43 protein-coding genes are annotated in these 41,861 nt (G+C 42.7%); 24 read left to right on the forward strand and 19 right to left on the reverse strand.

Going from position 1 to position 41,861, the window contains the following annotated elements; all coding sequences use genetic code 11:
• Positions 1 to 156: 156 nt before the first annotated feature.
• Entirely contained in the window at positions 157 to 711 is a 555-nt protein-coding gene (locus CJD30_RS08705; RefSeq protein WP_294918387.1) for a GNAT family N-acetyltransferase, read from the forward strand.
• Positions 712 to 775: 64 nt separating this feature from the next.
• Here CJD30_RS08705 and rpsR read toward each other — a convergent pair whose 3' ends face one another.
• From rpsR to CJD30_RS08730, 5 genes are all read right to left on the reverse strand, one after another.
• On the reverse strand, positions 776 to 1,033 hold the full coding sequence (rpsR, locus tag CJD30_RS08710) for a 30S ribosomal protein S18 (RefSeq protein WP_013459534.1): 258 nt from the start codon (positions 1,031 to 1,033) through the stop codon (positions 776 to 778).
• Between the two features lie 21 nt (positions 1,034 to 1,054).
• The gene (locus CJD30_RS08715) at positions 1,055 to 1,570 is read right to left on the reverse strand and encodes a single-stranded DNA-binding protein (RefSeq protein ID WP_294918388.1); all 516 of its coding nucleotides are present in this window, start codon (positions 1,568 to 1,570) and stop codon (positions 1,055 to 1,057) included.
• 18 nt (positions 1,571 to 1,588) lie between these two features.
• Entirely contained in the window at positions 1,589 to 1,963 is a 375-nt protein-coding gene (gene rpsF, locus CJD30_RS08720) for a 30S ribosomal protein S6 (protein ID WP_294918389.1), read from the reverse strand.
• Between the two features lie 117 nt (positions 1,964 to 2,080).
• Complete coding sequence (gene holA, locus CJD30_RS08725) at positions 2,081 to 3,046, reverse strand: DNA polymerase III subunit delta (protein WP_294918390.1); 966 nt, start codon at positions 3,044 to 3,046, stop codon at positions 2,081 to 2,083.
• A complete protein-coding gene (locus CJD30_RS08730) occupies positions 3,027 to 4,988 on the reverse strand; it encodes a ribonuclease R family protein (protein WP_294918391.1) in 1,962 nt (653 codons plus the stop codon). Before CJD30_RS08730 ends, holA begins: the two co-directional genes overlap by 20 nt.
• 70 nt (positions 4,989 to 5,058) lie before the next feature.
• On the opposite strand from CJD30_RS08730, the gene CJD30_RS08735 reads away from it, so the two are divergent.
• Complete coding sequence (locus tag CJD30_RS08735) at positions 5,059 to 5,385, forward strand: hypothetical protein (RefSeq protein WP_294918392.1); 327 nt, start codon at positions 5,059 to 5,061, stop codon at positions 5,383 to 5,385.
• A 6-nt stretch (positions 5,386 to 5,391) separates the two neighbouring features.
• On the opposite strand, the gene CJD30_RS08740 is transcribed toward CJD30_RS08735, so the two are convergent.
• Entirely contained in the window at positions 5,392 to 6,336 is a 945-nt protein-coding gene (locus tag CJD30_RS08740; protein WP_294918393.1) for a diguanylate cyclase, read from the reverse strand.
• A gap of 162 nt (positions 6,337 to 6,498) precedes the next feature.
• Between CJD30_RS08740 and greA the strand changes: the two genes are divergently transcribed.
• Both greA and purL read left to right on the forward strand, forming a co-directional pair.
• On the forward strand, positions 6,499 to 7,029 hold the full coding sequence (gene greA, locus CJD30_RS08745; protein WP_294918394.1) for a transcription elongation factor GreA: 531 nt from the start codon (positions 6,499 to 6,501) through the stop codon (positions 7,027 to 7,029).
• Positions 7,030 to 7,339: 310 nt separating this feature from the next.
• Positions 7,340 to 9,553, forward strand: coding sequence for a phosphoribosylformylglycinamidine synthase subunit PurL (gene purL, locus CJD30_RS08750; RefSeq protein ID WP_294918395.1), 2,214 nt, complete (start codon positions 7,340 to 7,342; stop codon positions 9,551 to 9,553).
• Between the two features lie 250 nt (positions 9,554 to 9,803).
• On the opposite strand, the gene murA is transcribed toward purL, so the two are convergent.
• Positions 9,804 to 11,066 carry a UDP-N-acetylglucosamine 1-carboxyvinyltransferase gene (gene murA, locus CJD30_RS08755; RefSeq protein ID WP_294918396.1) on the reverse strand — a complete coding sequence of 421 codons (1,263 nt, stop codon included), beginning with the start codon at positions 11,064 to 11,066 and terminating at the stop codon, positions 9,804 to 9,806.
• 88 nt (positions 11,067 to 11,154) lie between these two features.
• Here murA and CJD30_RS08760 point away from each other — a divergent pair, with 88 nt between their 5' ends.
• The 10 genes from CJD30_RS08760 (at position 11,155) to CJD30_RS08805 (ending at position 18,004) form a co-directional block, all read left to right on the forward strand.
• Entirely contained in the window at positions 11,155 to 11,589 is a 435-nt protein-coding gene (locus tag CJD30_RS08760; protein ID WP_294918397.1) for a hypothetical protein, read from the forward strand.
• A 3-nt stretch (positions 11,590 to 11,592) separates the two neighbouring features.
• A complete protein-coding gene (locus CJD30_RS08765) occupies positions 11,593 to 12,294 on the forward strand; it encodes an exonuclease domain-containing protein (RefSeq protein WP_294918398.1) in 702 nt (233 codons plus the stop codon).
• 1 nt (position 12,295) lies between these two features.
• Positions 12,296 to 12,676, forward strand: coding sequence for a hypothetical protein (locus CJD30_RS08770; protein ID WP_294918399.1), 381 nt, complete (start codon positions 12,296 to 12,298; stop codon positions 12,674 to 12,676).
• Positions 12,666 to 13,253, forward strand: a complete 588-nt coding sequence (rsmD, locus tag CJD30_RS08775) for a 16S rRNA (guanine(966)-N(2))-methyltransferase RsmD (RefSeq protein ID WP_294918400.1) — start codon at positions 12,666 to 12,668, stop codon at positions 13,251 to 13,253. The genes CJD30_RS08770 and rsmD overlap by 11 nt, the downstream gene beginning before the upstream one ends.
• Positions 13,254 to 13,303: 50 nt before the next feature.
• Complete coding sequence (locus tag CJD30_RS08780; protein ID WP_294918401.1) at positions 13,304 to 14,350, forward strand: flagellar basal body P-ring protein FlgI; 1,047 nt, start codon at positions 13,304 to 13,306, stop codon at positions 14,348 to 14,350.
• The gene (locus CJD30_RS08785) at positions 14,350 to 14,643 is read left to right on the forward strand and encodes a rod-binding protein (protein WP_294918403.1); all 294 of its coding nucleotides are present in this window, start codon (positions 14,350 to 14,352) and stop codon (positions 14,641 to 14,643) included. The genes CJD30_RS08780 and CJD30_RS08785 overlap by 1 nt, the downstream gene beginning before the upstream one ends.
• A 66-nt stretch (positions 14,644 to 14,709) precedes the next feature.
• Positions 14,710 to 14,916 carry a flagellar biosynthesis anti-sigma factor FlgM gene (locus CJD30_RS08790; RefSeq protein ID WP_294918404.1) on the forward strand — a complete coding sequence of 69 codons (207 nt, stop codon included), beginning with the start codon at positions 14,710 to 14,712 and terminating at the stop codon, positions 14,914 to 14,916.
• A gap of 13 nt (positions 14,917 to 14,929) precedes the next feature.
• Positions 14,930 to 15,361, forward strand: coding sequence for a hypothetical protein (locus CJD30_RS08795; RefSeq protein ID WP_294918405.1), 432 nt, complete (start codon positions 14,930 to 14,932; stop codon positions 15,359 to 15,361).
• A 1-nt stretch (position 15,362) separates the two neighbouring features.
• Positions 15,363 to 17,210, forward strand: coding sequence for a flagellar hook-associated protein FlgK (gene flgK / locus CJD30_RS08800; RefSeq protein ID WP_294918407.1), 1,848 nt, complete (start codon positions 15,363 to 15,365; stop codon positions 17,208 to 17,210).
• Positions 17,210 to 18,004: an ABC transporter permease gene (locus CJD30_RS08805; protein ID WP_294918409.1), complete on the forward strand. Its 795-nt coding sequence runs from the start codon at positions 17,210 to 17,212 to the stop codon at positions 18,002 to 18,004. The genes flgK and CJD30_RS08805 overlap by 1 nt, the downstream gene beginning before the upstream one ends.
• Here the strand turns inward: CJD30_RS08805 and CJD30_RS08810 are convergent, their stop codons facing one another.
• The 12 genes from CJD30_RS08810 to CJD30_RS08865 form a co-directional block, all read right to left on the reverse strand.
• A complete protein-coding gene (locus CJD30_RS08810) occupies positions 18,005 to 19,183 on the reverse strand; it encodes a glutathionylspermidine synthase family protein (RefSeq protein ID WP_294918411.1) in 1,179 nt (392 codons plus the stop codon).
• Position 19,184: 1 nt separating this feature from the next.
• Positions 19,185 to 19,778, reverse strand: a complete 594-nt coding sequence (locus tag CJD30_RS08815; protein ID WP_294918413.1) for a hypothetical protein — start codon at positions 19,776 to 19,778, stop codon at positions 19,185 to 19,187.
• An 8-nt stretch (positions 19,779 to 19,786) separates the two neighbouring features.
• Positions 19,787 to 20,218, reverse strand: a complete 432-nt coding sequence (locus tag CJD30_RS08820; RefSeq protein WP_294918415.1) for a hypothetical protein — start codon at positions 20,216 to 20,218, stop codon at positions 19,787 to 19,789.
• Positions 20,219 to 20,221: 3 nt separating this feature from the next.
• On the reverse strand, positions 20,222 to 23,479 hold the full coding sequence (gene carB / locus CJD30_RS08825) for a carbamoyl-phosphate synthase large subunit (protein WP_294918417.1): 3,258 nt from the start codon (positions 23,477 to 23,479) through the stop codon (positions 20,222 to 20,224).
• A 66-nt stretch (positions 23,480 to 23,545) separates the two neighbouring features.
• Positions 23,546 to 24,307 carry a rod shape-determining protein MreC gene (gene mreC, locus CJD30_RS08830; protein WP_294918419.1) on the reverse strand — a complete coding sequence of 254 codons (762 nt, stop codon included), beginning with the start codon at positions 24,305 to 24,307 and terminating at the stop codon, positions 23,546 to 23,548.
• Positions 24,300 to 25,337, reverse strand: coding sequence for a rod shape-determining protein (locus CJD30_RS08835; protein WP_294918421.1), 1,038 nt, complete (start codon positions 25,335 to 25,337; stop codon positions 24,300 to 24,302). Before CJD30_RS08835 ends, mreC begins: the two co-directional genes overlap by 8 nt.
• An 8-nt stretch (positions 25,338 to 25,345) precedes the next feature.
• Positions 25,346 to 26,578, reverse strand: a complete 1,233-nt coding sequence (gene clpX, locus CJD30_RS08840; protein ID WP_294918422.1) for an ATP-dependent Clp protease ATP-binding subunit ClpX — start codon at positions 26,576 to 26,578, stop codon at positions 25,346 to 25,348.
• A complete protein-coding gene (gene lpxA, locus CJD30_RS08845; protein ID WP_294918423.1) occupies positions 26,575 to 27,360 on the reverse strand; it encodes an acyl-ACP--UDP-N-acetylglucosamine O-acyltransferase in 786 nt (261 codons plus the stop codon). The genes clpX and lpxA overlap by 4 nt, the downstream gene beginning before the upstream one ends.
• Before the next feature lie 10 nt (positions 27,361 to 27,370).
• On the reverse strand, positions 27,371 to 27,814 hold the full coding sequence (gene fabZ, locus CJD30_RS08850) for a 3-hydroxyacyl-ACP dehydratase FabZ (protein WP_294918424.1): 444 nt from the start codon (positions 27,812 to 27,814) through the stop codon (positions 27,371 to 27,373).
• 84 nt (positions 27,815 to 27,898) lie between these two features.
• Complete coding sequence (locus CJD30_RS08855) at positions 27,899 to 29,500, reverse strand: cation:proton antiporter (protein ID WP_294918425.1); 1,602 nt, start codon at positions 29,498 to 29,500, stop codon at positions 27,899 to 27,901.
• 63 nt (positions 29,501 to 29,563) lie between these two features.
• Positions 29,564 to 30,643 carry an epoxyqueuosine reductase QueH gene (locus tag CJD30_RS08860; protein ID WP_294918426.1) on the reverse strand — a complete coding sequence of 360 codons (1,080 nt, stop codon included), beginning with the start codon at positions 30,641 to 30,643 and terminating at the stop codon, positions 29,564 to 29,566.
• Between the two features lie 3 nt (positions 30,644 to 30,646).
• The gene (locus tag CJD30_RS08865) at positions 30,647 to 31,153 is read right to left on the reverse strand and encodes a peptidylprolyl isomerase (protein WP_294918427.1); all 507 of its coding nucleotides are present in this window, start codon (positions 31,151 to 31,153) and stop codon (positions 30,647 to 30,649) included.
• 233 nt (positions 31,154 to 31,386) lie between these two features.
• Here CJD30_RS08865 and CJD30_RS08870 point away from each other — a divergent pair, with 233 nt between their 5' ends.
• From CJD30_RS08870 to CJD30_RS08915, 10 genes are all read left to right on the forward strand, one after another.
• A complete protein-coding gene (locus tag CJD30_RS08870) occupies positions 31,387 to 32,487 on the forward strand; it encodes a HAMP domain-containing sensor histidine kinase (protein ID WP_294918428.1) in 1,101 nt (366 codons plus the stop codon).
• Entirely contained in the window at positions 32,468 to 33,130 is a 663-nt protein-coding gene (locus tag CJD30_RS08875) for a response regulator transcription factor (RefSeq protein WP_294918429.1), read from the forward strand. Before CJD30_RS08870 ends, CJD30_RS08875 begins: the two co-directional genes overlap by 20 nt.
• Before the next feature lie 138 nt (positions 33,131 to 33,268).
• Positions 33,269 to 34,624: an OprD family outer membrane porin gene (locus CJD30_RS08880; protein ID WP_294918430.1), complete on the forward strand. Its 1,356-nt coding sequence runs from the start codon at positions 33,269 to 33,271 to the stop codon at positions 34,622 to 34,624.
• A 12-nt stretch (positions 34,625 to 34,636) separates the two neighbouring features.
• Entirely contained in the window at positions 34,637 to 34,951 is a 315-nt protein-coding gene (locus CJD30_RS08885; RefSeq protein WP_294918431.1) for a DUF485 domain-containing protein, read from the forward strand.
• Positions 34,951 to 36,720 (forward strand): cation acetate symporter, encoded by a 1,770-nt coding sequence (locus tag CJD30_RS08890; RefSeq protein WP_294918432.1) that lies wholly within the window; start codon positions 34,951 to 34,953, stop codon positions 36,718 to 36,720. The genes CJD30_RS08885 and CJD30_RS08890 overlap by 1 nt, the downstream gene beginning before the upstream one ends.
• A gap of 49 nt (positions 36,721 to 36,769) precedes the next feature.
• Positions 36,770 to 38,593, forward strand: coding sequence for a putative nucleotidyltransferase substrate binding domain-containing protein (locus CJD30_RS08895; RefSeq protein ID WP_294918433.1), 1,824 nt, complete (start codon positions 36,770 to 36,772; stop codon positions 38,591 to 38,593).
• Positions 38,593 to 39,207, forward strand: coding sequence for a 3'-5' exonuclease (locus CJD30_RS08900; RefSeq protein WP_294918434.1), 615 nt, complete (start codon positions 38,593 to 38,595; stop codon positions 39,205 to 39,207). Before CJD30_RS08895 ends, CJD30_RS08900 begins: the two co-directional genes overlap by 1 nt.
• 18 nt (positions 39,208 to 39,225) lie before the next feature.
• Positions 39,226 to 41,184, forward strand: coding sequence for an acetate--CoA ligase (gene acs / locus CJD30_RS08905; protein WP_294918435.1), 1,959 nt, complete (start codon positions 39,226 to 39,228; stop codon positions 41,182 to 41,184).
• A gap of 113 nt (positions 41,185 to 41,297) precedes the next feature.
• Complete coding sequence (locus tag CJD30_RS08910) at positions 41,298 to 41,486, forward strand: hypothetical protein (protein ID WP_294918436.1); 189 nt, start codon at positions 41,298 to 41,300, stop codon at positions 41,484 to 41,486.
• Positions 41,476 to 41,721: a type II toxin-antitoxin system RelE/ParE family toxin gene (locus CJD30_RS08915; protein WP_294918437.1), complete on the forward strand. Its 246-nt coding sequence runs from the start codon at positions 41,476 to 41,478 to the stop codon at positions 41,719 to 41,721. Before CJD30_RS08910 ends, CJD30_RS08915 begins: the two co-directional genes overlap by 11 nt.
• The last annotated feature ends 140 nt before the right edge of the window (positions 41,722 to 41,861 follow it).

Consider the following 41,861-nt stretch of genomic DNA (forward strand, 5'->3'; position numbering starts at 1 on the left):
GTCGCCGCCTGGCTCTCAGAATTTCTTCTTCTACTAAAATAATCAAAAAAAACTTCTCACTCAAAATCAAAAGCAAATCTACTAAACTATTATCTTTATATTCACCATTCAAGCTCTAGACCTCTCTTGTCAGCTACTCTACTGTATACTTCATTCATGAATACAACACTTTATTTTCTCAGATCTTCCGAACAAAAAATCGTTACCGATATGCTTCATTATTCTATGCGTTTGGATGAAGTCAATAAAAGACTCTCCGATATACCGAAACTCTCAATCTATGAAGAGTTCTATGGCTTTACTAGCAAAGATTTAGGTCTTTATATCCTTGTAGATAACCAGATTGCAGGAGCCGCTTGGATTCGTCGTTTAAATGCGGATCACGGTACAAACGGATACATTGATGACAATACACCTATCTTGAATATAGCTGTTCTTCCAGAGCATAGAAGAAGAGGATTTGGTTCACAAATGCTTGAACAGCTCTCTATTGAAGCCGGAGCACTTTATGATCAAATCAGTGTTTCTGTGCTCAAAGATTCGTCTGTTCTATCTTTCTATGAAAAGCATGGCTTTATGCGTCACGATAACACGGTTCTAGAACAAAGTTTTATTGATGGCAAAGATGTTATCACTTTGGTAAAAAAACTTCAAAAAGCGGCAGTTATACGTCCTACAGACGGATATGATCCTAGACGTTGGATGGATTAATAATACAGAGTCGGAGTGTTAATGTTATGAGGGATGTATCGGCAAAGCCGATACGAGGTTCGGCTCAACCTTCGAAAGAAGCGCCGGCGATCACTTTGCGTGATACAGTATATGGGATCAACGCAGCTGCGCGTGATTGTTTGATAGCGATTGTAACCATGTCTTGGTGACGTTTACAGTTACCTGTAAGACGGCGTGGCATGATTTTGAAACGCTCAGAGAGTGAATATTTCAAAGAAGCTACATCTTTGTAGTCAATGAAATCAACTTTTTGCTCGCAGTATTTGCAATAACGTTTTTTGTATTTTCTTTTTTCTGACATGGTTCTATCCTTGTGCTTATTCTAAAACGGAATTTCGTCTTCGTTAATATCAATCTCCGGGAGATTGTTTTCCGGCATTCTTACCGGAGCGGGTTTAGAATACGACGGTGCTTGGTTATAAGAGGGTTTTGGTGCAGGAGCATCATATCCACCGCTATAACTGTTTCCAGCATCGTTGTAATCGTTATAACCGCCCTGAGAACCACCCTCGCCGCGTGAATCGAGCATTTGCATCGTTTCAACGATAACGGAGTGTTTGGAGCGCTTTTGGCCGTTTGTTTGGTCAACCCATTGTTCAAAACTAAGTCGTCCCTCTACCAGGATTTTAGAACCCTTGCGAAGGTATTGGTTGGCTACTTCACCTGAACGGCCGAAAAAAGTGATGTCGACAAAACAAGTCTCCTCTTTTTTCTCACCGTTCAACGTAAATTTGCGGCTGGTCGCAATAGCGGTTTTAGCGATTGCCGAACCGTTTTGCGAATAACGCAGTTCGATGTCGCGGGTAAGATTTCCAACCAAAATGACTTTGTTATACATAGGTTTTCCTTAAAGGGCTTAAGAAGCTGCTTCTTCTTTTTTCTCAGCAACAGCAGCAGGTTTTTTGGTTTTTTCAACCATACCATTCCATGCTGCGATTTCACGTTTTGTATCGTATTTCATAGTTACGAAACGTAAAATTTCTTCGTTGATGCGGAAACGACGTTCAATTTCAGCGATAGAAGCTGGTGCAGCTTTGTGATACATAACGTAGAAATAACCACGAGCATTTTTCTCGATCGGGTAAGCCAATTTTTTCATTCCCATTGCGTCGCGAGCAATGATTTCACCGCCGTTTGCAGTGATCACTTCTTCAACGAGAGCGATGGTGTTTTTAATCTCTTCTTCTGTAAGAGTAGGTTTTACGATTACTAGGTTTTCGTAATGTCTCATAGCGTATGTCTCCTTATGGTGTTCGCCCCTTATGGTATTAATACAGCACGACAATCGTGTTGCAAAGAGCAAGGAACGCGCGGATTATACTAAAAATCCGCTTAATTTAAGTTTTGGTTATAAGATAGATTGGAGTTTGAGTAGGGCAGATAGAAGCAGTGACTCTTGATCCGGACTTCCGGTCGATTTCATCTTCAGTTCGGTATCAAGGAGGAGATTGATACCTCGTTTATAGCTCTCTGGAGAGATTTTGATCGAGAGGGCGGCACGCTCTTTTTCGACAAATCCGGGAAGTTTATAGCCCAAAACCAGTGCCGAATCGGCAACGCCGTGAATTTTGATCGCGCTGTTAAAGAGATAGAGTTGCGTTAAAAATCCACTGATGGCAGTAAGGAGCTGTATCTCGTTTTCTCCCGATTCGAGGAGATGGCGTAGAGAGGGGAGGAACTCTTTTTTCTCGATGACACGGGCGATGAAATGATCCAGTTTGATTTCGCTCAGTCCGAATACATGTTCGTCGATCTCTTTCATTCCGATCGGCTTGCCCAAAATGGAGAGTTTGGAGAGCTCGTTGCAGGCGAGGGCGAGGTCGTTGTTGTGAATGTCGAGGAGATGAAACGCCGCTTGGTTATCGAGCTGAACCCCTAAGCTTTGAGCTTCTTGCATGACAATGCCACGCGCTTCGGCAGCAAAGGGATGAAAGAAGCGAACCGATCCTGTGTGAGAGCCTTTGAACGCGGTGTCCGCCCCTTTGACATCTTCACCGTAGTAGCAGTAAATAAAGGTGTTGTCGCTGTTTTTTCCGACCAGTTCGACGAGGGTATCGAGTTCGGCTTTGGGGAGCTTCTTCTCGTGTTTGACGATGAGGAGGTTTTGGTCACCAAAAAGGGAACCCTGGGAAAGGTGGGCTTTGGCGGTATTGAAATCGTACTCGTCGTGATAAAGGCTGAGAACCGATGCCCCCTCGATTTGTGAGAGTTTGTGGGCGTAGCGGTCAATGAGAAAGTGGCTCTCTCCAAACAGCGCCATTGCTTTGGGGGCTGAATTATTTTGAATATGACGATCAAGATCTTGTCGATTCATCAGACTCCTTTTCGATATGGCGTACAAACGACGCAGTGATTTTGGCGGTGGCGAGATTGGAACTTTCGATTTTCACAATAATATCATCAAAAAGCATGAGTCCAAATTGGGAGTTAACAGCTACCTTGGCACCTATAATTACATCGTGTATCTCGGCAATGAACGGCTCTTCGGCGCGCATGATACGCGCTTTGAACTCCTGACCGATCACGGTGGCTGCCCAGCGGGCGAATTTGCGTTCATGGAAACGGATCTCAATGTCACTGGCCTCACGCTCTTTTTCGCTGATCGAGGTGCACAGCGATTCGATATTGCGAAGAACATACGATCCCTCTTCGGTATCGTGTGATTGAATCGCTTTGAGGAGACGATGGACGATCAGGTCACTGTAACGGCGGATTGGGGAGGTAAAATGGGTGTAGCGATCGAATCCCAATCCAAAGTGTCCCATGTTATAGGGGGCATAGCGTGCCTGCATCTGAGCGCGGATGATGAGGGTGTCTACTTCGCTCACCAGATCACGCCGCTCCGCTTCTGCTTGAATTGCCATGATCGTCTCTTTGATGGATCCTTGGGATTCGACAAAAATCCCGATACTGGCTAGTTCGGTATAAAGGCTTTGGAGTTTCATCGGAGAGGGCGATTCATGGATACGAAATACTCCCCGCTCGTACATCGAAGCAGCGGCTTTGTTCGCGAGGAGCATACAATCCTCGATTAGAGCATGTGATGGGGTCTCGACGGCAAATTCGGTCGATACGATGTTCTGCTCTTCGTCAATCCGCATTTCCAGCTCGCTGGAGCGGAAGTTGTACCCTTTTTTCATCCGCTCTTCCCGCAGTTTCCCCGTTAGAACGTTGAGATCATTGATATAGGCCAAAGCTTTTGCTTCTTTGTCGTTTTGGGCGCTTAGGTGACCCTCCAAATAGGCGTCGATCTCTTCGTAGGTGAAGCGGCGATGGGAGTGGATAATCGACTCGTACAACTCGAACGAATCCATCTCGTAGGTGGTGGGATCGATATGCATCTCAAATGTGTATGCGAGGCGGTCGACATTGCCTTGCAACGAACAGAGTGTTTCGCTGAGTTCTCGGGGAAGCATTGGGATGGAGCGGTGCGGCAGATAGATTGAAAAACTGCGGTAAATTGCTTCGGCATCAATGGCACCGAAAGGGTGGACGTATTCGCTGACATCGGCGATGGCAACGTAGAGGGTGGACGTTTCGGGGACATAACAGATCGCATCATCGTAGTCTTTGGCGGTGACGGGATCGATCGTACAAAAGGGGAGGTGACGGAGGTCACGGCGTGAGGGGTACTGCGACGCATCCACCTCTTTGGGAAATTCGCGTGCCATGGCGAGTACATCATCTTCGAAAGCGTCGTGTTTGTTGTAGAGGGCGAGGACGATTTTCTCATCCACTTTCGGGTCACTGAAGTTTCCGAGATAGGCGGCGATAGTTCCGCTTTGGTTGTTGATCTGATAGAGTGACCCCTCGGTGGTTTCGGGGAGGTCAGAGAGGGCAAATCCTGCGGGGTGGTCGGTGCGGATGTCATACAACCCTAGATGAGTGTTTTTGGAACTGACGACAGCAACACTGTAGGTTTCGCTTCGTCCTGCAATGATGACAACTTTTGCCTGAGGTCCGCCGCGTCGTCCGAGAAGCCGTTGCGCGATGACCAAATCGCTGCTTTTTGCCCCCATGAGGTTCGCTGTTTCGATAAAGTGGTCACGGATGCTTTCGCCTAAAGTCTGAAGATAGGCGCCGCTCTCGGACGCTAACGAGACGATCCCCGCGCGGTACTGAGAAGCAAATTGGTATTTCCCCTCCTCATGTGTGAGAAGTTTCATGGCAAACCAGTTTTGTACGTTTCCACGTTCAGACTCGGTGATATCTTGGTCATACAGACCATGGGTAAGACGAATTAGGAGTGATTTCATAAAGTTATTATAGTCAATAAAAACTTCTATGATAGAATAACTCCTTTATTTTTACAAAGGAACTATAGCTATGACATACGAAGCGATTTTAAATCAACTTGGATATACGCCTAATGAAGCTCTTGCGGAGCAACTTTCACGGATTGAGAAAAATACATCAGGGTATGAGAAAATCATCAAACATATTTTGGATTTGCACGAAGCGTTGAAAACGGATGAATCGTATGTAGCAATGTCTAACACAAATGACTATTTTAAGATCAAAATCGATGCAACGAGCGAAGTGAGTGCGAGTGATGCGATGGAAAAAATCAACCATTTCGCCGATAAATATAAAGTTAACCTACAAAAAGTGGACGGAAAACCGACCTATTATATTGTCGGATTTGCGGCGTAAAATTTTTTACGTTGATGGCGAATCTGTTGGAGCAGCCGAGTGCATGGCTTCAACGGATTGAGCTAATAATTCTTCTGCACTTAGTCCGGCCCCAATCTGGATAATTCCCATCAGAATATGTTCATTTTTTGCATTTGGGTCTGCGTCGATAAAAATTGCTTTTGAGACGAGACGGTTAAAGCGTTCCGTCGCTATTTCAGCTTCCGTTTCGTTTGTATGACGTAATAAAATCGTAAAAATACCATTCCCATAGTATGATATTGAGTCACTTCTGCGAAGCGCGTTCGCTAGAACATTTCCCATATGCCGCACTAAATTTGCATACGTTTTGGTATTTTTAATTGAGAGTGAATTATTGGAAAGAGAGATAGAGATTAAAGAGCTTTCGTAGGCTGAATTATTGCAAAGTTCTCGCTCTTTTTCAATCAGAGTCAAAAAGTATTTTTTGTTGAAAACGCCTAAGGTTGCATTGTAAACACTCATATTTTTGGCTGTTTTGATAGAGGTTGCAACCGTTCCGTAGAGTTCTTTTATCGATGAAGCTTGTTTTTCCAAAGAGGTTAAAAATTTTTCTAAAACCGTTTCAACCGAAGAGGTTACGTCCAGTAGAGTCTCTTGATCTGCATTCGAAGCAACCATATCTTTTTTCGTCTGGATAATTTTTTTTAAAAGGGTGGTGTTTTTGTAAACGTTGGAGCCTTGAGTCAAAATCAGTTTGACCGCTTTCGCCCCTTGAGTTAAAGAACGTTCATATTCGAAACTTTTGTGGATCGCTTCATCGGCATGATGGGTGATAGAATTGATCTGTTTGCGAAATTCATCATTTTTCTTTTCGAGAAGCTTATCAAAATAAAAAGTAAAATTTTCCGGCAGAGCGGGGATATCGTTTGCTTTTAGCTCGTTAATGATTTCATCTGCAAGAGAGTAGAGATCGGTTTTAATGTTTTGCATGATACTTTATCGTATAAAATTTTTGTAATTAACCTTGTTTAGCATTACGAATTATTTCACTTTTGAGTTGCAACTTTGTTGCATTTTAGAATCTTTGTTCATCTGTAGTCGAAGCTAAGATTCGATATATTTTCAGGATATTTTTTAAAAAGCGGATAAAAAATGAACCATAAAGAGCCGATGAGTACGAGAGGATATGATGAACTGTTACGTGAATTTAAATATTTAAAAGAGGTTGAGAAACCGCGTGTCAATCAAGAAAAACAGCGTGCCGCCGAGTTGGGAGACCGAAGTGAAAATGCGGAGTACCATGCTGCAAAAGAGAAACTTCGACATATAGACAAACGTCTGTTTTATCTCAATTCGATGATAGAAAAAGCGCAGATTATCGATCCCTCTTTGCTTGAGCATTCGCGTGCTCATTTCGGAGCGACGGTTACGATTATGGATGTCAATAGTGAAGAAGAGTTTGTCTATACGATTTGCGGAACGTTAGAGAGTGAACCCGAAAATGCGTTAATTTCAGTTCATTCACCGCTTGCGCGAGCAATGTTAGGCAAAGAGGAAGGAGATGAATTCAGTGTCCATCTCCCCGCCGGAAAAAAGAGTTACGAAGTGATTGCAGTTACCTATATAGATATTTATACACTTAAAAAAAATATCCGTACTGAAAAAGAGTTCGGGTTTCACTAAGGGCTATTTGATCTCGATTTTTTCACTTCCTCTTTACTCTCCAACTTTTCCATCGATGCAAAAAGGACACTTTTGCTTACACGGGTTCTTTTTTCGGATGTGAGTGGAGTTATTGTCGCATGGGCGAGGAGCGGAATCGTTCCTAATGCAATTAAAAAAAGACGTTTTGACAAAGTCATGATAAACCTCCAAGAATAATTTCATGATAAAATTTAAGTTGATTTTGTAAATAGAGAGTAAATTAAGGGGGCACTGTTGAACCCTTTGGTATAATCGCACCAATTTTATTATTTTACTCAAGGAAACTGCCGTGAGCACTCCCCTTCCAGACATCGAAAAAGTTCTCAAACAACATAAACTCTCACTGGGAGATTATGACCATATCAAAAAAATTCTCGGACGTGAACCGAATCTCGTCGAAATCGGGATTTTTTCAGCCATGTGGAGCGAACACTGCAGCTACAAATCGTCTAAAAAACATTTGAGTGGTTTCCCGACAAAAGCACCGTGGGTTATTCAAGGTCCAGGTGAAAATGCGGGAGTTATCGATATCGGCGGCGGGTATGCGGCAGTTTTCAAAATGGAGAGTCACAACCACCCGAGTTTTATCGAACCGTATCAAGGTGCCGCGACAGGTGTCGGAGGTATTATGCGTGACGTCTTTACCATGGGAGCGCGTCCGATTGCTAACCTAAATGCGCTTCGTTTCGGAAACGTATTGAATCAAGATGATATCAGTGCACATCAACGTTATTTGGTTCGCGGAGTCGTATCGGGTATCGGCGGATACGGTAACTGTATGGGGGTGCCGACGATCGGTGGTGAAACGAGTTTTGATGAATGCTATAACGGTAATATTCTGGTGAATGCATTTACTCTCGGTCTTGCAAAAAGCGATGAAATTTTCTACGGGCGTGCTGAGGGGATTGGAAATCCGGTTATCTATGTCGGTTCTAAAACAGGGCGTGACGGTCTCGGCGGTGCGGTCATGAGTTCGGATAGCTTCACTGAAGCATCCAAAGGGCTTCGTCCGACTGTTCAGGTAGGAGATCCGTTTACCGAAAAACTTCTCCTTGAAGCGTGTTTGGAACTTTTCAAAACCGATTATGTTGTCGGGATTCAGGATATGGGTGCGGCTGGTTTGACATCAAGTTCATTCGAGATGGCGGGACGTGCAGGAAGCGGTATGATCATGCATTTGGATAAAGTTCCTGCACGCGAACAGGGGATGCAACCGTATGAGTTCATGCTCTCCGAATCGCAAGAACGTATGTTAATCTGTGCGAAAAAAGGGACAGAACAAGCGATTATCGATATTTTTGAAAAATGGGATCTTGACTGTGCCGTTATCGGTGAAGTTACGGCTACGGGTAAAATGGAGCTGTTCTGGCATGGAGAGAAATGTGCAGAAGTTCCTGTCGATCCGGTGAGTGAAGAAGCACCGGTACTAGATCGTCCGATGAGCCGCCCCGCATATCTTGATGAGATTGCGAATGTAAAACTCAGCGATTTTGAAGCAGTTGATAACCAGAGCGCATTTGAAAAATTGATCGCGTCGATGGAAGTCGTGGATAAAGGGTGGATTTATCAGCAGTACGATTCGATGGTACAAACCAATACCGTCAAAAAAGGCGGTGAACTGGATGCTTCGGTTATCCGTATCAAAGAAAACGGTGTCGCATTGGCGATGAGTGCGGATTGTAACGTTCGTTATTGTTTTATTGATCCAAAAGCCGGAGCGGCCGCTGCGGTAATCGAGAGCGGTCGTAATGTCGCGATGAGCGGCGCGACTCCAAAAGCGATTACCGATTGTCTCAATTACGGTAATCCGGAAAATCCGGAAGTGATGTGGCAGTTTGCACAAGGATGTTTGGGGATCAAAGAAGCATGTGCGGAATTGAATACTCCGGTTATCGGCGGAAACGTATCGCTGTACAATGAAACCAACGGAAAATCGGTTTTTCCTACCCCATCCATCGCGATGGTAGGGGTCAATGATGATCAAAACAACGTATTGTTGTCGACGTTCCAAAATGAGGGAAATGTAGTTTACATCGTTGGTGAAAACCGCTCTGAATTCGGCGGATCTTTGTATATGAAAGAGCTCTATAATGTTGTCGCAGGAACCATTCCGACCATTGATTATACTAAAGAGCGCGCATTATGGAATCTTGTCATCGAAGCGAATAAAAAAGGATTGCTTGAAGCGGCAAAAGATTGTAGTTCTGGCGGAGCGGCAATTGCATTGGCGAAAATGGCATGTGTCAGCGGAAAAGGGATTGGCGCAACGATGAACGTGAACGATCCGCGTGATATTTTCGCAGAAAGCATGAGCCGTGCAATCATTGAAGTGGCTCCGGAGAATTGTGCGGCATTTGAAGCGATGGTCGGATCATTGGATTGCCAAAAAATCGGTACAATCGGCGGAGATACTTTTAGTTTCAATGATGTAACAATGAGACTTCCTGAGATGCAAAACATCTACTACAACACCTTCAAAAAAGTGATTGAAGGCGACCTCTAATAACTATCAGTTAAAATGCATGTGGAGTGCCAACTTCACATCGCTCTACAACTACACTTTTATATTTAAGATTACATATCGATAAATGAGGAATACTTTTTGCATGCAGATGCGCATGAAAAAGTTACTCAAAAGATTATTTCGGATTCGATCCAAAAACAAGTGTGAATTTTATATTACCAATCTAAGTTATCGTTGCGGCGAATAGAAGAAAACGGAGGAAAAATACGCTCCCAAGAGGGGAGGACAGCTACTCTTTGAGACGCTCTATTTTAGCACCGAGTGCACGGAGCTTTTGTTCAAGATTTTCATATCCGCGATCGAGATGGTAGATACGATGGACGTTTGTTGTCCCCTCAGCTGCCATTGCTGCCAATACCAATGCGCTTGATGCACGTAGATCGGTTGCCATAACATCAGCTCCGTAGAGTTCACACGGTCCGATAACGGTAGCAACGTGACCACTGAGTTTGATATCAGCTCCGAGACGTTGTAATTCACTGACGTGCATAAAGCGATTTTCAAACAATCGCTCATCGATACTGCTTGCCCCTTTGGCCAACGTTGCAAGGGCTAGAAATTGTGCTTGCATATCGGTTGGGAAAGCCGGGTACTCTTGGGTGATGATGTCTACATGTTTGAGTTGTGCAGCAGGATGAATCGTCATCGTATCAGCGCTACATTCGACACGGCATCCCATTTGTTCCAATTTGGCCGTAACGGCATCAAGATGATCAGGGCGGACACGCTCTAATGTAATCGTAGAGTTTGTGATCGCTCCCGCACACAGATAGGTTCCCGCTTCAATACGGTCAGGGATAACTTCAAAATCGACCATATCGATAGTTTTTCCGCCTGTTCCGACGATTGTGATTTCAGATGTTCCGATACCGGTAATATCGATACCGCTGTCACGTAGGATTTCACACAGTTGTACGACTTCAGGCTCTTTAGCACAGTTGACAAGAACTGATTTGCCGTGTGCCAGTGCTGCCGCCATAACGACATTTGCTGTTCCGGTCACAGTAATTTTATCGAAAATGATATGAGCTCCTTTAAGCCCCTTCGGTGCTACGGCATGAACGTATCCCGCATGGATTGTGATCGTTGCTCCCATCGCTTCCATCGCTTTGAGGTGTAGATCGATCGGACGTTGACCGATAGCGCATCCGCCCGGCAAAGAGACTTCACAGTGACCGAAACGTGCGAGAAGCGGTCCAAGGACAAGTATAGAAGCACGCATCGTTTTGACGATATCATAGTTCGCCATCGTGTGATTGACGGTAGAGGTGTCAATATTCAGTACATGATCTTGCAATGTACAGCTTGCCCCGAGATTTTGGAGAAGTTTTAGAAGGGTTTTGATATCGGCCACTTCAGGCATATTGGTGACTTTGAGCGGATTGTGGGCTAAAAGCGCCAACGTGATAAGTGGTAATGCGGCATTTTTCGCGCCGGAGATAGTAACGGTTCCGCTAAGTTTAGTCGGCCCTTGAATTCGTAAATAGTCCATTAAATTCCCACAATGATAAAAAGTGACGTATTATAAGTCAAGCTAGGTTAAAATTATCAAAATCATAGAGGTAATGGAGGGATAAAACGTGAGTTCAGCATTGGATCGTTTAAAAAACCTCACTGCACAAATCTCCAGTTACGAATTGGAACGCAAAAGCAACCTCAAAACTCTCGAAGAACTTTATCGAAAATTGGGAATTCATGCCAAAGTAGAACAATTTGAGATGCTTTTTGACTTTAAAGCGATCAATCTCTCCGGTATTTCTCTTTCCGAAGATGATTTGGGTGCGATCAAAGAGGGGAAATACGCTCAAATTATCGCCATAATCTATGACAAAGACGCGAAAGTAAAAAATAAAAATATTTCACTAGCCTATTATGGGCGTGCCGAAAAACTAGTACCTGAACAAAAAAATGAGATCATTTCATTTGTTTTGGGATGGCGGTTTGAAAAAAGTTTCCGAACATTGGAACACTATCATAATCTTATCTCTCATCTGAAATCTCAAACGACACACTAAACGATGCTGATATTTCTTGATACCGAAACAACGGGAGTGGAACCCAAAGATAGAATTTGTGCGTTGGGACTGATCTACGATCAGATCAATCATTTTGAGTTGATCAATCCTGGGAAAAAGATCCCTCCTTCCGCCTCTGCAATCCACCATATTACCAATGAAATGCTCACGGATGCTCCTGCATTTTCTTCCTCTGCGAGTTATCAAAAACTCCGAGAACTCAATAGTACTGAGAATGTGCTGGTATCGCATAATGCCCCGTTTGATTTAGCGATGCTGGAAAAAGAGGGATTGACATGGCAGGGGAGGGTGATTGATACGCTCAAATGTTCCAAATCACTGATGGATGATTTGGAGGGGTACAGCCTGCAATTTTTGCGATATGAACTGCGGCTTTATCGTCATGAACGTGAAATTTTTGAAGCGTATAATCTTCTTATAACTCCCCACCATGCACTCAGCGATGCATTACACACCAAAATGGTACTGGAATATCTTCTGGATTTGGCGGATAGTGAAAGACTGATAGAAATATCCAAAAGTCATGTTCTCTTGACCCGTTTGCCATTTGGAAAATACGCTAAAAAGCGGATCGAAGAGATTGCTCTCAAAGACCCCGGATATCTGAAGTGGATGAGTGATAGTTTAATGGATATGGATGAAGATTTGCGTTATAGTATCGATTATTATTTGAGAGGGAAGTGATTTGAAAGTAGCGATTCAGTGTGATTCACCATTGTTGCAACGTTCATTGGAACTTTTTTTGGAAGGGAATCTAAGTTCGCTTCGTCAATGTGATATTTTGATTCGTGACAAAAATATAGATGATGATCAATATCCTACATTTGTAATCGGTTCCGATGAATCTTCCGATCTTCTTAAACCCTTTTCTAAAGCGCAATTATTGCATGCGTTAAACCAAAAATTCGAGTCAAAGCACGATGTTTCATTTCCGTCAATCGAGGAGCGAGTATCTTCAAATGACGAAAAAATAAGCTTTGAAATTTTGGAACGTCATATTGATAAATTGACCCGTGAATACCAATCTAATATTTTAAAAGCGATACGTGCATTTTATGAAAAATAATCCAACTATTACCAAAAAAATCATTGCCGGAAAATACAAAGGCAAAACGTTAAAGCTCCCTTCAAAAGAGACGACACGCAGCTCAAAAGCGATTGTTGTTGAATCTTTTTTTAACACGTTGCAGTTTGACATTATTGACTCAGTCTTAGTTGAAGTATTTTCGGGAAGCGGATCGATTGGATTGGAAGCTCTCAGTCGAGGGGCTAAAAAAATTATTTTTATGGAAAAAGATCGGGATGCGATCCGTACTCTGCGTGAAAATATCGCGCAAACCGACCCACGTGCCTGCGAGGTGGTTGAGGGAGATAGTTTTACCAATATTGTCCATGTTAAAAAACGTCTTTCCACACTCAACGAGAGTGCTTTTATCTATGTTGATCCCCCTTTTTCCATTCGTGAAGGGATGGAAGAAATTTACGACAAAACCATCGATATGATCGCTTCGATTCCTCTTGAGATAGCGACTTTGGTTATTATCGAGCATATGAGTACACTTGAATTACCTGATTCTATCGGCCATTTTAATCGTATCAAATCAAAACGTTTTGGAAAAACGTCACTCACTTACTACGCATAAGCCATTTTTGGAATAGCCTTTGCTTAATCCTTTCATCATAAAGGATGGGCATGCGAATTATCGGTTTACTTTTTTGTTTACTAACTATTGCACACGCGACACGTATCAGTGAAGTAGCGAATATTGTCGGTGTACGGGATAATCAAATTATCGGTTATTCTTTGGTCGTCGGTTTGAAAAAAACCGGTGACGGTACAACCTCTAAATTCACCCTCCAATCAATCGCGAATATGCTTAAAGCGATGAATATCGATATGAATCCGGTAGACATCAAATCCAAAAACGTTGCAGCGGTTGTTGTTACCGCTAAATTTGCCCCGTTCGCTCGTCAAGGCGATTCATTTGACGTTACCGTATCTTCTATCGGTGATGCTAAATCGCTCGAAGGCGGAACATTATTGATGACTCCGCTCAAAGGGGTTGACGGCAAAATTTATGCATTAGCACAAGGACCACTGAGCATCGGTGGAAAAAATGACAAAGGTGCTGGTGCAGAATCTCACCCGACGGTAGGGATGGTTTACGGCGGCGGTTTGGTTGAACGTGAAATTGCTCAGGATTTATATCATCAAAACAACGCAACACTCTCATTGAAAGAATCCAATTTCGCAAATGCGGTAGCGATTCAAAATGCTATTAATGCAAAATATCGATCACATGCAGCAACAGCGATCGATCCGCGAACGATTCAGCTTCAACTTCCAAGCAATAAATCAATGGTTGAATTTTTGGCTGAAGTTCAAAGTTTGAATATCGATTATACGCAAGATCAAAAAATTATCATCAATGAACGTACGGGGACGATTGTTGCCGGTGTCGATGTCGAGGTTAAGCCGGTGGTCGTGACACAGGGAAGTTTAACGGTAAAAATTTTGTCTCAAAATGAAGTTTCAAAACCTGCAGGAAGTGTCGCGATGGATAAAAGTCTCGTTATCGGGTTAAATGAAAATGAGATTTTCACCGAAAAAGGGACAACAACTGTTGCCAATATCGCCAGATCGCTTCAAAAAATGGGTGCAACGCCTAAAGAGATGATCTCAATTTTTCAGGCAATGAAAAGTGCCGGTGCAATTTCGGTTGATTTGGAGGTCATCTAATGGATATAACGAATGTCGGGTATCAAAAATCGCTTCCTACGATAGGCTCAAAAGAGGGAAATAAAGCACTCAAAGAGAAGACAGATCAATTTGAAGCAATTATCGTAAAAATGATGTTGGATGAAGCGATGAAAGATGAAAAAAATGTTTTTACGAGCTCAAACGATCCGGGTGACAAGATTTATAAATCGATGTACCGTGAAGAACTTTCAAACGCAAGTGCCGGGGGATTTGGTTTTTCACAAATGCTTTATGACAACCTCAGTCAAAAGGGTGTGAAAATAGATAAATAAATTAAATTTTTATAGTTTTTTGCCGATATGGTTGTAGACATCATAAACGCAAAATAAGGATTCAACATGATAGGAAGTGTAAACGGGTCGCTCCTAAAGGCGACGTATCAGGAATCGACAATAAAAACAAAAGAGCAGGAGAAATCCACGCAATCTATTTCGAAACAAGGTGACACTAGCCGTATCGATGAGCTAAAAGCTTCTATCGAGAAGGGCGAATATCGTGTCGATATCGAAGCGTTAGCCAAACGCATCGCACAAGAACTGACTTAAAATACAGGAGTTTATGATGTTGTCTTATCAGTTGCAGAGCGCTATCAAAGATCTTGAAACTCTCATTTCTTTGTCACAAGAAGATATCGCAGATATCAAAGAAGCAAAGCACGATCCTCAATTTGACCGACTAGCGCTCAAAGAGGAAAAAATCAAAAGTTTTGAACAAAAAAAGGCGATGATCGATCGTGAAATTTCAAAACTGATGACTCAAAATCCTTCACATGCTCTCTCTGAACTTTTAGATAATGAACAACATCAACAACTCGACTCACTCAAAGAACATCTCTCTACGTTGCGGGAAGTCAATCAACAGTACGCAAAAATGGTTCTCAGTGTAGGCTCTTTTTATAATGCTCTCTTGGAACGATTGGTTCCGACACAAATGCAAGGGTATCAAAAAGTAGCACGTTCTGAAGCGTCATTTTTGGAAGTGCGAGCATAAGATGGCATCCATTTTCAACGCATTAAATATCGGATATAGCGGATTAAATGTAGCACAAATCGGTATTGATACAACAGGTCACAATATTTCCAATGCCGAAACAGAAGGATATTCTCGCCAACGTGTTGTTACAGCTGCCGCAACACCGATCTATTCTCAACCTGGAGCGGTAGGGAACGGAGCACAAATCACCGAAATCGCTCGAGTATTTGATGATTTTGTCTTTACCCGTTATGCCAATGCTGCACAAAGCAAAGAGAATTCCGATACGTTGAAACGAAATCTTGAGGAGTTGTCCTCGTATTTTCCTGAGATCGATAAAATCGGTATAAAAAACGATTTGCAAAACTATTTCAATGCATGGCAATCGCTTGCTGCAAATCCGAGTAATACATCTCTCAAAGAGTCATTGGCTCAGCAAACACAAACCTTGTCGCAACATATTCAAGAGACGCGTTCAAAAATACATGATTTGCAAACCTCATTGAATGATCAAGTCAAAGTGAACATCGATGAAGTCAACCGTATTACAGAACAAATAGCAAAAATCAACTCCAGGATCAATGAAGCCGAATCTATCTCGACAATGAATGCCAATGATCTCAGAGATGAGAGAAGTCAGTTAGAATTGAGTTTAAATAAGTTAGTTGGTGCCAAAGTTATTGTCGGACAAATCGAAACCAATAATGTGATTGATAGCAATATAGCGATAAAACAGGGAAGCTATACGATACAAGTAGGTGGTTTCAATATCGTTGATGGCAGTACATTTCATCCTATCGGTTTGAACAATATCGATAATCCAAACGGTTACAATGACATTTATTATGAACGTCAAGACGGTGTTCGTGTTCCGTATGCTGAACATATTACCGGTGGAAAAGTGGGTGCATTACTTGAGCTGAGAGGCTCTAAAATCGGTACAAATGGAGAATTCCAAGACGGATTTTTGCAAGAAACCATTAATAATATGGACAGTTTCGCCAAAGGTCTTATCGAATCTACCAACAGTATTTATGCACAAACGGCGACAAAGGCCATGCAATCGAATGTACTTGGTTTTTCTAATAATCAATCGCTTATGAGTACGGATGAAAATTTCAAAACAGGTTCATTTGATTTAATTGTATACGATATCAGCGGCAAAGAGGTCGGTCGTCGGAGTGTTACAATTGATGAGGGGACGTTAATAGATAACTCTGCCTTATCCACAAATAGCATTGTCAACCAAATCAATTCTGCAAAAGATGATAACAAAGACGGTAATGCATTGAATGATATCAACAGTATGTTGAATGCAACATTCAATGCTAATCAAAAAATATTTTCAATCGCGCTTCAAGGATCATACGCCGATCAAGGTTACACTTTCGCGATTCAAGACAATGGAACGAATTTCGCCGGTGTAACCGGAGTGAACCGTTTTCTTGATGGTAATAGTGCAAAAAGCATTGGATTGAACAGCGCAATGAAAGATGATACCAGCAATATCAAAGGGTACGCTTCTCCGGCAAACGGCGATAACCAGACAGCTCTTGATATCGTTCAATTACAGTTTGGATCGGTAACTTTCGGTACCGGATTTAATAAAACGACAGATACCGTGTATGGTTACTTTGACAATATGGTTACTAAAGTCGGAACAAAAACGAATGCTGTTATCGCCAATAATGATGCCATTACAGCGCAATACAATGCGATAAAGCAAGAACAAGACTCTATAAGCAAAGTCAGTATCGATGAAGAGATGGCAAATTTGATTCGTTATCAAACCTCTTATGGTGCAGCTGCGAAAGTCATTACAACGGTTGATCAAATGATGACAACTCTTTTAGGCATAAAAAGCTGATGCCACTTTATAGCATTACCGTATTAGTTACGGTGATTCTTTTCTCATTTGCTGGACCGTTTTTTTATACGCTCAGCCCACATGTACTCGATTCACAATCAATATTGCTTTCTCCATCACTTAGTCATTGGTTCGGTACGGAAAGGTTAGGACGCGATCTACTGGCACGTTTGATGGTTGGTGGACAAATTTCTTTGACTATCGGATTTATGAGTGCTTTGGTTGCGACATTGATAGGCTTGATTTATGGTGTTAGTGCTGCACTGTTTCGAGGTGGATACGATAAGCTATTTATCATAGTCGTTGATCTTTTTTTAACGTTTCCAACACTGTTTTTGCTTTTGACGTTGGTGAGCTATGTGAATGCATCAGTTTGGATACTCATTGTCATTATTTCAATCACCGGATGGATGGGGACGGCACGTTTGATACGTTCCGAGAGTTTTGCTATCGCATCGAAACCATTTATCCGTATCCTTCACATTGGAAAGGTACATCCGATTAAAATAATATTCAAATATTATGCTCCTCTTTTGGCTCCGATTGTATTGGTGAATTTTACATTTGGAGTGGGGGGAGCTATTTTAGCAGAATCGGGACTCTCTTTTTTGGGATTGGGGATTGTTGCGCCTCAGATGAGTTGGGGAAGTATCCTCAGTGGGGGCAAAGAGGTCATTGATATCGCGTGGTGGGTGAGTTTTTTTCCGGGATTATTGATCTTTTTAGTTACATTTGCTTTAATGAATATCTCCGATGCGCTTCAAGCGCATTGGAACCAAAAAGAGATCCGTTAACTATCGAAGAACATGTCCTACGAATTTAGACATGTTGCCCAATATTTTACCTCCTCGTCGGAATCCTAAACCGCACGCTTCGTAGGCAAAAAATACGCCGGCTTGATAGCTATTGCCTGCGTTATCTTTCGGCAATTCGACATATTCTTGATAAATCGGTTTAAAGTTGCCATACGGACCGTCATTGGATTCGAGTGTGCTGCCTGCAGCGTCTATAATCCGTACATTGGCACCTTCTCGTCCAAACATCCGTTTTTCAACATGAGAAATTCCTTGGAGCGGTTCGAATGATGTTTTGAGCAGATACGGCGAATCAGGGAAAAGATCGCACAGAATTTTCATCATCCCTTTGGATTGAAAGAGGAGTGTGTAGGCGGGATTGAGAATAATCGCTTGTTGATTATTCATGATGGTAGTGAGGAGTGTTGCAAGTTCAGGCTCTTCAATCGCAATCTCTTCCCACGGAAAGAGTTTGAACCAATATTCGTAGTTGATCTCTGCACTATCGTAAATTCCATTCTCATCGAATTTAACGCCGCCCAGCGGCTCAAATCCTGTTTCAAACCCTGCATCGATTGCCATCTGCTGCAATAGACGAACCGTTTGTTCCTCTTCAATGTTTCCGCTAGCAGAGCTAAAAAGGATTTTCCATCCTTCATACAAAGCATCAAATTTTTCGGTATCGTCAAACAGCGTGACAAGACGGCGAAAATTTTCGCTGATTGCTTCATAAATCGAGTTAAATTGACGCTCTTCGTCCATATTATTGTGTTTGAGAAGTGCCCATTGCAAGATGGCTGTTTCGAAAAGAGCCGTTGGGGTATCGGCATTGAACTCAATGAGTTTAATCGGTTTTCCATCAATCCCTCCCGCAAGATCAAAACGTCCATAAAGGTGCCAGTGGACATCGTTTTCCCAGCTCTTTTTGATCGGGTCGATCAGATTGAATGGAATTCCGAGATCAAAAAAGAGATTATTATCGATGACGTATTGAGCTGCGGTAGCATACATATCGTAGAGTTCGTTTACCGCTTCATAATAATTTTCCGCTTCCGCATCGGTGAGCACAACCAATTCATCCGCAATGTATTTGCTTTGATCAGAATCGGTATGCCAACCGAAACCCATTTGTTCTAATGTTGCATCGTTGATTGGATTTATTTTTTGTAACGTTATCATATCAACCTCCAAAACTGCTGCTGCTTGAGGTGCTTTTCGCGGCCGAATTTCCAAAGAAACTTTTTTTCTGCGTTGAAGAAGAGGCCGGAGTACTCATGCCGCTTGCTGAGCGATGGTAGGCGGAGCGGTTGGACATGTCCTGATGTTTACGGACATTCGCATTATTCATGAGCGCATTTCCGATCATGTTACCCAATAATGCCCCTCCGGCAGCTGCGAGGATGGTCCCTGCCAACCCCATACCTTCGCTGTGGGGCTCTCCATTGAGTTCAGACTGACCCGATTCCATTTTTTTGTACTCTTGATCCGCCATCTCTTTCATTTCGGCTTCCGTCAAGACACGTTCGTGCACGGTTCCATTTTCGTCTTTAGAACGGATAATTGCACGACTAGGGCCTTCGGTAGGCATCTCTTCTACAATGACATATTTGCCGTTTGTGAGTTGTTCCACGACCAAAAATTTATTTTTTGCTTCGGCAGCTTTTTCTTCGGCAGTTTTTTCTTCTGGAGCGCTTTGACATCCGCTAAGAGCACTAAGGACGACAAATCCCATGGTTCCGAGCATAATATGATTTGCAGAGGTAAAAGGTTTCATTTTGACTCCTATCGTAATTGTTTTAAATGTTTGGAATTGAGTTTAAAAATTTTGGAGGCGCTTTTTTCCGATAATCCTCGATAATCTTCGACAATGATATCGGAGACATGGTAACAAAAATCTGGGTTGTAGTGTTCTCCGCTTTTGTTGGCCGAAGTCGAAAAGAGCCATCCGTAAGGCTTTATAAGACATGCGTGTTCCAAATCGCTGACAAATCGAAACGCTTGATTTTTGAGGACAAAAGTGGTTTTACGGCTATGTCGGATTCGGTGTTTGTGGATGGGCGGAATACGGATATCAGAGCGAAGAATTTTGAGTTCTGCATATACTTTGAGAAAAGGTTTATTTCCATTGCGCATTTTGATCTCTTCAAGACGAGATGCGTCTTGCGAGAGAAATCCGACGGTAGTGTCGGTTTGAGCAAGGATGATTTTGTCCATTGCTTAGGAGATGAGATAATCTTGAAGCGCTTGCGGTTCCATCCAGCTGTCGTCTTGCATATGTCCCATCGCTTCAATCGCCGCGCGAGCTGCACTAAGCGTAGTGAAATATGGAATCCCCATACGAAGAACGATTTGGCGGATTTGCTCAGCATCTTTTTTTGATGTATTGTTGTCCGATGTATTGATGGCTAAAGAGATATCACCATTTTTCATCATATCTTCGATATTCGGACGCCCCTCAGAAATTTTGAGCACTTCCACACACGGAATACCAGCCGCTTCAATGATTTTTTGAGTACCGCGTGTTGCAACAAGGCTGAAACCTTGATTGTGAAGTCCGCGTGCGATTTCCGGCGCATGGACTTTATCCATCTCGATGAATGAGAGGAAACATGTTCCCGACGTCGGGATTTTGTTGCCTGCTGCAAGCTGGCTTTTTGCGAAACTGACGCCAAAGTTTTGGCTAACCCCCATAACTTCACCGGTTGATTTCATTTCCGGAGAGAGAACCAAATCGGCACCGTAGAGTTTATTGAACGGAAATACTGCTTCTTTGATCGCGACGTGACCTTTGAGACGCGGTTTCAGGAGCCCATCTGCTTCCATAACAATGTTGTAATTGTCGTAGTATTTTAAGGCACTGCGTAAACTATCACCGAGCATGACACGCGTTGCAACTTTTGCCAAAGGCATACCGGTCGCTTTTGAAACAAACGGTACTGTACGAGATGCACGCGGATTCACTTCAATCAAATAGACTTCATTTTGATAGATAGCGTATTGGATGTTGAGCAAGCCGATAACACCAAGCCCCAAGGCAATTTTTTTCGTTTGTTGTTCTACTTGCGCTTGAAGCTCACGGCTGAGGCTCACCGGTGGGAGTGAACATGCACTGTCCCCTGAGTGAATCCCCGCTTCTTCGATGTGTTGCATTACTGACCCGATATACACTTCGGTTCCATCAGAAATTGCATCAACGTCAAGTTCAACGGCTTGATCGAGGAATTTGTCAACAAGAACCGGTGAATCGTTACTGACCGATACCGCTACGTCCATATAGGTGCGAAGTTCGTCTTCGTTGTAAACGATACGCATAGCACGTCCGCCTAAAACGTATGATGGACGAACAAGTACCGGATACCCAAGCTCTTCGGCAACGGCAAACGCTTGCTCTTTTGTCATAGCAATACCGTTTTCCGGTTGTTTAAGACCTTGTGCAACAACGAATGCGGAGAATTTTTCACGGTTTTCCGCCAAGTCGATCACTTCTGCAGACGTTCCGGCAATTTTAGCACCGATGGCGTGAAGTCCATTCGCGAGTTTAAGTGGAGTTTGCCCTCCGAAGTGGACGATAATTCCATCCGGCTGCTCCGCTTCTACGATAGAGCGGACATGTTCAAAATCGATCGGTTCGAAATAAAGAACATCGGACGTATCGTAGTCGGTAGAGACGGTTTCCGGATTACAGTTGACCATGATCGTCTCAATGCCCATCTCTTTGAGGGCAAATGATGCGTGAACACAACAATAGTCAAACTCGATCCCCTGTCCGATACGGTTTGGTCCGCCACCGAGAATCATCACTTTTTTCTTATCGCTTTGACGCGGTGCTTGAAGCCCGAGACGAGTGATGTTGGTAGTAGAATACAAATACGGAGTGAGTGATCCGAACTCAGCCGCACAAGTGTCTACCTCATTGTATTCAAATGCAATGGCAAGATTTTTGCGTGCTTCATAGACATCAAGCTCTTTGCAGTTTCCACCGTTTTGGGTGATCAAGCGGGCAATCATTTTATCCGAGAAACCTTCGGTTTTGAGTCGGCGGAGTTGATCTTCGTTGCTGAGTGTCGCAGTAGTGACGTTCGCTTCTTGAGCAATGATCTCTTCGATTTGGGTCAAGAACCAAGGATCGATTTTCGAGAGGTCGAAAATTTCTTCTTTGGAGAGACCCATTCGGAACCCTTGCCCGACATAGAGGATGCGTTCTGCGTTCGGACGGCGGATCTCGTGTTTGACAAATTCGAGATCGGCATCGATAGGATCAAACCCGCTAAGCCCTGTTTCAAGCGAACAGAGTGCTTTTTGAACCGATTCTTTGAATGTGCGTCCGATTGCCATTGCTTCACCGACTGATTTCATACTGGTGGTAAGAGTCGATTCTGCTTCCGGGAATTTCTCGAATGTGAAGCGTGGAACTTTGGTCACGATATAGTCGATGACCGGTTCAAACGAAGCAGGTGTTCCGGTGATATCATTGGTAATCTCATCGAGGGTAAATCCTACTGCGAGCAAGGTTGCCACTTTTGCAATCGGATAACCGGTTGCTTTTGATGCCAATGCGGAAGAGCGTGAAACACGTGGATTCATTTCGATAACAATCATACGACCTGTTTTCGGGTTCACAGAGAATTGTACGTTTGATCCGCCGGTATCGACACCGATTTCACGTAGAATTGCAAACGATGCATCACGCATGCGTTGGTACTCTTTGTCGGTTAATGTCAACGCAGGAGCAATGGTGATAGAGTCGCCGGTATGTACACCCATCGGATCAAAGTTTTCGATAGAACAGACGATGATACAGTTGTCCGCTTTGTCACGGATAACTTCCATCTCATACTCTTTCCATCCAAGCAAGGATTCTTCGATCAGAATTTCGGTGATTGGAGATTCGTCCAGACCGCGTTGCGCGAGTACTTTGAACTCATCGATATTGTACGCAACACCGCTTCCTCCTCCGGCAAGCGTATACGATGCACGGATGATGATCGGAAAGCCGATCGCTTCAGCGGCTGCCATCGCTTCGTCCATATTGTACGCATAGCGGGAGATTGGCAAATCCATACCGATTTTGATCATTGCCTCTTTGAACGCTTGACGGTCTTCCCCTTTTTTAATCGCGCTTGGGTTTGCACCGAGAAATTCTATCCCCTCTAACATCCCTTTTTCATACATTTGCATAGCGGCATTGAGAGCGGTTTGTCCTCCCATGGTCGGGAGAATAGCATCTACGTTCTCTTTTTTGATAATTTCCGCAATGATTTCAGGTTTGATAGGTTCGATGTAGGTACGATCGGCAAATTCAGGGTCGGTCATAATCGTTGCTGGATTCGAGTTGATCAAAACTACACGGTATCCAAGCTCTTTGAGCGTTTTTACCGCTTGAGTCCCTGAGTAGTCAAATTCACAGGCTTGTCCGATAACAATCGGGCCTGATCCGATGAGTAAAATCGTTTTGATGTCGTCGCGTTTTGGCATTAAGACCCCTATCAATAAAAATTTTATTATTATAGACGAGAAGCACTTAAAATCGGATTACAGTGACTACCGTACCTCGGTAATGACATGAAAATAGGCTGGATTTTTGCCGTAAAAGTAGGGTTCCACCACAGCACTTTGGTATCCGCTGGCTTTGGAGATAGAGATCACTTTACCGACTTTTAACCCGGACATAAAGATACGATCCAAGCCGGACGTTAGCACTTCATCTCCGACCGAAATAGGGATCCATGTCGGGATGAATTCGACAATAAGACGGCGTTCATTATTGCCTCGTACGATTCCCGGTGCAAGGGTACTGCCGATGGTTACGGCATAGGAACTTTTGACGTCTCCGTTAAGAAGTCCCAGCGCATGTCCGTTGCTCCCTACCACTATTCCGGCTGTATAGCCACGGTACAAGAGTCCGTAAACTTTTTTCGGATCGAAACGATCCATCTCAATCCATACGCGGTGCGGGTCTCCAAATCGAACATAAGAGAGAGTTCGTGCTAATGCGGTATGCGGATGCGTTGCGAGAGAACTGTTTTGTTCATGCAAAAGCTTTTGATACTCATCGGCTACTTGGTGCAAATTGATAAGTTCTTTTTCATAGTAACGATTTTTTTCTTTTAAAGCTATGATAGTCGCTTGTTGATGAAAATGCTCGTTGATTGCATCCTGGATTGATTCGACCCCATCAAGATAATACGATTTTATAGAATGGGTAACTTGCAGTATCGGTGATTGTAAAAAGTTGGTAAAATAGAGCGTCCCTCCAAGCATTGCGGCAAGGAGGGCTGTTGTGGTAAGAGTACTTTTATTCATTATCGAAGAGTTCGTGAAGTTGGTCGATCTCTTCTAATGCGCGTCCTGTTCCGCGTGCAACACACAATAGAGGCTCATCAGCAACGTAAACAGGGATTTTGATCGTTTCTGAAATGTATTTGTCAAGCTGACGGATCAATGCTCCGCCCCCTGTGAGAATGACACCGTTATTCACGATATCCCCTGCCAAATCCGGCGGCATATTTTCAAGAACATCACGTAGTGCTTCAAGAATCTCTTTGAGCGGTTCGCGCATCGCTTCGCGTGCATCTTCGCTGCTGAGTTCGATTGATGTGAGAAGCCCTTCGACTTGGTCACGTCCGTTAATAATCATCTTGAGCTCTTGGGCTAATGGCATTGCTGTACCGATATTGATTTTAATATCTTCGGCGATACGTTCACCGATGAGAAGGTTGTATTTGCGTTTGACGTAATCCATAATAGCACGGTCAATTTTATCACCTGCAACACGGATAGAGCGGCAGAGTACGAGTCCGCCAAGTGAGATGACACCAATTTCAGTGGTTCCTCCTCCGATATCAACGACAATGTTCCCTTTTGGTTCACGAATATCGATACCTGCACCGATTGCAGCTGCCATCGGTTCATCGATGAGATAGACTTCACGTGCACCGGCACTCATCGCGGATTCACGTACCGCTTTACGCTCTACTTGTGTAAGACCGTAAGGGATACAGATAATGATACGCGGACTGATAAGACTGCTTCGTCCGTGTGCTTTTTCAATAAATTTACGGATCATTTTTTCGGTCATATCGAAATCGGCGATAACTCCATCGCGCATTGGGCGGATTGCTTTGATATTACCCGGTGTTTTTCCCACCATCTCTTTAGCTTCGCGACCTACGGCAAGAACTTTTTGCTGACCGTATTTTTCTGTTTTCACCGCTACAACAGATGGCTCATTGATGATAATCCCTTTGCCTTTTGAGATGACAAGGGTATTAGCTGTTCCCAAGTCGATAGAGAGGTCATTTGAGAACATTCCGATTAATTTATTAAATAGCATTAACTCTCCTATGCGCTTTTTTGTTTTGTTTTTTTGATGTATACAGGTGCAATATTTTCTTCGACTACTTCTTTGGTAATGAGTACCTCGTATCCGCTATACTCAGGAAGCTCATACATGGTTTCGCCCATGGTCTCTTCCATAATGGCTCGAAGTCCCCGTGCTCCGGTTTTACGGGCCAACGCTTTAGCAGCTATAGCGTTAAGCGCTTCTTTTTCAAAGGTAAGCTCGACGTCGTCGATCGCGAAAAGTTTGGTGTATTGTTTGACTAGAGAGTTTTTTGGTTCCGTCAAAATACGAACCATCTCCTCTTCGGTAATTTTGTTGAGTGATGCAATGATCGGCAAACGTCCGATCAATTCAGGGATCAATCCATAGCTGACCAAATCATCCGGTTCGACATTCTCAAAACTATCATCGATATCGGTCGTACTTCGTTTGCTCTGACCGAATCCCATGACGTTGGAGCCTTTTTTGCGTTCTAGGATTTGTCCCAGACCATCAAACGCACCCCCACAGATAAAGAGAATACCGGAAGTATCGATTTGAATGAAATCTTGGTTCGGATGTTTGCGACCACCCTTTGGCGGGATGTTAACAACGGCACCTTCGATAATTTTTAGGAGTGCTTGTTGCACTCCTTCACCCGAAACATCACGAGTAATGGAACGGTTCTCAGACATTCGGGAAATTTTATCGATTTCATCAATAAATACGATCCCTTGCTGTGCACGTTCAACATCCCCATCGGCTGCTTGGAGAAGTTTCGTCAAAATGTTTTCAACGTCTTCTCCTACATAACCCGCTTCGGTGAGGCTTGTAGCATCGGCGATAGCGATAGGGACGTTCAAGACACGAGCAATCGTTTGTGCCATAAGGGTTTTACCGCTCCCGGTAGGCCCTATGAGAAGAACATTCGATTTTGCGATCTCGGTATCATCTTCAACTTGTGTGTGTTTGAAAATACGTTTGTAGTGGTTATATACGGCAACCGATAAAAGTTTGCGGGCTCTGGTCTGTCCGATAATGTATTGTCCGAGAAAGTTATTGAGCTCTTTTGGTGTCAATAACTCAGCATTTGTGTGCTCAACGGCAGATGCATTTTCGCTTTCAGAATCACCGAACATGATCTTATATGCGGAAAAGACACAGTTTTTACAGATATAAACATTTGTACCGGCAATAAGTGGGTTGTGATCGCTCTCTTGAGCATCACAAAAACTGCAATGGCGGTGAATCATGATTGATTCCTTTCGTACGGGATTCCCCGTTTAGTATTCAGAACAAAGGTACAAAGATTTTTAACATATTCACTGGATGCTTCTGCAAGCAACAATGAAGCCTGTTCTTGGAGCGGCAGACCCGATTCAAAAAGATCGCGGTAGGCACTTCGAAGCGCATCGATATCAGATCGGTCAATATGGCGGCGTAAACCGTTTAGATTTAAGCCGCGAAGTACAGCACGATTACCTTCTGCAAGACAATAAGGCGGTACATCTTGTGAAAGTGCCGAAGCACCTGCAATCATTGCATAATCGCCGATTTTTACAAATTGGTGGATAGGTGTCATACCACCGACAACGGCAAAATTTCCCATCTCGACATGCCCTGCCAAAGTCGCTGCATTCGCTAGAATACAATGATCGCCGATAATGACATCATGACCTAAATGGACATACCCCATAAAAAGATTATGATTTCCGACAACGGTTTTTCCGCCGCCGCCGGCTGTTCCCGGATTAAAGAGGGTAAACTCACGGATTTTATTGTGATCTCCAATGATCAGCTCGACTTCTTCTCCGGCATATTTTAAATCTTGCGGAATCGATCCCAATACCGCATGCGAAAAAATATCGTTGAACTCACCGATCGTGGTGTTTCCGTAAATGCACGCACTTGCGGCAATTTTTGTTCCTCGACCTATTTTCGCATTTGCGGAGATAAAACAAAAAGGGCCTATTTCAACGTCTTCGCCGATAACCGCGCCTTCTTCGATCACTGCTAGTGGAGATATTTTACTCATTCTCTCTCGCTTACTTGTCTACGATCATAGCTTTGAGTTCTGCTTCAGAAACAAGCGTATCATCAACGTACGCTTTTCCTTCAAGTACCCAGATAGAACCTTTGTGTTTTACCACATTCATCCGATATTCAAGACGATCTCCAGGGCGAACGGGAGCACGGAATTTGGCACCGTCGATACTCATAAAGTAGACCACTTTGTGTGCCGCTTCTTCTTCGGTCATTTCCATGCTTTCAAATGCCAATATTCCACCTGCTTGTGCCATACCCTCTAAAATCATAACTCCCGGATAAATCGGATGTCCCGGAAAATGACCTTCAAAAATCTGTTCACCGATAGTGATATTTTTGTAACCGATGAGTGACTCGTTCGGGGTCAGCGAAGTAACGCGATCTACCAGTAAAAACGGGAATCTGTGCGGTAAAATTTTTTGAATTTGAACTACATCTATCATATTTTTGGACACCTTGGGTAAAAAATCCCCCAATTTTATCTTAAAAAAGGTTAATAGTTAATAATATCTATTTTTTTGACGAAGCTATTCATCGTGCAATGCATGATTGACAAGCAAATCGGCGACTTCAAAACTTGCGTCGACAAAGGTTAACTCGTTCAAATCCCGCATACTTTTTCTCTCTTCGGCACTGTCGATTTTGATAATAATGTGGGCATTTTTATCGTAGTTGAGAACGGCTTCACTGATGAGACGGCGATTTTGCTCACTGCTCATGGTGATGATGATTGCTTTGGCTTCTTTGACCATCAAAGACTCTAAAACGGGAAGTTTGTTCAAGTGCCCGAAATAGGCCATATAACCAAGTTTTCTGGCATGCAAAACATGTTTGAGGTTATCCGAAATAATGACGAAATTTGAGCCTTTGCTTTGTAAAGAAGCCGCTACAATTTTTCCGAGCATTGCAAATCCGGCCACAATAATATGTCCTTCGCGTTCGATGGGAGTAATGACGTCCGATTCATAAAATTCTTTTTCAAAATAAGAGGAGAGTTTATAGATATTCCCGATGATAAACGGAGTAAGAATCATTGAGATGACACTCACCAAAATCAAAAAACTTGCCATCTCTTCGGAGATCAATTTTTGTGCCCCCGCCAAAGCAAATACGGCAAAGGAAAATTCCCCGATTTGTGCGAGGGAGAGGGCGGTTTTGGCTGAGGTATTTTTATCCGAATTACGTCGGATGATCGCATAGATGACGATTGCTTTAAACAGCATCGCAAAAACAAAAACAAAAGTAATAATATGAATGTTTTGGACAAAGTAGAGGATGTCGATTTTGGTTCCGACACCGAAGAAAAAAGTTCCGAGTAAAAGATCTTTGTAGGTCGAAATATCTGATTCTACTTTTACGCTATAACGGGTGTCGGCAATAATCATACCTGCGATAAACGCTCCCAAAGAGTAAGTAAATCCCATCGTATGAGCAAGTAGCGCCGTACCGATCAAGATGGAAAATACTGAACCTAAAAAAAGCTCTTCAAGTTCTGTTTTTGCGGAAAATTGGAGTAAAGCGTTGACAATTTTATCTCCGATGGTAAACATAAAAATAACGACAAACAGTGCCGAAAGAAAGGTTTTGATCAATACTTCTCCCAACGAGAGGGTATCGTTGGATAAAAAGGTGATGAGCAATAAAATCGGAATCACTGCGAGATCCTGAAAGATCAAGATACCCATCGATTTTTGTCCGTAGGGAGTATGAATGTCTTTGGACTCTTTGAGATACGTCAAGACGATAGCGGTGGATGAAAGGGAAAATGCCAATGAAATGATGAGTGAGGTATTGATATCGAGATGAAAAAGATAGTGAGAGAGTATAAAGATGACAACAACGCTGAATACGACTTGCAACACGCCGTTTGTGATAAGAATCTCTTTCATCTTTTTGATTTTTTCGATGTTCAGCTCTAAACCGATCGTAAACATCAAAAATACAATACCAAACTCGCCGATGAAATTGAGTGAATCGTTGCTGGCACCGTTGAACCCAAAAAGGGTACTGATAATAATACCCGTCGCGATATAGCCGATAATGTGCGATATCCCGAAGCGTTTGAGGATGATGTTAAGCACGGTTGCAATGGCTACGGTTAAAAAGATTGAAAGTAATAGTGTTTCCATAGAGATATTATAGTGCAAAGGATTATCGTAGAGGTGGTTAAAAAGTAAGCTGTTTGAATGTTTTTAAAGGGTAATGAGCCGCTCTTTTGTATCTTCATACGTTTTTGTTTCTAATATAAGTGTGAGTTTGCCTATCGGTATAGTATCGACAATGATTATGGCTGAAGTGCTAAAAGGTGTTTTCACCAGTTGGGAGCGAAGAGAGAGCTCATCATCCAGACTAAGGGGATTAAACATCAATTCTTGGGTTGAACGGTAGTGTGTCGCGCAAAGGGTATTGAATGTTGCAATGGTGATGAAACGGACTTCGTCACGGTTGAGAAAATGTTGATCCTCTATCGACAATTCAATCGTGCCTTGGGTTTGCGGACGGCTGATGGTTGAATAAAAAAGGGGATAGGAAGGGACAACACTATCTCCTACCTTGAGAGATGAGCGGATCAAACGGTAGTTTAAAAACCGCTCTTTGAGTATACGGTAAGGAGTGTTAGACTCTTCGAGCTCATTACGCAGTTGGTAGAGTTCCAAACGTTCTTCAATCGAGGCGGGGAGAATTTGGGCATTGATAGGCGAGAACATTTCATCCATCAGTTTTTGTTGTTGTTCACGTTGCATGTCAAGTCCGAATAGACAACCGCAATAGTCCTGACGATAGAGCTGCTGTTCTTTGCTGACTCTCCCCTGATCCGCAGTTCCGTTGTTTTTGCGATAATCAAACGCGATGAATTTGACCCCGTGAGACGCTTCAAATGCTTCTCCGCTTCGGATAAGCTGCTCTTGGGATTTTTTTGGGCTCACAAGGAGAGTTGTTGTCATTGTCTTCTCGCCAAGTTCAAGCGCTTTTTGCGCACTCACTTCAAAACGGCGGTCAAAACACACTTCGCAGCGTGATCCCTTTTCGGGCTCTTTTTCCAATCCTCGAACGGCATTTAGCCAGTTTTCGAAATCATAGGGACCTTCGATCAGCTCAATACTCAATTTTTTACAGCTGCGCTCAACGTCTAAAAGTCGGAGACGGTATTCACTATAGGGATGGATATTGGGATCATAGAAGAATCCGATGAGTTTCTCATCGGGATACTCTTGCTGCAGTTTTTCAATAAAGAAATGAGAGTCAACGCTGCAGCAGATATGGACGAGCAAGGGTTAGTTTTTCTCGGCTAGAATTTCAACAGATTCGATTGTATCACGCATAGCGATAGAATCAAGAACCGCCATGGATTCAGTATCATCCGCTTCGATACCGCCAAATACGGTGTGAACGCCGTCAAGGTGAGGAGTACTCACAAAACAGATGAAAAATTGGCTTCCGCCGGTATTTGGCCCAGCGTGTGCCATAGAGAGGGCACCTTTGACGTGACGGTGTTTATTAAGAGCTGTTTCACACGGAATTGCCCAACCCGGACCACCGGTTCCTGTACCGTGCGGACATCCGCCTTGAGCCATGAATCCTGGGATAACACGGTGAAAATTGAGACCGTTATAAAAACCGTCGTTAACCAGAGCTGCGAAGTTTGCAACCGTGTTAGGTGTTTCATCGTTGTAGAGTTTAAGCCACATAACCCCTTTTGAAGTGGTCATTTTTGCCCATTGGTAGCTTGCGAGCTCTTCTGCTGTGGCATTGTAGTTTTTAAGTTCTTTACGTCCGAACATAGTAGTGGATCCTTGATGGAATTTTTGAAATTATAATGGAACAATCTTAACTATCAAAAAGGAATGGGTTATAATGACTCATTTTAATTTAGGGATATTGTTTGGAAGTGTGGCTTCAAAGGCGTTTATCAAGAATTGCACTGCGTGATTTAAATTTTTATACGATTGTATTTATCCTTTTATTTACCGTAGTTTTTTCCTCTCTTCTCATCTATGATGAATACAAAGATTTTTTGAAAACTGCTCAAAACGGGGTAGAGATCGCTAAAGGTGTTCCGTTGAATACCTCTCTTTCTTACCAAGATTTGCCAAAAACACGACTCATTAAAGTCATTTTAGAAATTTCGACGTTGGCGTTGATATTGTTTGGTTTTATTTTTGGTATTTCAAAAGTCGTTAATACGATGCTTGCACGAGATATGAACCGATTTCTGGAGTTTTTTGAATCGGCACATACCCAAGCCGAACTCATTGTTGTAGATGAACTCTATTTTGCAGAATTTAAACGGATGGCAGGGTTTGCCAATGAAATGGCGTTGACCATTTCAGAACAAAAAGAGTCTCTCCAACAGCTCAATATGGGGCTTGAGGAACGGGTTCTCCTAAAAACACAAGCATTGCAAATAAAAAATGATGCGTTGGAAGAGGAGCAAAAATTCTCCCAAGGATTGCTCGAATCTCATAAGCAGTTTATCCGTTATGCAATTCATGAAACCCATACACCGCTTTCGGTGATTATGGCGAATATTGAACTTTTTTCTATGAATGAAGGGCGTAATCGATATCTGGCAAAAATAGAGGCAGCCGTTAAAAATATTTTTAGTATTTACGATGATTTGAGTTATCTTGTCAAAAAAGATCAGATTGATTATCCGAAAAAGGCAATAGATCTCGGAGAATATGTTCAAAAACGGCTTGAATTTTTTGATGAGGTCGCTTTGTTTTCAAACCTGACGTTTAATTATCACAAACCTAAGTTGGTATCGTGGATACAGTTCAACGAGACGAAACTACAGCGTGTCATCGATAATAATTTAACGAATGCGATCAAATACACAAAAAGCGGCGAAGAGATTCGCGTCGGTGTAGAGGGGAATACGGAGGAAGTCGTTTTTTGGGTTGAGAGTCACTCGCAAAAAATTCATGATCCGCAAAAGATTTTTGAGGCATACTACCGAGAACGGAAAAAGACCGATGGCTTTGGTCTTGGGCTGAGCTTGGTCAAATCGATCTGTGATGAAGACGGTGTTGAGATAGCCATCTCTTCGAACAAAGAACAGACTCGTTTTGAATACCGTTTTAAAAAGGGGAGCAGTGAAAATACTTTTGCTTGAAGATGAGCAGATGCTCAGTGAAGCGATCCATGAGTATCTTCTTGCATTGGGGCATAGGGTTACCCTGTTTTATAACGGTAGTGATGCACTTGAACATCTTAAAAAAGAGACGTTTGATCTGCTCATTTTGGATATCAATGTTCCGGGTATCGATGGATTGGAACTTTTAGAAGCATTGCATATCCTAAAAATTCGCACTCCGGCGCTTTATATCAGCGCACTTGTTGATATTGAAGGGATTAGTAGGGCCTATGATTTAGGATGTTACGATTATCTCAAAAAACCGTTTCATCTCAAAGAGCTTGCATTGCGGATTGATAAAGTGATGCAAAACTGTACCATCCCGCAAAGTCACGTAAAGTTGTCAAAAAGTTACGCTTATGATGCCTCGACGTCGACACTTATGTGTGATAACGTAACACAGCCTCTTAGTAAACGCCAACTGCAGATTATTGATCTTCTGTCACGTAACCGTGGTCGTGTAGTCGATTTTGATCAGTTTCGCGCCTATGTATGGGATGAAGAGTACGTGGATAACGCAACGATACGAGCAGAAGTGAGCCGTCTGAAAAAAAGTCTTAAAGAAGACTTCATCCAAAATATCCGCGCGTTAGGTTACATGATCGATATCCCCCGCACTTAAAGTGTTACTTTTTTCTACATTATCTTTTTTTTTACTCTGTTTAATACAATAAATTTTTCTAATTTCACCATTGCTACGTTCATGCTACGTTTGCCTTTCATAATGACAGTGTTAAAAACTTGGTTCAAGGAGTTAAGAATGAGAGGTACAGTATCTCTATCGCTATTAGCATCAGCTTTAGTCGTTAATGCATTTGCAGCAGACGATGTAGCAGGAATGTTTAGCGAAGGAAAAGTAAGCGGACAATTTCGTGAGTTTTCAATCAGTCGAGAAGTTGATGATACTCGCCCTGTGGCTAACAACGATTATACGCGAAAAGCTAATGCTGTTGGCGGATATTTGAAATATGAAACAGGTGCATGGAACGGGTTAAGTTTCGGAGCCGCTGCGTATGCAACGATTGGTGTTCATTTAGGAAACCGTTCAAATGTAAATGATGTTGATCCAACATTGCTTAGTAGAAATAATGAAAATGATATGTATCTTGGTGAAGGATATCTTCAATATAAAAACGGGAATACAACGTTTAAAGGCGGTCGCCAAAAGTTGGATACTCCGATGGCGGGTAGCGATGATGCGCGTATGCTTCCGAACCTTTTTGAAGCGTATGTATTGAGCAATACCGATATTAAAGATACTACTTTAATCGCTGCACATGTCACAAAATTTGCTCAAGGGACATTCGGTCGCGCTTATGCAGCTACGAATCCTGTAGGAATAAATTCAATCCTTAGTGTTACATCTGGATATTCTCTGATTGATTCTCGAAATCAAACCGGTACATTTACTGATATGGGTAAATATGCTATTGGTGAAAATACGGGTGGAGTTAGTGTAGCAGCCGCTATTTATTCAGGTATCCCTGGATTAAAACTTCAACTTTGGGACTATTATGCGAATGATATTCTTAATGCTGTATATGCTGAAGCAAATTATGGTTTTTCAATGGCTAACGGTGTAGCACCATATTTTGGTGTGCAGTGGATTAATGAACGAGATATCGGTTCAAATAATGTCATTAGTAAAGTCGATAGTGATTTTATTGGAGCAAAAGCAGGTATCAAAGTAGCTAATTTTGATCTTTCATTGGCAGCTTCTCATAATAGCAAAGATGCAAATGCAGCAGCTAATGGTGGGACTATTTCTCCATGGGGTGGTATGCCGGCATATACCCAAGGTATGGTGACACGTCATCAGTTTATGGCGGGAACCGATGCGCTTAAAGTCGCAGCAAGTTACGACTGGAAAAACTTTGGTCTAAATTTAAATACCGGAGTATATTACACCGAATTTGATATGGATAAACTAAACGGGTATTCAACAAACTATGCTTGGACAGCAAAAGAGTCAGGATTTGATATTATTTTCAATCCTCAAGCTGTCAAAAATTTGCAATTGCGTTTACGTGCAAACTATGCGGATGATTTTTATCAAAGCTCAACCGGTTCAGTTAGCTGGGATGAATATCGCTTTATCGCAAACTATAACTTTTAAAGGAGGCTTAGTATGAAACAAGAGATGGTAGATGCTATCAAAAATGACCCGGATTATATTAATCTGGTCAAAACACGTTCTAGTTTTGCGTGGACATTGACGGTAATTATGTTGGTGATCTATTTTGGATTCGTTTTGACGATTGCATTTGATCCAAAACTTTTGGGAACACCATTATCAGCAGGATCGGTAACGACAATCGGTATTCCGATCGGTATCGGTGTTATTGTAAGTGCGTTTATTTTGACGGGAGTTTATGTCCGTCGTGCGAACGGTGAATTTGATGAATTGACCGCTAAAATCAAATCAAAAGCAAAGGGAGAGTGATGAAAGCGTTACTTTTAGCTCTTTTCTCAGCTGCTGCGTTTGCCGGAGAGGCACTCAGCGGTGCGGTAGAAAAACAGCCGCTTAATATGTCGGCAATTACGATGTTTCTTATTTTTGTTGCGGCTACATTGGGGATCACCTACTGGGCAGCTAAACGTACTAAAACGGCAAAAGATTTCTATACTGCAGGTGGAGGAATCACAGGATTCCAAAACGGTATGGCGATCGCGGGTGACTATATGTCAGCGGCTTCGTTTTTGGGGATTTCAGCACTCGTTTATACAAAAGGGTATGATGGATTGATCTACTCAATCGGGTTTTTGGTTGGTTGGCCGATTATCTTGTTCATGGTAGCAGAGCAGCTTCGTAACCTTGGAAAATATACGTTTGCGGACGTTGCATCGTATCGTTTACGTCAAACACCTATCCGTACATTGGCGGCATTTGGTTCTATCTTGACCGTTATTTTGTATTTGATCGCTCAAATGGTTGGAGCAGGTAAATTGATCCAACTTCTTTTCGGTTTGGATTACAACGTAGCTGTTGTATTGGTCGGTGTATTGATGATCCTTTATGTAACATTCGGTGGAATGTTGGCAACAACTTGGGTTCAAATCATTAAAGCGTTCTTGCTCCTCTCAGGTGCAACATTTATGGCAATTGCGGTTATGGCTCACTATAACTTCAATTTCGAAACATTGTTCAGTACAGCGGTTAGCATGAAAGATGCTTCTATCATGGCTCCGGGTAAATTGGTAAGCGATCCGATTTCAGCGATTTCATTGGGGATTGCGTTGATGTTCGGTACGGCGGGTCTTCCGCATATTCTTATGCGCTTTTTCACCGTTAGCGATGCAAAAGAAGCACGTAAATCGGTTTTCTATGCAACAGGATTTATCGGGTATTTCTATATTTTGACGTTCATCATCGGTTTCGGTGCGATCGTTATGGTATTCCAAAACCCACAATATCTTGACCTTGCAAAACAAGCGATTGATGGTGGTTCACCGATCCTTGGTGGTGACAACATGGCGGCAATTCACTTGTCTCATGCAGTAGGCGGCGATTTCTTCCTAGGATTTATCTCTGCGGTAGCGTTTGCAACGATCCTTGCGGTTGTTTCAGGTCTTACATTGGCGGGTGCATCAGCAATTTCACATGACTTGTATGCAAGTGTAATTCGTGCAGGACGTGTTGATGGAATGATGGAGATGAAAGTTTCTAAAATTGCTACGGTTGTATTGGGTATTATCGCGATCTATCTTGGTATTATTTTTGAAAAACAAAACATTGCGTTCATGGTTGGATTGGCGTTTGCGGTTGCTGCAAGTGCGAACTTCCCTATTTTGTTCCTTTCAATGTTCTGGTCAAAACTTACTACACGCGGTGCATTCATCGGTGGTATGATCGGTCTATTGACGGCAGTTATTCTAGTTATTCTTGGGCCAATGGTTTGGGCAGAAATTATCAATGGGGATGCGCTTAAAGCAGCTGTAGCTGCGGCTAAAGCTGCGGCAACGGCTTCTGGTGCAACTGGAGCTGAAATTGTTAAAGCAGGTGATGTAGCGAAAGCAGCGTTTATTAAAGAAACGGCGATCTTCCCATATCAGTATCCGGCATTGTTCTCTGTAACGGCAGCGTTCGTAAGTATCTGGTTCTTCTCAATCACGGATAAATCAGATAATTCGAAAAAAGAGATCGAAGCATTCGAAGCTCAAAATATCCGTTCTCAAACCGGTATCGGTGCAGAAGGTGCTGTTGAGCACTAATGATTGATCTGTCCTTCGGGACAGATGTACGAAATTTTAGGAGTCACTTTTGAGTCTGTTTGACCAAAAAACACTATTGATGTCAATCCATCCTTTTGACCTTTTGGGTGAGAGGATGATTGAGAAACTGATGACCCAGATGGATATTGCCTATTATCCTAAAGAGACGGTTCTAATCAACCCTCGGGTTAGGGCGGAATCGCTCTACATCATTATCAAAGGTATTGTCAACGAAAGTATCGACGGTGAACTCCAAAATGTATACGGGGAGCGTGACAGCTTTGACGCGAACTCCCTGATATATGGAAACACCCAAAGCACCTTCAGCGTCGCAGAAGATCTTATCTGTTACGAACTCCCCAAAGAATCTTTCCTAAACCTTCTCCAAGATGTCGAATCGTTTCAAAACTATTTTATGCAGGATTTTATTACCAAGCACCAAAACCTCAAAGAACGTCAGCACCAAAATGAGTTGACTCCGTTTATGGTTGCGCGTGTGGATGAAATCTATCTCCATACTCCGTGTATGGTTGATGCTTCGATGCCAATCAAAGATGCATTGCGTAAAATGGCGGATCAAGACGGTAATGTCATTTTGGTCAATGATAGCGGAAATATGGGGATCGTGACCGATACGAATTTGCGAGAAAAGCTCCTTTTGAGCGATAAAAGCCGAAATGATCCGATCGGAGAGATAGCAACGTACGGGTTGATTACGATTGAGAAGCATGATTTTCTTTTCAATGCACTGCTTCTTTTCACAAAGCATGGAATCAAGCGATTGATTGTTGTCGAAAATGATCAAATTGTAGGAATCCTCGAGCAACTCGATTTGCTCAGCCATTTTGCCAACCATACCCATCTCATTGCTGCATCGATCGATCGTGCCATGAGTGTGGATGAGTTGCAAAACGCACAGCGCTCGCTCACCCATTTGGTTCGATCCTTGACTACCAAAGGGGTGCGTGTACGCTACGTTTCAAAGCTAGTGACCGAGCTCAATGCCAAAGTCTATCGCAAAGTTTTTGAGATGGTTGTCCCTGAAGCGTATCAAAGCAAATGTGCATTGATTGTCATGGGATCTGAGGGGAGAGGTGAGCAAATACTTCGAACCGATCAAGATAACGCGCTGATCGTCAAAGACGGCGAAAATGTTGAGGTGTTTGAACCCTATATGCTTAAACTCAATGAGTATCTTCTTCAACTCGGATTTCCAAAATGCAGCGGTAACGTGATGGTTTCAAACCCATATTGGCGCAATACTGTCTCCGGATATCAGAGTAAAATCGAAGGTTGGACACAGACCTTGAGTGAAGAAGGGTTGATGGGGCTCTCCATTTTCCTCGATGCTCATTGTGTCGCCGGCGATTCGAAATTGCTAGACGATTGCCGAACCTTTTTATTCACTCATTTTGAAGGGCGCAGTGATATTTTAGCCCATGCGACGAAAGCGGCATTGGCCTTTGAAACTCCGCTAAGCCTTATCGGCGGATTTGTTTTGGGACGCGCCGAACACGGCAGTGAATTTGATATCAAAAAAGGGGGAATCTTTGCAATCGTTCACGGTATTCGTATGCTCTCACTTGAACATAAAATCGAACATACCAACACCACGGAGCGAATCAAAGAGTTAAATAATCTTGGATTATTTGATCGGGTTTTTGCCAATGAATTGATCGAAGCGTATGATACGCTTCTCAGTATCCGTTTGCGGTTTATCCTTGGTCAAAAACAAGGAAGCAACGAACAAAATTACGTCAATCCGAAATTGTTGAGCAAAGCTGAGCGGGATTTATTGAAAGATTCGTTTAAAATCGTCAATAAATTCAAAAAATTCCTAACCTACCATTTCCATTTAGGCATGGTAGTCTGATGTTTGAGCGTTTCAAACGTAATTGGAATCGTCGGGGACTCAAAGACGAAACCTATGCGTGGATGTTTGATCCGTATGAGGGAGATGAAGTGGTAGTATTCGATACCGAAACCACGGGCTTGAATACCAAAAAAGATGCAGTACTCAGTATCGGTGCGGTAAAGGTCAAAGGGGATCGGATCCTGACCTCTGAGAGCTTTGAAATTTTTTTAAAACCGGACAAAGAGATCAGTGCCGAGAGCATAAAAATTCACCATATTCGTCCTTGCGATTTGGAAAATGCCATTGAACCCTTGGAAGGGGCAAAAAAGTTTCTAGATTTTATCGGAAATAGACCTTTGGTAGGGTATTATTTGGAGTTTGATATGGCGATGATGAATCGTCTGATCAAACCGTGGCTGGGATGTGAACTTCCCCACAAACAAATTGAGGTTTCAGGTCTGTATTTTGACAAAAAAATAGAGCTGATTCCCCAAGGAAATGTTGATTTGCGTTTTGACTCTATTTTGCGGGATTTAAAGATTCCGAAGATGGGTCAGCACAACGCATTAAATGATGCAATTATGACCGCAATGGTCTATATAAAATTACAACACACTATAAAGTTAAACTAAACACAAGGAGCCTTAATAATGAGTGATATCGTAAAACCGACTTTTCAGCCGAACCGTGAGTTTGCTAAAGCTGCCCGTATTAAAAATATGTGTGAATACCATGATTTGCAAACATGGGCACAAGAAGATTATGAAGGATTCTGGGGGCATTTCGCGTCTGAGAAAATCGACTGGTTTTCACCGTACACCCAAGTGCTTGATGAGAGCAATGTCCCTTTTTATAAATGGTTCGTAGGTGGTAAACTCAATGTTGCTCACCAATGTATCGACCGTCATTTGAATTCACGCAAAAACAAAGCTGCGATCATTTTCGAAGGTGACCGCGGCGACAAACAAATCATTACGTATCTCGAACTTTATTACAACGTTAACAAATTTGCAAACTTGTTGAAAAATGAATTCCATGTCAAAAAAGGTGACCGTGTTGTTATCTATATGCCGATGATTCCTGAAGCGGCATACGCAATGCTCGCATGTGCACGTATCGGTGCGATTCACTCTATCGTATTTGGCGGATTCTCTGCAGAAGCGTTGAAAGACCGTATCGAAGACGCGGAAGCAAAAGTGGTTATTACTGCTGATGGTGCATTCCGTAAAGACAAACCATACATGCTCAAACCGGTTGTTGACCAAGCGATCACTGCTAATTCTCCGGTTGAAAAAGTGCTTGTTGTCGAGCGTAACAACGAGGATATCACTTGGGTAGCAGGACGTGACTACTCTTATAACGAATTGATCAAAAATCAATCGAGCATCTGTGAAGCCGAAGTTATGGACGCGGAAGATCCGTTATTCCTCCTTTACACTTCAGGTTCAACTGGAAAACCAAAAGGGGTTCAACATAACTCTGCTGGATACATTCTCTGGGCTCAAATGACGATGGAATGGGTATTCGACGTTAAAGAAAACGATACCTACTGGTGTACTGCTGACGTAGGCTGGATTACCGGACATACGTATATCGTATACGGACCGCTTGCAATGGGTGCAACAACCGTTATGTTCGAAGGCGTACCGACCTATCCGGATGCCGGACGTCCATGGAAAATGGTTGAAGAGTACAAAATCAACCAATTCTACACCGCTCCAACTGCGATCCGTGTATTGCACAAAACGGGTGAAGATGAGCCTGCGAAATACGACCTTAGCAGCCTAAAAGTTCTCGGAACTGTTGGTGAGCCGATCGACCCACCGGCATGGAAATGGTACTACGAAGCTGTCGGCGGAAGCAAATGTGCGATTGTTGATACTTACTGGCAAACAGAGACGGGTGGACATATCGTTTCTCCGTTACCGGGTGCAACACCGATCAAACCTGCATGTGCTACATTCCCGCTTCCAGGTATCATGGCTGAGATCCTTGATCCGCAAACCGGTGTCAAAGTTGCAGCAGGAGAGGGTGGTTATATGTGTGTAACACGTCCTTGGCCATCAATGATCCGCGGTATCTGGGGCGATCCTGAGCGTTTCGTAAAATCGTATTTCGGTGATGTGAAAAAAGACGGTCAACCGGTATACTTCACAGGTGACGGTGCAATCTATGATGAAGAGGGATACATCACGATCACAGGACGTACCGATGATGTTATCAACGTATCCGGTCACCGTATGGGAACGGCTGAAGTTGAAGCGGCATGTAAAAAACATCCGAATGTTGCGGAAGTAGCGGTTGTCGGTAAACCACACGATATCAAAGGTGAAGGAATCTTTGCTTATATCGTTCTCAAAAGCGATGACACTGTCGGTGAAGAGATGGAGATGGTCAAAGAGATCAACAAAGTGATCATGAAAGAGATCGGTAACATTGCTATTTGTGATGACATCGTTTTCGTACCGGGCTTGCCAAAAACACGTTCAGGTAAAATCATGCGTCGTATCCTTCGCTCTATCGCCAAAGGCGAAGCGATCACTCAAGATATTTCAACACTTGAAGATCCATCAATCGTTGCGACAATCGAAGCGAAAGTTAAAGGGTAACTTTTACCATCTTTCCCGTCGTCCCGCACTTGATGCGGGATCTATCTTTCTAATCAAACTTAACTATTTCCCTCCAACATGTTATAATACTCCATCGATGCAGGAGTGATAGAATGCAATCATTAACCCTTAATTTCCAAAATCCGCAAATATTTGATAAGTTTTTATGGTTGTTGGATCATTTTAAAAAAGATGGCGTAGAAGTCGTTTCCAAAGATGATATTGATGATTTGAAGCTATTAGCAAAAACACGTGAAGAAGAGAGTATCCCTTTTGAGGACTATTTTAAAGATGCGCATTGAGATTCGCAAAAGTGCGATCAAAGACCTCCAAAAAATCAATGAACCTTTCAAAAGAAAACTTCACGAAAAAATAATTTCTCTTAAAAATTTCCCCGATGTTTCCAATATCAAAAGGCTGACCAATTTCGAGCCTGCCTATCGTCTACGAGTAGGTGATTATCGAATTTTATTCGATGTGATCGAGGATACGATTTTTATCGGTCGTGTATTGCATCGGCAAGAGAGTTATGAATAACAATTTGAGAAGGAGCTTTTTGTGTCAGTTAAAAAATTATTGATTCTATTGATTGTTTCGTTTTTACTTTTAGAATTATCTGTTCTGATAACAAATTTTTATTTTTTTCATTGGGAATTAAAAGAACATAAAGTTGATGC

It is taken from the genome of Sulfuricurvum sp. PD_MW2 (assembly GCF_002633015.1).
GTDB lineage: Bacteria > Campylobacterota > Campylobacteria > Campylobacterales > Sulfurimonadaceae > Sulfuricurvum.

Bases quoted from the DNA above. Each gene is read 5' to 3' on its own strand.
- CJD30_RS08915 (WP_294918437.1), top strand. From the start codon at position 41,476: ATGCGCATTGAGATTCGCAAAAGTGCGATCAAAGACCTCCAAAAAATC.
- CJD30_RS08855 (WP_294918425.1), bottom strand. From the start codon at position 29,500: ATGGAAACACTATTACTTTCAATCTTTTTAACCGTAGCCATTGCAACC.
- CJD30_RS08910 (WP_294918436.1), top strand. From the start codon at position 41,298: ATGCAATCATTAACCCTTAATTTCCAAAATCCGCAAATATTTGATAAG.
- CJD30_RS08810 (WP_294918411.1), bottom strand. From the start codon at position 19,183: ATGATAACGTTACAAAAAATAAATCCAATCAACGATGCAACATTAGAA.
- rpsR (WP_013459534.1), bottom strand. From the start codon at position 1,033: ATGTCAGAAAAAAGAAAATACAAAAAACGTTATTGCAAATACTGCGAG.
- CJD30_RS08805 (WP_294918409.1), top strand. From the start codon at position 17,210: ATGCCACTTTATAGCATTACCGTATTAGTTACGGTGATTCTTTTCTCA.
- CJD30_RS08900 (WP_294918434.1), top strand. From the start codon at position 38,593: ATGTTTGAGCGTTTCAAACGTAATTGGAATCGTCGGGGACTCAAAGAC.
- CJD30_RS08820 (WP_294918415.1), bottom strand. From the start codon at position 20,218: ATGGACAAAATCATCCTTGCTCAAACCGACACTACCGTCGGATTTCTC.
- CJD30_RS08740 (WP_294918393.1), bottom strand. From the start codon at position 6,336: ATGCAAAACATTAAAACCGATCTCTACTCTCTTGCAGATGAAATCATT.
- rpsF (WP_294918389.1), bottom strand. From the start codon at position 1,963: ATGAGACATTACGAAAACCTAGTAATCGTAAAACCTACTCTTACAGAA.
- CJD30_RS08835 (WP_294918421.1), bottom strand. From the start codon at position 25,337: ATGCTATTTAATAAATTAATCGGAATGTTCTCAAATGACCTCTCTATC.
- CJD30_RS08795 (WP_294918405.1), top strand. From the start codon at position 14,930: ATGATGTTGTCTTATCAGTTGCAGAGCGCTATCAAAGATCTTGAAACT.
- acs (WP_294918435.1), top strand. From the start codon at position 39,226: ATGAGTGATATCGTAAAACCGACTTTTCAGCCGAACCGTGAGTTTGCT.
- CJD30_RS08780 (WP_294918401.1), top strand. From the start codon at position 13,304: ATGCGAATTATCGGTTTACTTTTTTGTTTACTAACTATTGCACACGCG.
- murA (WP_294918396.1), bottom strand. From the start codon at position 11,066: ATGGACTATTTACGAATTCAAGGGCCGACTAAACTTAGCGGAACCGTT.
- CJD30_RS08765 (WP_294918398.1), top strand. From the start codon at position 11,593: ATGCTGATATTTCTTGATACCGAAACAACGGGAGTGGAACCCAAAGAT.
- CJD30_RS08735 (WP_294918392.1), top strand. From the start codon at position 5,059: ATGACATACGAAGCGATTTTAAATCAACTTGGATATACGCCTAATGAA.
- CJD30_RS08715 (WP_294918388.1), bottom strand. From the start codon at position 1,570: ATGTATAACAAAGTCATTTTGGTTGGAAATCTTACCCGCGACATCGAA.
- clpX (WP_294918422.1), bottom strand. From the start codon at position 26,578: ATGATTCACCGCCATTGCAGTTTTTGTGATGCTCAAGAGAGCGATCAC.
- CJD30_RS08865 (WP_294918427.1), bottom strand. From the start codon at position 31,153: ATGTTCGGACGTAAAGAACTTAAAAACTACAATGCCACAGCAGAAGAG.
- lpxA (WP_294918423.1), bottom strand. From the start codon at position 27,360: ATGAGTAAAATATCTCCACTAGCAGTGATCGAAGAAGGCGCGGTTATC.
- CJD30_RS08885 (WP_294918431.1), top strand. From the start codon at position 34,637: ATGAAACAAGAGATGGTAGATGCTATCAAAAATGACCCGGATTATATT.
- CJD30_RS08880 (WP_294918430.1), top strand. From the start codon at position 33,269: ATGAGAGGTACAGTATCTCTATCGCTATTAGCATCAGCTTTAGTCGTT.
- greA (WP_294918394.1), top strand. From the start codon at position 6,499: ATGAACCATAAAGAGCCGATGAGTACGAGAGGATATGATGAACTGTTA.
- carB (WP_294918417.1), bottom strand. From the start codon at position 23,479: ATGCCAAAACGCGACGACATCAAAACGATTTTACTCATCGGATCAGGC.
- CJD30_RS08890 (WP_294918432.1), top strand. From the start codon at position 34,951: ATGAAAGCGTTACTTTTAGCTCTTTTCTCAGCTGCTGCGTTTGCCGGA.
- CJD30_RS08790 (WP_294918404.1), top strand. From the start codon at position 14,710: ATGATAGGAAGTGTAAACGGGTCGCTCCTAAAGGCGACGTATCAGGAA.
- CJD30_RS08705 (WP_294918387.1), top strand. From the start codon at position 157: ATGAATACAACACTTTATTTTCTCAGATCTTCCGAACAAAAAATCGTT.
- fabZ (WP_294918424.1), bottom strand. From the start codon at position 27,814: ATGATAGATGTAGTTCAAATTCAAAAAATTTTACCGCACAGATTCCCG.
- CJD30_RS08730 (WP_294918391.1), bottom strand. From the start codon at position 4,988: ATGAAATCACTCCTAATTCGTCTTACCCATGGTCTGTATGACCAAGAT.
- CJD30_RS08815 (WP_294918413.1), bottom strand. From the start codon at position 19,778: ATGAAACCTTTTACCTCTGCAAATCATATTATGCTCGGAACCATGGGA.
- flgK (WP_294918407.1), top strand. From the start codon at position 15,363: ATGGCATCCATTTTCAACGCATTAAATATCGGATATAGCGGATTAAAT.
- holA (WP_294918390.1), bottom strand. From the start codon at position 3,046: ATGAATCGACAAGATCTTGATCGTCATATTCAAAATAATTCAGCCCCC.
- rsmD (WP_294918400.1), top strand. From the start codon at position 12,666: ATGAAAAATAATCCAACTATTACCAAAAAAATCATTGCCGGAAAATAC.
- mreC (WP_294918419.1), bottom strand. From the start codon at position 24,307: ATGAATAAAAGTACTCTTACCACAACAGCCCTCCTTGCCGCAATGCTT.
- CJD30_RS08785 (WP_294918403.1), top strand. From the start codon at position 14,350: ATGGATATAACGAATGTCGGGTATCAAAAATCGCTTCCTACGATAGGC.